43 protein-coding genes (1 of these 43 running past the window's edge) are annotated in these 55,243 nt (G+C 44.5%); 15 read left to right on the top strand and 28 right to left on the bottom strand.

Annotated features, from left to right (window positions below; all coding sequences use genetic code 11):
* Positions 1 to 58: IS3 family transposase (locus ACTXGE_RS10315; RefSeq protein ID WP_443541323.1), on the top strand; the 58-nt coding region annotated here is incomplete at its 5' end.
* 90 nt (positions 59 to 148) lie between these two features.
* Here the strand turns inward: ACTXGE_RS10315 and ACTXGE_RS10310 are convergent.
* Both ACTXGE_RS10310 and ACTXGE_RS10305 read right to left on the bottom strand, forming a co-directional pair.
* Entirely contained in the window at positions 149 to 2,023 is a 1,875-nt protein-coding gene (locus tag ACTXGE_RS10310) for a SurA N-terminal domain-containing protein (RefSeq protein ID WP_443541489.1), read from the bottom strand.
* A gap of 262 nt (positions 2,024 to 2,285) precedes the next feature.
* Complete coding sequence (locus ACTXGE_RS10305; RefSeq protein WP_317199745.1) at positions 2,286 to 2,558, bottom strand: HU family DNA-binding protein; 273 nt, start codon at positions 2,556 to 2,558, stop codon at positions 2,286 to 2,288.
* 681 nt (positions 2,559 to 3,239) lie between these two features.
* Between ACTXGE_RS10305 and ACTXGE_RS10300 the strand changes: the two genes are divergently transcribed.
* From ACTXGE_RS10300 to fdx, 8 genes are all read left to right on the top strand, one after another.
* Entirely contained in the window at positions 3,240 to 3,884 is a 645-nt protein-coding gene (locus ACTXGE_RS10300) for a hypothetical protein (protein WP_443541488.1), read from the top strand.
* Positions 3,885 to 4,360: 476 nt separating this feature from the next.
* Positions 4,361 to 4,870, top strand: a complete 510-nt coding sequence (locus ACTXGE_RS10295; protein WP_317199743.1) for an Rrf2 family transcriptional regulator — start codon at positions 4,361 to 4,363, stop codon at positions 4,868 to 4,870.
* Positions 4,867 to 6,084, top strand: coding sequence for an IscS subfamily cysteine desulfurase (locus ACTXGE_RS10290; RefSeq protein WP_317199742.1), 1,218 nt, complete (start codon positions 4,867 to 4,869; stop codon positions 6,082 to 6,084). The genes ACTXGE_RS10295 and ACTXGE_RS10290 overlap by 4 nt, the downstream gene beginning before the upstream one ends.
* Positions 6,085 to 6,213: 129 nt before the next feature.
* A complete protein-coding gene (gene iscU / locus ACTXGE_RS10285) occupies positions 6,214 to 6,618 on the top strand; it encodes a Fe-S cluster assembly scaffold IscU (RefSeq protein ID WP_317199741.1) in 405 nt (134 codons plus the stop codon).
* Positions 6,619 to 6,791: 173 nt separating this feature from the next.
* On the top strand, positions 6,792 to 7,112 hold the full coding sequence (gene iscA / locus ACTXGE_RS10280) for an iron-sulfur cluster assembly protein IscA (protein ID WP_317199740.1): 321 nt from the start codon (positions 6,792 to 6,794) through the stop codon (positions 7,110 to 7,112).
* Positions 7,113 to 7,236: 124 nt separating this feature from the next.
* Entirely contained in the window at positions 7,237 to 7,836 is a 600-nt protein-coding gene (hscB, locus tag ACTXGE_RS10275) for a Fe-S protein assembly co-chaperone HscB (protein WP_435950723.1), read from the top strand.
* 128 nt (positions 7,837 to 7,964) lie between these two features.
* On the top strand, positions 7,965 to 9,842 hold the full coding sequence (gene hscA, locus ACTXGE_RS10270) for a Fe-S protein assembly chaperone HscA (RefSeq protein ID WP_443541487.1): 1,878 nt from the start codon (positions 7,965 to 7,967) through the stop codon (positions 9,840 to 9,842).
* A gap of 92 nt (positions 9,843 to 9,934) precedes the next feature.
* Positions 9,935 to 10,273 (top strand): ISC system 2Fe-2S type ferredoxin, encoded by a 339-nt coding sequence (fdx, locus tag ACTXGE_RS10265; RefSeq protein ID WP_317199853.1) that lies wholly within the window; start codon positions 9,935 to 9,937, stop codon positions 10,271 to 10,273.
* A 62-nt stretch (positions 10,274 to 10,335) separates the two neighbouring features.
* On the opposite strand, the gene ACTXGE_RS10260 is transcribed toward fdx, so the two are convergent.
* The 5 genes from ACTXGE_RS10260 to ACTXGE_RS10240 form a co-directional block, all read right to left on the bottom strand.
* Complete coding sequence (locus ACTXGE_RS10260) at positions 10,336 to 11,715, bottom strand: adenylate/guanylate cyclase domain-containing protein (protein ID WP_435950720.1); 1,380 nt, start codon at positions 11,713 to 11,715, stop codon at positions 10,336 to 10,338.
* 315 nt (positions 11,716 to 12,030) lie between these two features.
* A complete protein-coding gene (locus ACTXGE_RS10255) occupies positions 12,031 to 12,462 on the bottom strand; it encodes an HIT family protein (protein ID WP_317199736.1) in 432 nt (143 codons plus the stop codon).
* A gap of 116 nt (positions 12,463 to 12,578) precedes the next feature.
* Positions 12,579 to 16,289 carry a transcription-repair coupling factor gene (mfd, locus tag ACTXGE_RS10250; RefSeq protein ID WP_443541486.1) on the bottom strand — a complete coding sequence of 1,237 codons (3,711 nt, stop codon included), beginning with the start codon at positions 16,287 to 16,289 and terminating at the stop codon, positions 12,579 to 12,581.
* Between the two features lie 244 nt (positions 16,290 to 16,533).
* On the bottom strand, positions 16,534 to 17,049 hold the full coding sequence (gene rraA, locus ACTXGE_RS10245; protein ID WP_435951025.1) for a ribonuclease E activity regulator RraA: 516 nt from the start codon (positions 17,047 to 17,049) through the stop codon (positions 16,534 to 16,536).
* A gap of 77 nt (positions 17,050 to 17,126) precedes the next feature.
* A complete protein-coding gene (locus ACTXGE_RS10240) occupies positions 17,127 to 17,834 on the bottom strand; it encodes an NAD-dependent epimerase/dehydratase family protein (protein ID WP_443541485.1) in 708 nt (235 codons plus the stop codon).
* 559 nt (positions 17,835 to 18,393) lie between these two features.
* Here ACTXGE_RS10240 and rpsT point away from each other — a divergent pair.
* Positions 18,394 to 18,660: a 30S ribosomal protein S20 gene (rpsT, locus tag ACTXGE_RS10235; RefSeq protein ID WP_317199734.1), complete on the top strand. Its 267-nt coding sequence runs from the start codon at positions 18,394 to 18,396 to the stop codon at positions 18,658 to 18,660.
* Positions 18,661 to 18,788: 128 nt separating this feature from the next.
* On the opposite strand, the gene ACTXGE_RS10230 is transcribed toward rpsT, so the two are convergent.
* The 19 genes from ACTXGE_RS10230 to ACTXGE_RS10140 all read right to left on the bottom strand — a co-directional run bounded on the left by ACTXGE_RS10230 (position 18,789) and on the right by ACTXGE_RS10140 (position 40,411).
* Positions 18,789 to 19,526: a histidine phosphatase family protein gene (locus tag ACTXGE_RS10230; protein ID WP_435951024.1), complete on the bottom strand. Its 738-nt coding sequence runs from the start codon at positions 19,524 to 19,526 to the stop codon at positions 18,789 to 18,791.
* A gap of 218 nt (positions 19,527 to 19,744) precedes the next feature.
* Positions 19,745 to 20,545 carry a metallophosphoesterase gene (locus ACTXGE_RS10225; protein ID WP_443541484.1) on the bottom strand — a complete coding sequence of 267 codons (801 nt, stop codon included), beginning with the start codon at positions 20,543 to 20,545 and terminating at the stop codon, positions 19,745 to 19,747.
* 205 nt (positions 20,546 to 20,750) lie between these two features.
* Positions 20,751 to 21,452 (bottom strand): orotidine-5'-phosphate decarboxylase, encoded by a 702-nt coding sequence (gene pyrF / locus ACTXGE_RS10220; RefSeq protein WP_435950711.1) that lies wholly within the window; start codon positions 21,450 to 21,452, stop codon positions 20,751 to 20,753.
* A gap of 38 nt (positions 21,453 to 21,490) precedes the next feature.
* Entirely contained in the window at positions 21,491 to 21,892 is a 402-nt protein-coding gene (locus ACTXGE_RS10215) for a LapA family protein (protein WP_435950709.1), read from the bottom strand.
* A 167-nt stretch (positions 21,893 to 22,059) separates the two neighbouring features.
* On the bottom strand, positions 22,060 to 22,362 hold the full coding sequence (locus ACTXGE_RS10210; protein ID WP_317199729.1) for an integration host factor subunit beta: 303 nt from the start codon (positions 22,360 to 22,362) through the stop codon (positions 22,060 to 22,062).
* A gap of 235 nt (positions 22,363 to 22,597) precedes the next feature.
* Positions 22,598 to 24,286: a 30S ribosomal protein S1 gene (gene rpsA, locus ACTXGE_RS10205; RefSeq protein WP_317199728.1), complete on the bottom strand. Its 1,689-nt coding sequence runs from the start codon at positions 24,284 to 24,286 to the stop codon at positions 22,598 to 22,600.
* 277 nt (positions 24,287 to 24,563) lie between these two features.
* The gene (gene cmk, locus ACTXGE_RS10200; protein WP_443541483.1) at positions 24,564 to 25,310 is read right to left on the bottom strand and encodes a (d)CMP kinase; all 747 of its coding nucleotides are present in this window, start codon (positions 25,308 to 25,310) and stop codon (positions 24,564 to 24,566) included.
* 110 nt (positions 25,311 to 25,420) lie between these two features.
* Complete coding sequence (tadA, locus tag ACTXGE_RS10195; RefSeq protein WP_443541482.1) at positions 25,421 to 25,972, bottom strand: tRNA adenosine(34) deaminase TadA; 552 nt, start codon at positions 25,970 to 25,972, stop codon at positions 25,421 to 25,423.
* Complete coding sequence (locus tag ACTXGE_RS10190; protein ID WP_317199725.1) at positions 25,972 to 26,736, bottom strand: uracil-DNA glycosylase; 765 nt, start codon at positions 26,734 to 26,736, stop codon at positions 25,972 to 25,974. The genes tadA and ACTXGE_RS10190 overlap by 1 nt, the downstream gene beginning before the upstream one ends.
* Before the next feature lie 143 nt (positions 26,737 to 26,879).
* Complete coding sequence (gene clpA, locus ACTXGE_RS10185) at positions 26,880 to 29,417, bottom strand: ATP-dependent Clp protease ATP-binding subunit ClpA (RefSeq protein ID WP_317199724.1); 2,538 nt, start codon at positions 29,415 to 29,417, stop codon at positions 26,880 to 26,882.
* A gap of 650 nt (positions 29,418 to 30,067) precedes the next feature.
* Positions 30,068 to 30,475, bottom strand: coding sequence for an ATP-dependent Clp protease adaptor ClpS (locus ACTXGE_RS10180; protein ID WP_317199723.1), 408 nt, complete (start codon positions 30,473 to 30,475; stop codon positions 30,068 to 30,070).
* Between the two features lie 53 nt (positions 30,476 to 30,528).
* The gene (locus ACTXGE_RS10175) at positions 30,529 to 31,284 is read right to left on the bottom strand and encodes a hypothetical protein (RefSeq protein WP_435950699.1); all 756 of its coding nucleotides are present in this window, start codon (positions 31,282 to 31,284) and stop codon (positions 30,529 to 30,531) included.
* Between the two features lie 277 nt (positions 31,285 to 31,561).
* Complete coding sequence (gene argC, locus ACTXGE_RS10170; protein WP_443541481.1) at positions 31,562 to 32,629, bottom strand: N-acetyl-gamma-glutamyl-phosphate reductase; 1,068 nt, start codon at positions 32,627 to 32,629, stop codon at positions 31,562 to 31,564.
* A 94-nt stretch (positions 32,630 to 32,723) separates the two neighbouring features.
* Complete coding sequence (hemE, locus tag ACTXGE_RS10165; RefSeq protein WP_443541480.1) at positions 32,724 to 33,857, bottom strand: uroporphyrinogen decarboxylase; 1,134 nt, start codon at positions 33,855 to 33,857, stop codon at positions 32,724 to 32,726.
* A gap of 86 nt (positions 33,858 to 33,943) precedes the next feature.
* Positions 33,944 to 35,116: a glutamate 5-kinase gene (proB, locus tag ACTXGE_RS10160; RefSeq protein WP_317199719.1), complete on the bottom strand. Its 1,173-nt coding sequence runs from the start codon at positions 35,114 to 35,116 to the stop codon at positions 33,944 to 33,946.
* A gap of 80 nt (positions 35,117 to 35,196) precedes the next feature.
* On the bottom strand, positions 35,197 to 36,408 hold the full coding sequence (gene cgtA / locus ACTXGE_RS10155; protein WP_443541479.1) for an Obg family GTPase CgtA: 1,212 nt from the start codon (positions 36,406 to 36,408) through the stop codon (positions 35,197 to 35,199).
* Between the two features lie 205 nt (positions 36,409 to 36,613).
* Positions 36,614 to 38,059 carry a glyceraldehyde-3-phosphate dehydrogenase gene (locus ACTXGE_RS10150; protein WP_443541478.1) on the bottom strand — a complete coding sequence of 482 codons (1,446 nt, stop codon included), beginning with the start codon at positions 38,057 to 38,059 and terminating at the stop codon, positions 36,614 to 36,616.
* A 273-nt stretch (positions 38,060 to 38,332) separates the two neighbouring features.
* The gene (locus tag ACTXGE_RS10145) at positions 38,333 to 39,454 is read right to left on the bottom strand and encodes a lipocalin family protein (RefSeq protein WP_443541477.1); all 1,122 of its coding nucleotides are present in this window, start codon (positions 39,452 to 39,454) and stop codon (positions 38,333 to 38,335) included.
* 495 nt (positions 39,455 to 39,949) lie between these two features.
* Positions 39,950 to 40,411, bottom strand: a complete 462-nt coding sequence (locus ACTXGE_RS10140; protein ID WP_443541476.1) for a (deoxy)nucleoside triphosphate pyrophosphohydrolase — start codon at positions 40,409 to 40,411, stop codon at positions 39,950 to 39,952.
* Between the two features lie 156 nt (positions 40,412 to 40,567).
* Here ACTXGE_RS10140 and hemP point away from each other — a divergent pair, with 156 nt between their 5' ends.
* On the top strand, positions 40,568 to 40,732 hold the full coding sequence (gene hemP, locus ACTXGE_RS10135) for a hemin uptake protein HemP (protein ID WP_317199714.1): 165 nt from the start codon (positions 40,568 to 40,570) through the stop codon (positions 40,730 to 40,732).
* A gap of 93 nt (positions 40,733 to 40,825) precedes the next feature.
* On the opposite strand, the gene ACTXGE_RS10130 is transcribed toward hemP, so the two are convergent.
* Together ACTXGE_RS10130 and ACTXGE_RS10125 are read right to left on the bottom strand one after the other, a co-directional pair.
* Complete coding sequence (locus tag ACTXGE_RS10130) at positions 40,826 to 45,808, bottom strand: translocation/assembly module TamB domain-containing protein (protein WP_443541475.1); 4,983 nt, start codon at positions 45,806 to 45,808, stop codon at positions 40,826 to 40,828.
* Between the two features lie 66 nt (positions 45,809 to 45,874).
* Positions 45,875 to 49,225 carry an autotransporter assembly complex protein TamA gene (locus tag ACTXGE_RS10125; RefSeq protein ID WP_443541474.1) on the bottom strand — a complete coding sequence of 1,117 codons (3,351 nt, stop codon included), beginning with the start codon at positions 49,223 to 49,225 and terminating at the stop codon, positions 45,875 to 45,877.
* A 328-nt stretch (positions 49,226 to 49,553) separates the two neighbouring features.
* Between ACTXGE_RS10125 and ACTXGE_RS10120 the strand changes: the two genes are divergently transcribed.
* The 4 genes from ACTXGE_RS10120 to ACTXGE_RS10105 all read left to right on the top strand — a co-directional run.
* The gene (locus tag ACTXGE_RS10120) at positions 49,554 to 50,885 is read left to right on the top strand and encodes an MFS transporter (protein WP_443541473.1); all 1,332 of its coding nucleotides are present in this window, start codon (positions 49,554 to 49,556) and stop codon (positions 50,883 to 50,885) included.
* A gap of 219 nt (positions 50,886 to 51,104) precedes the next feature.
* Entirely contained in the window at positions 51,105 to 51,749 is a 645-nt protein-coding gene (coq7, locus tag ACTXGE_RS10115; RefSeq protein ID WP_443541472.1) for a 2-polyprenyl-3-methyl-6-methoxy-1,4-benzoquinone monooxygenase, read from the top strand.
* A 154-nt stretch (positions 51,750 to 51,903) separates the two neighbouring features.
* A complete protein-coding gene (locus ACTXGE_RS10110; RefSeq protein WP_443541471.1) occupies positions 51,904 to 52,944 on the top strand; it encodes a tetratricopeptide repeat protein in 1,041 nt (346 codons plus the stop codon).
* A gap of 191 nt (positions 52,945 to 53,135) precedes the next feature.
* Positions 53,136 to 55,243: the 5' portion of an esterase/lipase family protein gene (locus ACTXGE_RS10105; RefSeq protein ID WP_443541470.1), read on the top strand. The gene runs 382 nt beyond the window's last position; the window shows 2,108 of its 2,490 coding nt (coding positions 1–2,108); the start codon lies at positions 53,136 to 53,138; the stop codon falls past the right edge of the window.

Below are 55,243 nucleotides of genomic sequence, written 5' to 3'. Positions count from 1 at the left end.
TCAGCTAAAACTAAAAGGACTAAGCCCTGTACAGTACAGAACTCAGTCCTTGTTATAAACTTAAACCGTCCAAGTTTAGGGGGTCAGTTCATATAGTGGCTTTTTTTTATCTTATATTTGACACTGTAGTGTCAAACTTGCTTGCTAATTAACGCTCTTGAGCACTTGCCATATTGGACTCATTAATCTCAATGCTATATATCAAACGCAGGTAATCTAAGTAGTCTTGCAACTGATCTTGTCCCAAATTATCACGAATAATCCGTGCCGTTTGCGCCTTCTCGCTCGCAGATAGCTGCGATTGCTGCTCAGTTTTGATACGGTCGCCGGCGATAACACTAGCGCCTATCTCAGTTGCACCCGCTACAGCCACGACGCCATTATCATCCGCTTGCTGACTAAAGGCCATACCGCGCTCTTTTTCAGTTAACTGCGTGGTCTGACGATTGACATCACCTAGTGCTTGAAAACTCACCACTTGGTTATTGATATCTGCTAGCGTCTTAATGTTTGCAGCGACTTGCTTAGCTTGCTTAAGTGCCAGCTCAGTGGCTTTTTCTTGACGCAGTAGTTGGGTGATTTGCGGCGTTGCAGCAGCGAGCGACAAGGTTTTAGTCGGGCGATAATTACTTGGCTGCGCCCATACCGTTCCATTACCAACCTCAATACCTGAGGTCACTGCTTGATCTTGAATAGTAAACTCATCAAAAGCGGCTTTGATGACCGCAGGCTGCGCTAATACTGAAGTATTATTGTCCCTGCGGTAGTCTTTTAAACGTTTTAAGGCGACGTTCTCTTGCTGAGCGATATCTTCGATACTAAAGCCATCAGCTGCCAAATCATTAATGGCAGTGACTTTATCAGCATAGATCTCTTGACGCTTATACTCTCTTGCCTTTGCCGTTAGCTCCTCGCGCATACTCTCAAGCGTAGGCACTTGAGGGCCATTATCTTCGGTTATGGTAAATATCTGATAACCAAAACTGGTTTTGACAGGGGGCGTAGTGTCACCAACGCTCAGACCTTCTAGTGCCTGTTCAACCGCTTGGGCGTCACTACCAAATACAGAAGGATTAAAGCTACCAATAGCGCCGCCTGTGGCTCCCGTTGGGTCATCGGATTCTGTTTGCGCCAGTTTTGCAAAGGCCTCACCATTAGCCAAACGCTTTGCAACCTTGTCAGCGCGCGCCTTAGCATTATCACCGCTTATTAGTATCTGACTGATTTGACGCTCATCAACAACCGCCATTTCTTGCTTGTAGCCTTCATACTGCTGCTGCAACTCTTCATCGGTAATGTCAGTGACGTTAATGGTCTGCGGGCTTAATTGAATATAAGCCAAATCAACCATCGCCACACTTTTTAGCGCCTCTTTATTGGCGTTGTAGTAGCCCTCTATATCGCTTTTGGTAAGCTTGACTTGGTCAGCAAAGTCCTGCCAGTTAAAGCGATGCAACCAGATATTGCGCGACTCCAATTGCAAGTCTATTAATTGATTGACCGCTTTCATAGGATAGATGGCTGTACCAACGATACTCGCATTTAATTGATCAAGGCTTAACTGATTACGAAACTCCGCAAACAGTTGATCTTTGGTCATACCGCGCTGACGCAAAAAGTTTGAAAACTGATCGTTTGAGAAGTTACCCTCAGCATCCAAAAAGACGTCTTCTTGGCGCAGTAAACGATTGATAGTATCATCAGACACCGTCATACCAAGCTTGCCAGCTTGCTGCTCTAAAAGCGTACGGTCAATCAGACCGCGCAGTACTTGCTCATGCAAGACATCTTCGTTAAGTAAGCTTGCATCATCTAGCTGATCTAGTATCTCACTGCGACGATTGTTGACCGCCGTTTGATACTCAGACAAGCCCACACTCGCCTCACCCACTTGAGCGATTTGATTGGGATCAACGGAGCCGCCAAAATAGCTTTCGATACCCAAAAGCGCAAGCGGCGATAAGCACAAAATTAATAAAATGCGACCTGGCCAGGTTTTCAAAAAATCGCGCAACTTATCCATAGTTATCTCTGTGTTATGAATGAAGAACCATTGTGATAGGACAAGGACATACTATAGCGAGCAATGGCAAAATAATAGAGGTTAATATAAAAAGGTAATCAATAACGAGCGAATCTGAGCATCATTGTGCTAGTTGAGACCGCGCGCCCTATAATACGTGATTTTTAAGATAGACTCAAAATATTACGCGCTAAAAGGGTTGACCCACAAAAAAAGCACCTATAAAAGGTGCTTAATTAGAACTATTTTATACGCGTAAATCTTAGTTTAAACGCTCTTTTAAGTTTTTACCTGCTTTAAAGCTTGGTACTTTGCTCGCAGGAATCTGTAGCTCATCGCCAGTCTTTGGGTTACGACCTGTACGTGCTTTGCGATCTTTGACACTAAAGGTACCAAAGCCTACTAGTGAGATACTATCACCAGCTTCTAAAGCGCTACCGATGCTTTCCATAACGGCGTTTAGGGCATCACCAGCTTGAGTTTTATTTAGACCACTTTTTTCGGCGATACTATCAATCAATTCTGACTTATTCATAAAAGTTCCTTCAAGTTTAGGGAGTATAATAAAACGCTAACGTCAGGCATTGTATCGCTCTCACTTCGTTTTAGCAACGAACTCATGCTATTTGAGTAGCAATATTATCTGACTTACGTAATAACAGGTTACGCTTTGCTAGCATCTTTATAGCAAGGGTGTTAAACGAGCGCAAGTCATTTTACATTTTTTTGCGCTCTATACTACGTATTAGCCACTTATCATTACGCAAAACGCCTGTATTTGTTTGTTGGCATACAAAAAGCGGCATTTACTTGTAGTTCTACTCGTAGCCTCTCAAACCTAATTTTTACGATAAATCACATCTTTATACTAAAGACTCCTAGTACAAGTGGGCTAAGTTGTAGAAACTTACGTTACTTTTTAAAATAAAAACGGTACTATAAGCGTTGCACAGCATTCAAGAATTACTGCGCGGTACTTATAAATGTGGTACTTATAAATATAGTCTCAATAGCACAGTGCTTATTAATCTTAGCACTTAAGAAACTTAGTACTTATTAAACTTAGTACTTATTAAACTCAATACTTGATAAGCCTAGTACTAAAAAGGCACTGCACTTAGAAAAAACTGTACTTAAAAACAGCAGTACTCAAGACGCATAGCATTCAAGCTGTATTGACTACCCTTAACTCGTTGCCCCAAACTGGACTACTTACATGAAGCGTTCTACTTTATCTCACTCTTTTCTTAATGTCGTTTTGGTTTTTGTCGAGTCATCCCTGACTTTGCTACTACGTTTAGATCCAGAGCTGCGAAAAGCCGCTTATCCGCTAGCTAAGCAAGAGACTGTCGTTTGCCTGCGCTTGTATCTGCCTCATGTTGAAGTCTACGCCACCTTTAGTAGTAAAGGGGTACTACTCGATGCCAATCTTCCTGTAGGACGTACTGAGCCTGATGTTATCATCAATGCTTATAGCGTGCAGGTTATCAACGCTATCACTACTCATGATAGTGCTACTACCGACAAACTACAGATGCGCGGTGAAGCGGTACAAGTCAAACTGGTCAAACAGTTTATTATGCAACTGGGGCTTGGTAGCTTGATTCAAAGCCTGATCAAGAAATTTAAAGGCGATAAGAGTAAATCGAAGCCAAACGAGACAGAGCTTGATAAAAAAAGAGACGATTACAAGTTACGTATCAAAGAGCAGCAGACGCAAATTAATACTTTAACGATTAAAAATCGTGAGCTTGAAACGACCGCAAAAGAGCTACAGAGTAAGCAAAAGACACTGACGATTGCCACTGTTATTGCTGCTATTATCGCTGTCATCTCGCTTATCGCTTTGTTTATGAGTTAATGTATAAAACTCAGAGCCGATAATGTGTTGCTTGTCATGTCACTGTTTTGATGTCATTGTTTGCAACCTCACTACCCTGTTCTTTATCTTATAGTTATTATTTGCTACAGGCGCCTGCAAGCACATCACATAAAAGGTATCTAATTTTTAGATACCTTTTTTTGCTATAAGGTCTTTAATAGGCATCATTTTTAACACGCGCTATTGGTGCTAGCTTTGCAGATATTTAGACTTAATAGGTATCATTGTTTTTTTAAATAGCAATGATAAATACAATTAACGCATTAACCACATTTCAATCTTGACTAAATTAGTCGGGATTAAGTATAATAGCTTTACCGTCACCAACCTATAGCTTGTTGCTGTGGTTAGATGGCGGCGATATATCTTAGATGATAGCGCTTAGGAGCAAACATGGCGTAATAGGTTTAAGACTATGAATAAATTTTGACAACGACATGGATTGGAGATGACTTATGCGTTTGACTACTCGAGGCAGATACGCGGTAACTGCGCTATTAGATTTGGCATTACAGGCCAGTCAACAGGACAGCGCAGTATCTTTATCAGATATTGCCAAGCGTCAATCTATCTCCATCTCCTACCTTGAGCAGTTGTTCTCCAAACTTCGTAAGCAAGGTCTTGTAACGAGTATACGCGGCGCATCAGGAGGTTATTATCTAGCCAAACCGCTTGATGAGATTGATGTCATGAGCATTATATCAGCAGTCGATGAGTCCGTAAATGCTATGCAATGTGAGGGACGCGGCGACTGCCAAGGCGGTAGCATGTGTCTTACTCATGACCTATGGTGCGCTTTATCTAACCATATTGAGCAGTACTTGAAAAATATAACTTTAGCGCAATTATTAGACATGAAGAACGTAAAATCAGTATCAGAGCGTCAGAACAACGCAAGCAATGACAACATTATACAAGATATCAATACTATTACTTTATCGATTAGCGAGGCCAATCCAGCATGAATCAACTTATCTATTTAGACTACGCTGCTACAACGCCAGTTGCCAGACCTGTGGCCACCAAAATGAGTGAATACCTCACTGTCGACGGTGTCTTTGGTAACCCAGCATCACGCTCGCACGGCTATGGTTGGCAGGCTGAGGAAGCTGTTGAGACTGCTCGTAGCCAAGTTGCTGAAGTCATTAACGCTGATCCGCGTGAGATTGTCTTTACCTCAGGTGCTACAGAATCTGATAACTTAGCCATTAAAGGTGTTGCTCATTTTTATCATTCTCGTGGTAAGCACATTATCACTAGTAAGATTGAGCACAAAGCGGTCCTCGATACTTGCCGTGAGCTTGAGCAAGAAGGCTTTGAGATTACTTATCTTGAGCCGCAAAAAAGCACTGGCCTTATCTTGCCAGAGCAAGTTAAAGAAGCGCTACGTGATGATACTATCTTGGTCTCTTTGATGGTGGTAAACAACGAGCTTGGCACCGTTACTGATATCGACGCTATTGGCGAGATTACACGCGCAGCTGGCGTTATTTTCCATGTCGATGCCGCCCAAGCTATTGGTAAAGTCAAGATTGACGCGCAAGCGACTAAGTTTGACCTTATGAGCTTTTCAGGCCACAAAGCTTATGGCCCCAAAGGTATCGGCGCTTTGTTTGTACGCCGTAAGCCTCGTATTCGTCTAAAAGCAGAACAGCACGGCGGTGGTCATGAGCGCGGTATGCGTTCAGGTACCTTACCGACGCATCAGATCGTAGGTTTAGGTGCAGCCTTTAGCTTAGCTGAAGAAAAACGTGAAGAAGATCGCGCTCATGCCGCCCATCTGCGTCAAAAGCTATGGGATGGCTTGCAAGATATCGAAGAGATTTATCTCAACGGCGACCTAGAGCATAGCGTTCCTAATATTGTCAATATTAGCTTTAACTTTGTTGAAGGCGAGTCGCTTATGATGTCGCTTAAAGACTTAGCCGTCTCATCAGGTTCAGCCTGTACTTCAGCAACCCTTGAGCCTTCATATGTTCTACGCGCTATCGGTCGCCCTGATGAGCTTGCTCACAGCTCAATCCGTTTTAGCTTTGGTCGTTATACCACCGAAGAGGACATCGATAGAGTGATTAAGCAAATGCACGAAGCCGTTGATAAACTACGCGCCCTATCGCCACTTTGGGATATGTATCAAGAAGGCGTTGATTTGGATTCGGTCGAATGGGCTGAGCATTAATCTTAAAAACATTATTAAATTATAAATACACACGTTACGTTTGACCCCAATTATCGATGAGTCAGTTGCTTTTTAGAATTAGCTTGAAGTTAATAAATACTTACTCATCATCTAACCAGGAGAAAACTCATGGCCTATAGCGACCAAGTTATTGATCATTACGAAAACCCACGCAACGTCGGCAATTTAGACAAAGACGCCAAAAATGTTGGTACTGGCATGGTTGGTGCTCCAGCTTGTGGTGATGTTATGCGCTTGCAAATTCAAGTTGATGATAATGGTATCATTGAAGATGCGCGTTTTAAAACTTACGGCTGCGGTTCAGCAATTGCTTCAAGCTCGCTCGTCACCGAGTGGCTCAAGGGCAAAAGCCTTGATCAAGCAGGCGAGATCAAAAACAATGATATCGCACAAGAGCTTGCTCTACCGCCTGTAAAAGTGCATTGCTCAGTACTTGCTGAAGACGCTATCAAAGCGGCAATCAGCGACTATAAAGGTAAGCATGGCGCGGCTACTGAAGAAGTAGCCAGCTAGGTTGTTGATCCTTCATTGTAGACATAATCGTATTTCAGCATTTGAGTAGCCCAGATGCCACTCAAGTTGCAAGTAAAAAAGGTGACAATTACGCTTATGCCATTGTCACCTTTTACTTTATATCAAAAGATAGTTTGTGTACTACCGATTACTAACTGTTAATAGGAGTTGTCATGATAGAGATGACAGAACGCGCTGCCAAACATGTTCGGGATTTTTTGGATAATCGCGGCAAGGGTGAAGGCATTCGAGTCGGTATTCGTACGGCGGGCTGCTCAGGCTTGGCCTATGTTTTGGAATTTGTCGATACTCCAGATGAGAACGACACACGTTATGAAAGCCTTGGCGTGAGTATTTTTATTGATCCAAAAAGTCTCGTTTATTTAGATGGCTTACTTATGGACTACGAAAAAGAAGGCCTAAATGAGGGTTTTAAATTTAGTAATCCCAACCAAAAAGGCGAATGCGGCTGCGGTGAGTCCTTTACGGTTTAAAATGGCTTAATATTAATATAACTGTGACTGCATCTTTTTTGTAGCCGTATACATGTTGGACCTTTATATAATAAAACTTACTATTAAAAAATAGAAATCAAAAACTAGAAATTAGGCATCCTGTATGACAGATAGCACTAAAGAGACCAGTATAAAAATTAGTGAAGAAGTAAGGTTTGATACCTTTTTTGCTTTATTTGAGCAGCCAGTTACCTTTAACATTGCACAAGAGGACTTAGATCAGCGTTTGCGAGTGCTGCAAAAACGTTATCATCCTGACAATGCAGATAAAGATAATGCTAGCGACGCCAAGCGACATTCAGAGCGTACTTCAGCGCTTATCAATCAAGCCTACCAAACTTTGAGTATGGCAGATAGCCGCGCAAGCTACTTACTTGATATACAAGGTCAAGCGATTACCCTTGAGCAATCTATTGCAGATTTGGACTTTTTAGATGATGCTATGGATTTGCGCATTAATCTGGACGACGCTATAGAATCTAATAATCAAGCGGCGTTACAACAGATGCATCCACAAATCACTCAACGCATAGCGGTGCAGTCTGAGAGGTTCAGTGGTGCTTATGAGCAGCAAAACTGGGAACAGGCAATTGATGCCACACAAAAACTTAAGTTTTTGGTGAAACTAGAAGCAGACGTCAAATCTGGCCTGGATGCTGTCGCTAGCAGTGCTCAATCTGACGATGATGATCTATACGTATAGTACGTTTTGGTTTGATATCATTATTTAAATACTATTATTCCTATTAAGTTAGCAGTCATAATCCCGTATAATCTAGCGCACCTATTCGCCTTTCATTTATTCATTTTATATTAGATCTGAGTTGTCCTATGTCTTTAATGCAAATCGCCGAACCCAATCAAAGCGCTCAACCACACCAGCATCGTTTCGGTATTGGTATAGATTTGGGGACGACGCGATCTTTAGTCGCTGTTGTACGCTCAGGTAAGGCGCAAGTATTGGAGGCAAGCGATAGCGTGGATAATTTACTGCCTTCTGTTGTCTATTATCCCGCTGATGGCGCGCCGCAAGTTGGCACGCAAGCACTAGCACATCTAGCAGATGATCCTCAAAATACGATAATCTCCGCCAAACGCTTTATGGGTCGTAGTCAAGCCGACATCAAATTCTCACATCCTTATAAACTAACAGGTCAAGCGGATGCGATGCCAGCTTTTGTTACTGCTCAAGGCGAGGTGTCCCCTGTTGAGGTCTCAGCGCGTATTTTGATGGCGCTTGAGAAGCGTGCTAACAGCGCACTGCCTATCGATAGTATTGAAGGCGCAGTCATCACTGTACCCGCCTACTTTGATGAAGCGCAGCGTCAAGCAACTAAGGATGCTGCGCAGGCTGCTGGTATTAATGTGCTTAGACTACTTAATGAACCAACAGCTGCTGCAGTTGCTTACGGCTTAGATGAGCCCACCCAAGACAATACAGCGCGCTATTATCTTATCTATGATTTAGGCGGCGGCACCTTTGATGTTTCTATCTTAAAGCTCACTGATGGTGTGTTTGAAGTACTGGCGACTGGTGGTAATAGTGCCCTTGGTGGCGACGATATTGATCGTCTATTGACCAATTGGCTTATCAAACAGATGAATATTCTGTCCGCTGATGTTAGCTTGCATGATAAATCTATACTCGCGCAAGAGGCCAAAGCGTACAAACAGCTACTGAGCGCACAAGAGCAAGTTGATATCTCACTTTCTATTAATGGTCAGTCCTTTGATGGCGTATTGACACGCGGCGATCTATTAGCTATCGCTGATCCAGTTAACCGCCGTACGCTCAGCGTTTGCGAGCAGGTATTACGTGATGCCAAATTGACCATTCAAGACCTTGATGAGGTAATATTGGTCGGTGGCTCTACTCGCATGCCAGCGGTACAGCAAGTCGTTGCTAAGTTTTTTGATACAGAGCCTCTATCTAGTCTCAATCCTGATGAGGTCGTCGCGTTGGGCGCGGCGCAAACCGCGCATCAACTGGTCAATGGTAATAGCGATAACAATCTACTATTGCTCGATGTCACGCCGCTCTCATTAGGCCTTGAAACCATGGGCGGCTTGGTTGAAGTATTGATACCACGCAATACCCCTATTCCTGTCAAAAAACGTCAAGTATTTACCACTTATCAAGATGGTCAAAACGGCATGGTGATCCATGTGGTCCAAGGTGAGCGTGAAACGGTTGACAACTGCCGCTCGCTGGGTCGTTTTGAGCTGTATGGTATCCCGCCTATGAAAGCAGGTTTTGCACGTATTGAGGTGACCTTTAGTATCGATGCTAATGGTCAGCTTACGGTAAGTGCACAAGAGACTACGACCAAGACTGAGAGTCAGATTGAGATCAAACCGACTTATGGGCTCTCAGATGAGCAAAAAGAGCAGCTATTGACCGCAGGCTTCAAGCATGCTGAAGAAGACAAACAAGCGCGCTCAATGATAGAGACTAAAGTTGAAGCTGAGCGTGAACTGTTAGCACTGCAATCAGCGCTCAATGAGTTCGCAGCCTTGTTGACAGCTGAGGCCCAAGAGCAACTTGCAACTCATATGCAAGCTTTGCAAACAGCGCTTACGAGCACTGATTTGACAGATATAGAAGCTAAGCAGGCGGCTCTTAAACCGCATAGTGATGCTTTTGCCGCTCTTATCATGAACCAGAGTGTCAAAACCAGTATGGCAGGAACCAGCGCTCAGGACTGGTAATAGCGGTACACGTAAAATTTTTAGTAGTATTAATGCAAATTAATTCTTTGAATACCAATCCTTTGAACACCTTAGTAGCGGATATCCATGTTATGCCAAAAATTACAGTACTTCCCCATTTTGAAACTTGCCCAGAAGGCGCTGAAGTTGAGCTCAAAACTGGCGACAACTTATGTAAAGCGCTTTTAGAAAAAGGCATCAAAATTGAGCATGCTTGCGAGATGTCAAAAGCCTGTACAACCTGTCATGTGGTAGTACGTAAAGGTTTTGATAGTTTGGATGAGATGGATGATATCGAGGCGGACTTATTAGATCGCGCTTGGGGACTTGAGCCTGACTCACGCCTATCTTGTCAGGTAATGCTAGAGGATGAAGATCTAACGATTGAGATTCCCAAATACACGCTCAACCATGCCAAAGAAAATCACTGATGTGTATAAGCATCCTGTCAAACAACAAAGCCAGTTATAACTTCTAACTGGCTTTTTTTGGTTTAAGATTTAGGGTTTTTTTCCTCTTCTTGAATACGCTCAAGCGCTAGTCTTAAACGGCGTCTAATATCCTTGTAATCATCGTCTTTAATATCTTTAAAGTTTAAATGCAGATTAAATCCTGGCAACGTATGATCGACCCATTTGGACAAACGACCATTATTAACATCAGGGTCTAGTACTTGCCATGCACTCACCTTGTCATCAAAACCTTTTAAATCATAGTCACCTGCAAACTGGCACTCATAGTCATGACAGATATAGTCATAAGTGTTTTGACTGATTAAAATCTCGCCTTTATTCGCGCTAAGCTCGAGCCTTGAGGCTAAGTTGGCCTCTTTGCCTATTAAAGTGTAACTCAAGCGGCTACTACTGCCAAAGTTACCCACATGACAGTAGCCTGTTGTGATACCAATACGTATATCAAGGCCATCAAACCCCATCAAGCGCCACCTTTGCCGCAGCGAGCGCATCTCGCGGCGCATATCTACTGCCATCGCTACGCAGTCCAAAGCATCTTGGCGCGTGCCGCGGCTATCAGGCTCACCAAAGAAGCACACCATACCATCGCCGATAAACTTATCAAGTACCGCGCCATGTTTGCTTGCAATGAGCGTCATGCAATGCATATAGGTATTTAAGATATCTGCTAGATTGTCAGCGCTTAGACTGTCTGACAATTCAGTGAATCCTGCAATGTCAGAGAACATGATAGATAGCTTGACGCGCTTGTTTGAAACGCTAACGGGACTATCTGTTTTTACAATAGGTTGCCAGATTTGCGGCGGTACAAAACGGGTGAGTTTATTAATCACTGAGACCATAGTGGTCAGTCGTTTGCTAGACTGATTGACATCGGTTTCAAACTTTACATACTGCTGATAAATGTGTCGAAACTGAAAAAGTATGGTTATGATGCTCACCAATAGTATCACAGGAGGCAACCAGCTTCTGGCACAATCCATACCAGCGCCATTCAATATCACGCTGACATAATAAAAAATGACAATGGTGACAATAGATACCATAGCAAGCTTAAGCTGATTGTCAGCTTGACTCACTATAATACGTGCACCAATGAGTAAGGCTAAACTTAACGAGATGATAGTACAGAGCTGAACAGAACCTATGACCACTGAGAGTAAAATGACCGTAAGATTAGAGGTCCAAAAACTAGTTTGGCGTCGATAGTTATAGATAACAATCAATAAAGTGGGCAGGCTGACCACTACGAGTAATGCCATAGAGGTCGGACTAAATTCAAAGTACAAAGCAATGAGCGCGACACTAAGTAATAGGACAAACAATTCTGGATAATCAAACTGATAGATACCGTCATCTTTTGCTAAAGTTGGCGGTCTTAACACATCCAAGATTGCCATAATCATCGCCTATTTTAAACTCATCAAGAATAGATTCAGCACTTTGCTTAGTTCTTAACAATAATCAGAACGCTTTTTGTAAAAAACTAAGCAAAGCCCTTCATTATAAGAGAATAGTTATGCAAAAGGTATACCATTAATCATCAAAAAACCTCCAATCATTACCTGATACAGAGATTATCTGTATAAATAACAAAAGGAGGCTGCTTAATTCTTTCAAACTATCAAATACTTAATGCTTAATGCTTGGTACTTGGTGTTTGATACTTAATGTTTAGTACTTAGTGTTTAATACTGAGTCGTCAAAGCTAAAATCTACATTTGCCAATCAAAAGGCATCTGATGATGACCACGTAGCGCCATCATCAAAGTCTGCTGCATCTGCGACATAACCTCGTTAGTATAAGGAACCGCAGGTACACCCCACACAGGATTTGGCCACTGCATATCGTTTTGATAGCGCACAATATGATGAAAATGTAGCTGCGGAACTTGATTGCCAAGTGCCGCTACATTCATTTTGTCCGCCTGAAAGGTCTTTGCCAGCTGACTAGATAACCAACTGGACTCACGCAAAAACTGCGCTTGGTCAGCATCAGATAGCTCATACAATTCTTTGATACCCGTCACTCGCGGCACCAAAATGAGCCAAGGAAATTGGCAGTCGTTGATTAGACGGCATGTTGACAATGGAAAATCGCCTACCAAAAAACTATCAGCAGCAAGCTTAGGATGCAGTTGGAACATAAGGACGGTTTCTCTCAATTAAAAAGCAAAATACAATCTAGCTATTTTATCAGGTATCCTGTCGATAAAATAGCCGTACGGGCGAGCAATTTGACTAGGCCTTATTTGCTCAGTCATTATGCAGCGTCAGCGACTAGATGCTCGCTGAAGTACTGAAGCAGCTCTTGTACCGCTGTTACGCGCTGCTGCGGCGTTTCAAGCTTATCGGCATTTTGATAGCGAATGCCAGAGGCACCATTCATACGGTAGTGCTTGTTATTGGACTGGATCAGTTTGATAATCGCCAGCGCATCGACTGGCGTATCTGGCGCAAAATCCAATGTCATACTGCTAGTGCTCGCATCGATTTTATTGATCATCAGCGGCTCAGCTTGTATGCGTAGTCTATGAACCGCAAACAGCTGCTTGGTTTGATCTGGCAAAACACCAAAACGATCTATCATCTCGGTACGGATATCAGTCAAGGCATCCTTGTCATCGGCGTTGCTAATACGCTTATAAAACAACAAGCGCTGATGCACATCATGTAAGTATTCTTCTGGTATCAGCGCTGAGGCGTGCAGATTAATCTCACTGGTCAAGGACAGCGGCGTGCTCAAATCGGGCTCTTTGCCCGCTTTAATGGCTTTGGTCGCGCGCTCTAGCATATCCATGTAGAGGCTAAATCCTATGGCTTGCATATTACCGCTTTGCTGCTTGCCAAGTATCTCGCCTGCTCCTCGAATCTCCAAATCTTCGCTGGCAAGCATAAAGCCTGCCCCCAAAGTATTAGCGCGCTCAATAGCATGTAGGCGGCGTTTAGCATCGCCTTTAAGACCCTTTATAGAAGGGACTAGCAAATAACAGTAAGCTTGATGATGGCTACGACCGACGCGGCCACGCAATTGGTGCAGCTGCGCTAAACCAAACTTATCCGCGCGCTCAATGATAATAGTGTTGGCATTAGGCACATCAATGCCAGTTTCGATAATAGTTGAGCAGATTAATACGTTAAACTTTTTGTGATAAAACTGCTGCATGACCTGCTCAAGTTGACGCTCTTGCATCTGACCATGGGCGACGCCCACGCGTGCCTCTGGCACCAGCTCACGTACGGTCTCAGCCATACGCTCGATACTTGCCACGTCATTATGCAGCAGATATACTTGCCCGCCGCGCAGTAGTTCACGCAAAATGGCCTCTTTCATTAGCGAGTCAGTCTTTTGCATGACAAAGGTTTTAATCGCTAGCCTTCGTGCAGGCGGCGTGGCGATAATTGACATATCGCGCATACCTGAGAGCGCCATATTAAGCGTACGAGGAATAGGCGTGGCGGTCATCGACATACTATCGACATCAGTCTGAATGGCTTTGATACGCTCCTTATGGCGCACGCCAAAGCGGTGCTCTTCATCGACGATCATTAGACCTAAATTTGAGAACTTAACATCAGGTTGCAACAATTTGTGCGTACCGATGACAATATCAACTTTGCCCGCGGCCAGATCAGCGAGTACCGTGTCTTGATGTTTTTTGCCGCCAAAACGTGAGAGCGTCTCTATGCGCACCGGCCAATCAGCGAAGCGATCACGGAAATTATCCTCATGCTGACCTGCCAGCAGTGTCGTTGGTACTAAAACAGCCACCTGATAGCCTGCACTAACCGCAATGAAGGCTGCGCGCATAGCGACTTCAGTCTTACCAAAACCAACGTCGCCGCAGATGAGACGATCCATAGGCTGATTTTGTCTCATATCTTCCATAACGGCGTGAATAGCATTGGCCTGATCAGGCGTCTCCTCAAAAGCGAACTGACTGGCAAACAGCTCATACTGTGAGGGATCTATCTTGAAGTGAATTCCAACTTTGGCCTCGCGGCGAGCTTGCATATTAAGTAGCTCAGCTGCCACGTCATGAATCTGCTCAAGCGCTTTTTGTTTGGCACGATCCCATTTGCCACTGCCGATCTTGTGCAAAGGCGCAAGCGCAGGATCGCCACCACTATAGCGGTTGATCATTTGTAAGTTAGCTACAGGCACATAGATACTGGCATCATCAGCATATTTTAGATGAATAAACTCTTGCTCGCCGTCACCAACGTCCAGTGTAATTAAGCCGTTGTAGCGACCAATACCATGCTCGATATGGACAACCGGACTACCTTCAGTGATTTCAGTGACGCTCTTAACCAAAAACTCTTCTGATACGCCGCTTTGTCTGCGGCGACGAGTTTGTAGCACTTGTCTACCAAACAGTTGCGTCTCACTGATCAGTACCAATCGCTCAGGCACATAAACGCCGCGTTCAATAGGCGCAACCGTCAGCCCAACTTGCGGGCGTACGCCCTTGTTTGAGGTATCGCTTAGCGTATCTGCTGCCAAAAAATCTGCAAAGCTGTCATAGGCTTTGATATCGATCTTGCCTTTGAACAGCTCGATTAAAATTTCACGACGACCTGCGGTCTCAGCGACAATAAGCACTGGCGTATTGGTTTGTATTTGCAAGTCTAAGAACGCTAATAGCTCCGCTAAAGGCTCAGCCTTTTGATGATTGACAGGTAATTGCGGCGGTACTTGGGCGCTCAAGGTAGTAACGCCTTTTTGTTTGGTAGGTAATTGATCTGATCGAGTATCGCTACCATTAGTATTATTTATCGCGCTATTACTCGATGTTGCCAGCTCATCCCGAGCGCTCATAATCACTCTAGGGTAGTGATTGAGATGCTCGTTTAATGCATTAGATAACAAATATAGCAGCTCAGGCGCTACGATTGGCTTGTCGATATCATGACGACGCTCCTCATAACGACGCTGAATCTGTGACCAGTAATCTGCTTGCTTCTCGTTAATGAACTCATCAGTAATAAACAGAGCGTCTTTTGGAAAGTAAGAAAATAAACTACTTTGCTCTTGCCAGTCTTTTATATCAAAAAATAGCGGCTGATAATATTCTAGTCCACTACTAGCAATACCTGCCATTACGTCTTTGTGTAGCTCAAACTTACGGCTGCTAGTGTTTGGGAACATTGCGGCAAAATTAGTACGAAAAGTCTCGCGACCTTCATCGAGCGGAAACTCTTTTGCAGGGAGTATTTGAAACTGGGTAATAGGTTTTGAGATATCTGGCAACTTGTGCAGCAGCGATAACGACTCTTGAGCCATACTAGTATCGTTGCCGCTAATCATAGCTTTGAGATCATCAGGCGTCAGCGTGCGCTGGGTTTGTGGATGGAAAAAGCGAATGGTCTCAATCTCATCATCGAACAGATCAAGGCGTAGTGGGAATGGCTGCCCCATAGCAAAGATATCTATGATGCTGCCGCGTACCGCAAACTCACCTGGCTCAAAGACATTATCGACCGCGCGGTAGCCAGCTTTAGCTAATAGTTCACGCTGAGTGTTGATATCGAACTGATCACCAACGCTAAGATCAAAATGCTGACCGATAAGCCAGCTTGGCGGCGCTACTCGGTGCATCAACGCCTGTACGGATATTAGCAGCACCCCTGATGTCGGCATATCTGTTAATAAATTGATGCGCTCACTGACGATATCTTGATGCGGCGATAGCTCATCATAGGTTAGCGTCTCCCAGTCAGGAAATACGTAAGCATCAACGCCGCAAAATGCCAGCTCAGTTTCTATCTGATTGAGCTGGTTTTGGTCGCGCGTCACCACGACCTTTAATCGATCTGTCAGCTCCCATAGCTCTGATGTTACAAGACTTGCCAGCCACAAGCTACCGACAGCACCATAAGTTGGCGCAAGCCAGCGCTTTTGAGCATTATCGATAGGAAATAGGTGTTGATTAATAGGAGCAAACGCGTCAGTCAAAGCAGTGATAGGCATAGCAGATGAGATCAAGGTTAGGAGTCAGAAGACCATTATACGAATATTTTGCTCATTGACCAAAATGTATGCCGTAACGGTTTGTCACTAAGTTTATCACTCAGACAGTTAGTCAGTGCTCGTTACGCATTAGATCTTATAATACGACTCTAAATGCTGTCTTAGTACAAGCAAAAACCCCAGCGAATAAGCTGGGGCTAAAAACAGAGACTGACAAAATGTAAAAACTAGTATTTTATACGTATCAAATGAGCGGCTTGTCACTAGCGATAATGCCATTGTTGTCAGCGTAGACATACATACCAGAGTTAAGGGTCAAATCACCAAAGCGAATCTCTATATCGGTTTGACCTTCATCACGGCGTGTGGATTTGCGTGGTATGCAGCCGAGCGCCATCACCCCTATCTCCATCTGCGCCATATCATCGACATCACGGACGCAGCCGTAGACCACAACCCCAGCCCAGCCATTATCAATAGCAGATTGTGCAATCATGTCTCCTAGCAGAGCGCAGCGCATAGACCCGCCACCATCAACGACAAGTACTTTACCTTCGCCGTTTTTATCCTTGCCATCACTATTAAGGAGCGCCTTAACGCGGCTATTATCCTCAAAGCACTTAACGGTCACTATTTCACCGCAAAACTTGTCTTTGCCGCCAAAACTATAAAAAGATTTGCCTTCGATATTAGGCAGACAAACTTGCGACTCAGGATTGGCATCTAATAGATCACAGGTGACAAAATCCTCTTTGGTCATAGCTTGAGACTCTGACATGATAAAACTCCTTTTATGTTAATTTAATTATAGTGCTTAGGCTATTTATTGATACTCATTTAAGATTTAACTCGTGTCATTGAGAGCATGGCTTTGTTTTCAATAATCGTCGTCTTAGGAGCGTCTTTAGTATGATAATCTCTAAATTTGCGCCGCTCATATATCTCTTGCGCGCTCATCGTCATCGCGTTGGCCACCCGCTTGGCTGATATAGGATGCAGAGGCAGAGACTCAGATACCAAAGGCGATATCAGACCAAATACTGTTTGGCTAATACTTTCTAAAGGACGACCTTTGTGCTTGCCAAGCAGCAATGAGGGGCGAAAAATAACCAGCTCTGTAAAGCCAAGAGCACTGATGGAATGCTCAGTCTCACCCTTGACTCGATTATATAAAAATCGGCTGTCGACATCAGCATTCATTGATGATAGTAAAAAGAAGTTCTCGACGCCTTTATCCAAGCAAAGCTGCGCAAAACAGACGTTGTAATCATGATCGACCTTATGAAAAGCTTCATCACTGCCCGCCTGTTTTTTGGTAGTGCCAAGGCAGCTAAAAGCATCCGTCGTTTTGTCAACGCCAACACTGGCAAAAACCTCACTTAAATTATCAAAATCATTGACCTGATAAAAATGCATACTGGCATTGATGTAACGCGGCGGACGCCGTGCAATGACGATGAGCTTGTCGTACAACTCACTAAGCTGCTTAACTAGATGCTGTCCAACCAGCCCAGTTGCCCCTATTATAATGGCTTTTCGCTGCATACTTTATCCAACTTTATTGTATTTGTATGATTAAAACTTAATTCTTACTAAAGTAGCCGCTACTACTAAATCGATCTCATATAAAAAACCAAACTTTGTATGTTCTACAAATTAAAACTAGGTTCTTTGACCTGCAGTAAATACAAAATAGCTTCTAATGTAACAATACCTACTAAGGCAATAATACCTAATAAAGTAATAATACCTAAGTTAGCGGATAACTGATGCCGTTATATTCATTATATTGTAAGAGATTTTGTCTATAACGCCCTAATACTTGCTGAATGATTGCTGCAAATGTATGTAAGGTACTACTCGCAAGTCATCTTTACCCAATAGCGTGCAAATATATTGTTCTAAGCGCAATAATTTGTTAAGATAACCGGCTTTACACGTCAAGGCTGTCTAATTATTCCAGATGTCTTTGACGTTTTAGATGACCTATTTATTTGGCATCGACATCATGTTTGATGAGACGGCTGCTCGTCAATGATGACAACCAAATCCATAATCGCAATCGACATTCATTTTTTATCTGTCTTTTACCAAGGAGATACGCGTGGCTAATACTGCACAAGCTCGTAAACGCGCTCGTCAAAACACCAAACGTCGCCAACATTCAGCATCACAGCGCTCAATGGTTCGTACTTATCTAAAACGCATTGATGCTGCTATCGAAGCTAAAGATTATGATGCTGCTACCGAAGCTTACAAGCAAGCGGTACCTGTTCTTGATCGTATGGCTGACAAAGGTATCATTCATAAGAACAAAGCGGCTCGTCGTAAGAGTCGTTTGAACAAGACTATCAAAGGCCTGCAAGCTTAAGAATAGCTCTGTTTAGAGCATTTTATTACGACTCATGTAAAATAAAATGCTCAATAAAAAACCTTGTCTTTGCGACAAGGTTTTTTTGTGGCTCTTAGTTGATCGTTTATGGTCAGTAGCGGCTTTCTTTAGCGCCAGGTGACATCTGGCGGTAGCAGTAGCTTATCTTGAGAGAATCCTGAGGTTGAATAACTCTCCAGTAAACTAATAATAGAGCGACTATAAATCTCCCCGCGCCAAACAAAATGCGCATGAGCCTTGTCAAAGGGCGCATCATCGAACCACAAAAACACCCCTTCCATCATCTTGGGCCAATCATTCCAGTCAATCTCATTCATATCTAGCATGACTGCTAAAAATGCTGATAGTAGTGTGTCATGACTCACAGCCAGCATCAGGTGACCTTCTTTCGGCTGATGCTGATAAAACAGCGACAAGATATCCAGCCCGCCTTGATAAGCGTTTTTGGTGCCTTGTAGACTGCCTTGCAAAAATCGATTGATAAAGTTTAAAACGCCCACTTCTTTGAACACTTTACTTGCGATCTCAGGCTGGGTCACTAGGCTGCCTGGCTCAACGAGCAAGGATTGATGGATAATACTACGCTGCAGCCCTGCACCCTCTTGCATCAGCTGCGCGGTATCAATGCAGCGCCCGATAGGACTTGAGATACTATCAACATCAAGTGAGTACGGGAGATGACTATCAAGCCAGCGACCCCATGACTTTGCAAGCACGCGGCCTTTGGGCGTCAAGGGCAACTGATCACTAGCAAATCCATTGCCATCAGAGCGCGCACGCAGTGAGTGACGAGTAAACAGTATCAAACGCTTATCTTTGGGTAATAGGCTGACCGAGGACATCATACTATCAGGCAGATGTGAAGGCGCAGGCGTGCTTGGCTTATAAACATCCCTATCGGCAGCTGTAAGATCGGACTTAATATTATCGTAACTTTTATTCATGGTTATAAGCCTAGCAAATTTGCGCGCTAATGTGGAAATTTAGATTTTAAGTGAATAAATAAATACTTACCATTAAGCTAACTCACCTATAATCAGCCATTTCAGTTATAGCACCTTTATCAAGAGCCTATGTCGATAACCCTATCCCAAGCAAAAGCTATCGCGGTACTGCTCACCTCATTAGGATAAGCGCGGGGATTGACGATAACTCGAGTATTATTGATACGATAATCAAACGCTTCATGCGTGTGTCCATGTACCCAAAGTACAGGCGCCCATGGCTCATACATCCAAGCCGACAGGTTACTGACAAATGCAGCATTACTCGGCAGGGTTGCATATTTTTCAGACACAGATAAGGGACTAATACTATGATGGCTCATCACTACAGCCTTCTTGCCCAGCTCTTTGGCGTCTATCAACGCCTGACGTAACCATGCGCGATGCTCGCCATGTATCTGCATAGACAGCTCTGGCGAGAACATTTCATTACCTGCATAAATCTGCTTATAGTCACGCATAAAGCGCTTCGCCACTTCCATAGTATCGCCATTGGCTTGATACTGATAGTCAGTCCACAGCGTACAGCCAAGCAAACGCACATCGCCAATATCGATATGTTGACACTGCAAAAAACGCACGCCCTGCTGCGTGTCTACATCGAAGTTGTCCCAAGTGGCAAGCTTATGGTCAAAATGCAATATGTCCTCACCAAAGTACTCATGATTGCCTGCCACTGTGATCACAGGTACGCCTAGGAGGCGAGCTTGTTCTTGTAGCCACGGCATACCGCTATCACTATTGGCAGTATCCCCTGCCACCAATACAATATCAGCATCCGTTTTCGGAATTTGCCCTAATGTGTGCAACTGACGAGCATAGCTGTCTATATGTAAATCACTTACGATTTGTAGTTTCATGGAATTCATCAGTAGTAGAAGGTACGACAAGCGCAGGGCTTGCTGGTTTTGCGTTGGTTTGGCTAGTTTAGCATCGATTGACTCTGCGACAAAAAATAAAAAGACAACTAAAAAGTTGTCTTTTTGTCAGAGTAACATTTTGGTTTTGAAAGTACCGCTTAATTTTAATGGATAGTTAAAGCACAAATAGTTAAAGCATAGATAGTCAAAGCGTTGCTAAAATCTTTTGGAGCTTAGCAGTAGGATTTTGATCTTGGGTGATTGATCTCCCAATCACGAGATAGTCTGATCCATCACTTAACGCTTGATACGGGGTACAAATGCGTTTTTGATCATCCGCATTGTCATCAGCTAAGCGTATACCGGGCGTTATTAGTTTAAAGCTGCTAGCACACTGACCTCTTAGAGCTTTGGCCTCTTTTGCAGAACAGACCACTCCGTCCAAGCCAGCTTGCTCTGTTAAGGCAGCTAAACGATTAACTTGTGCATCCAAGCTATCATTGATACCAATTTGAGTCAGATTGTCTTGGCTCATTGAGGTCAATACCGTCACAGCTATCAGTAGAGTATCAAAACCCCCGTCCAACAAACGCTGTTTGGATAATGACATCGCATCAAAACCTGAACTGGCATGAACGTTCACCATCCAAACGCCAAGCTCGGCAGCAGCTAGTACTGCTTGCGCAGTAGTATTAGGAATATCATGAAACTTCAAATCTAAAAAAACCTCAAATCCGCGCTGATGCAATGCTTGTACAACAGCAGGACCTGAGCGCGTAAACAGCTCTTTGCCTACTTTTAATCGGCATAGACTAGGATCTAGCTGATCAGCTAATGCCAGCGCGGCCTCTAAAGTATTGTTGTCTAGGGCGACGATAATTGGCGAACGAGTTACATCATTAGTCATAATTGGACCATTTGGTTTAATCACTGCTTTGAGTCTATTTAGTCACGTCTTTGCTTACTCAGCTTAGTTGTGTCTTTGACTTGGCTTGTATTAACGCTAGTGTTTGCTGTCGTACCATAAACGGCTTCGTCGATTGTTGGAGCATTTGCCTGACGATCAATCACTACGTTGGCCTGAGTCAGCTGCTCTTGCAGTTTTTTATTCTCTTTTTGCAGACGGGAGATTTCCCATTTGTTCTGAAATACTCTAAATATTAGCAAGGCTAGGAGCAAGCCTATCACCACGCCAAGGGTCAGGCAGATAATCAGTAATAGCCCTAGATTCATTGCAGGTGCTTGCGAGAACAAGAGATTAACTTCGATGTCAGTGTTGTTGACAAGCACTAAGCCCAAGGCATAAGCAAAGCTCAAAAACAAGAGTACAAACAGTATAAAGCGCATCAGATATACCTTAATTTACGAATACAAAATAGTTAGAGGACAGTAAACCATAGACATCAAAAACTTGACGTCAAAAATTTGTAAATGTTATCGAATCTATTTATCAGTCATCGTGTTCATCTGCTATCGTGACAACCAGCTACTAAGATTGAGTAAATAAATACGCTTTAGTTCGCTACGGTATCGTTTACCGCTTCACGTAGCGCCTTACCCGGTTTAAAATGCGGAATGGCTTTTGCCGGTACTGGCACACTCTCTCCAGTCTTAGGATTACGTCCTGTGCGCGCACGGCGATGATGGAGACAAAAGCTGCCAAACCCGCGTACCTCTACTCGCCCATCATTGGCTAGGGTGTCTACCATGAGGTCTAAGATTTCTCTGACTGCTTCGTCAACGACGGTATCATCAATAGTGTCGCAATCCGCGCTTAGATTGCTGATAAATTCGGATTTATTAATTGCTTGTTGCATTATGACGCTTGCCTTATAAATGAATGACAATGGTTATCTTATATACCTATAAAATATCATTGGTAAATCAATCATACTCTGAGCATGATTCTTACTAGTTTACATTTCGTTACCCAATAACTCAGATGATAACGGAAATCGGTGCAAATAGAAATAAGAGTTTGTTTTTAAGCAGAAACTTAATCGCAAAAAAAGCGACCGAAGTCGCTTTTTTTGTTATATAAATTAGTGATATTTACTGCATTTGCTCTTTGATCAAATCACCAATGGTTTTTGGCTGCGCATCAGTTCCTGAAGCTGCTGTGGTACCTGTACTACCAAGATCTTTGATCGCTTGACGCTCTTCAGCTTCATCTTTTGCTTTGATTGACAAGCTGATGTTACGAGTCTTACGATCAACACTGATGATTTTAGCTTCAACATCATCACCAACGCTTAAGTGCTTAGTTGCATCTTCAACGCGGTCACGCTGAATCTCTGAGGCACGTAGGTAAGCTTCCACTTCATCAGCAAGCTCAATCGTTGCGCCTTTAGCATCAACGTCTTTTACTTTACCATTAACGATAGCGCCGCGATCATTGTTGACCAGGTACTCGTTGAATGGATCAGAGCTTAACTGCTTCACGCCAAGGCTAATACGATTGGCTTCTGAATCTACAGACAATACCATCGCTTCCACGGTGTCGCCTTTATTGTAGTTACGGATAGCGTCTTCGCCAGTCTCGTTCCAAGAGATGTCTGATAAGTGAACCAGACCATCGATACCGCCGTCTAGACCGATAAAGATACCAAAGTCAGTGATTGACTTGATCGTACCCGTGATTTTATCACCGCGCTCATGCTTCTTATCGAACTCATCCCATGGATTAGCTAGTGTCTGCTTGATACCTAGGCTAATGCGGCGACGCTCTTCGTCGATATCGAGAATCATGACGTTAACTTCGTCACCCACTTGTACCACTTTTGATGGGTGGATGTTTTTGTTGGTATGATCCATCTCTGATACGTGTACTAGGCCTTCGATGCCCTCAGAGATCTCAGCAAAACAACCGTAATCTGTCAAGTTGGTTACGCGAGCTTTGACTACACTACCCACTGGGTAAGTGCCACCAACGTTATCCCAAGGATCAGTACCTAATTGTTTGAGACCTAGGCTTACGCGATTGCGCTCACGGTCAAACTTCAATACTTTAACCTTTAGGTCTTGACCCACTTCAACGACTTCTGATGGGTGCTTGATACGGCGCCATGCCATGTCAGTGATGTGCAAGAGACCATCAATTCCACCAAGATCAACGAACGCACCGTAATCAGTCAGGTTCTTGACGATACCTTCGATCTCAATACCTTCTTCTAACTTGTTGAGTAGCTCTTCGCGCTCAGCTGAATTTTCAGCTTCCATAACTGCACGGCGGCTAACCACAACGTTGTTACGTTTTTGATCAAGTTTGATAACTTTAAATTCCAGCTCTTTACCTTCAAGATGCGTCGTATCGCGGATAGGACGGACATCTACTAATGAGCCTGGCAAGAACGCGCGTACTGAGCCGATATCTACAGTAAAACCGCCTTTAACTTTGCTTGAGATAATACCTTTTACAATCTCATCATTGTCAGAGATTTTTTCAAGGAAATTCCAAGTTTCAACACGCTTAGCTTTTTCACGTGACAGTAAGGTTTGACCCATACCGTTGTCAACAGCTTCAACCACAACATCAACATTGTCGCCAACTTCAACTTCAAGTTCGCCTTCTTCGCTTAAAAACTCTTCACGAGCGACGATACCCTCAGATTTTAGACCCGTATCAACAGTGATCCAGTCGTTATCGATGGCAACAACAGCACCTGTGATGACCGAGCCACGCTCGATATCCAGACCCGTCTCTTCGATGCTCGCTTCAAATAGTTCAGCAAATGATTCCATTATGTCTACCTTTGTATAGCCGTATCCTGTCCAGCACAGTACGGATCAAATTTATGAATATACAAAACGAGATACTGGTTTTATATCTTGTACACTCATATAAAAAAACAATGATTGCTAATAAGCTTAAATAAAATCACTAGCAATCATTGACTCGTTACTTATGTCTAAATCACTTATGTCTAAAATAGTCAGCTACTCAAAATAATTAGAATCGCTTCCTACAATTTTATACTAAAAGCGCGCAAGTAGATATTTTTTATTATAAACAAATTTATTAAAAACAAATACCTTGCGTCTGACAATGCGCTTTTATTTGCTGATAAACCTCATCAGCATTTAGGTTAGAGCTATCAATATACAATGCATCTGTAGCAGGCTTTGATGGTGATGCCTCACGGTTCTCATCACGCTCATCACGTGCTTTAATCGTTGCTAAAATAGCCTCAAAATCTGCAGGTTGCCCAGAGGCATTCAATTGAGCAACGCGGCGCTTAGCGCGAGATTCAGCACTAGCACTCAAAAATATCTTGGCGTCCGCATTAGGAAATACCACCGTACCCATATCGCGTCCGTCGGCTACTAGTCCTGAGCGCGTTGCCATATCTTGCTGCAATGCTAGTAACGCCTTGCGCACTGAGGGAAATACTGCCACTTGCGAAGCGTAGCCGCCTACCGTTTCATTGCGAACTTTTTGCCCGACTATATTGCCATTAACGACGATATCGATGCAGACAGATTCATGATTAAGCTCAAATGCAATGTGCAAGTTTTGCGTCAATGCTAGTAGCGCCGCCTCATCTATAATTTGGCTGCCATCTGGATGAATCAATCCTGCTTCAAAGGCCTTTAGACCGACAATGCGGTACAAAGCACCAGAGTCTAACAATTGATAGTCTAAGTCCTTTGCTAAACGCCACGCCGCTGTACCCTTACCCGCGCCGCTTGGTCCATCAATACAGATAACAGGATAACGATGCGGTATCTGTATACTGTCATTTGTCACGGACTTAGCGTCAGTCATAGTGCTCACTTAGTAAAGGAACTTTTAGATAAGGGACTTTCAAATAGGGCAATATTATAGCAAAAATCTGTAGCAATCACTAGTACAAGCATTATTATCTTGTTACTCAGTTAACGCCTTTTTAGCTCTTTTGATGCTTGCCTGCGAGCGCGAAAAAAGCGCTTGAGTAACTCGCTACTTTGCGTTTCATGTAAGCCGCTTAACGTTTGAATACGGTGGTTATAAAAAGGCTGCTCAGATAAATTCATTTGACTCCCTACCATGCCAGCACGCGGTTCACTTGCGGCGTAGATGAGTCTATCCACACGCGCGTGAATAAGTGCGCCAATACACATGGTACAAGGCTCAAGAGTGACATAAAGCGTTGTATGAGGTGGCAGGCGATAGTTTTGTAGATGTAAGCAAGCACTCCTCAACGCGACTATCTCAGCGTGAGCAGTGGCATCGCAGCGTCCAATAGGCTCGTTGAACCCTCGTCCGATACTCTGATTATCGCGTACCAGTATTGCCCCTACTGGCACCTCACCTTTACTTGCACCAATCTTGGCCAGCTCAAGCGCCTGTGTCATCCATCTGACATCATTGAGATGCCAAAATTTGTGTTCAGATATATTCTGTACAACTGCTTTCAGTGGTTGCAGACTATAGTTAGTACTGACCATTATTGCGGCAATTGCCAATCAATAGGGGTCTGTCCATGTTGCACTAGATACTCATTGGTTTTAGAAAATGGCTTTGAGCCAAAGAATCCACCACGGTTAGCCGCCAATGGTGAGGGATGCACTGCAGTCAAAATCAGATGCTTGTCTGTATTAATGTACTTACCTTTTTTCTGAGCTTTGCTGCCCCACAGAATAAAAACCGTATGCTCGGTATGCTCGTTGACCGCATCAATCACCGCATCAGTAAATGGCTCCCAACCTTCATTTTGGTGACTATTAGGCTCGCCTTCTCTAACTGTTAATGAGCTATTAAGCAAAAGCACGCCCTGCTGCGCCCAGTAGGTTAGATCGCCATGTTTTGACGGACTCAAACCGATATCATCTGCCATCTCTTTTAGAACATTATTTAGTGAAGGCGGTTTTGGAATCGTTTTGGGTACAGAAAATGATAGCCCCATTGCTTGTCCTGGGCGGTGGTAAGGGTCTTGACCTAAGATTACCACTTTGACTTTGGATAACGGCGTAAGATTAAAAGCGTTGAACATCAAAGGTGCTGGCGGATAAATGCTATCACCCGATTGATAAGCTTGCTTTAAAAACTCCCGAAGCTCATCCATGTTGTCAGAGGTCAGCTCATCCTCTAATGCCACTTTCCAGTCCTCAGGCAGGCGCACCTTATCTAAAATCTCTTTTTTTTCGGCGGCACTTTTACTCGAAAGGCTTTTGCTAGAAGGACTATCTAAAGGCTCATCAAATAAGTTCATTATTATTTATCCTATTATTGTCTAAATTCTGCTCGTTTAAAGAATGATAGCAAAAACATTTAAAGTATTTCGTTATAAAATTTAACCAAAAAAAACGGCTACCCTAGTCTAAGCGGTAGCCGTTTGTCTTAACACCCCATCAATTAGCTGGCTACAGATTCAGAATCTGAGCGCGGCTCATGGGTCTCAACAACCGTTAGTATAATACGACTGTCAGATGAACCTTTATCTGAATGAGTAGCATCCTTGTCAAGCTTGATACTATCATCATCTGTCGAATCGATATCTTCAGGCTCTAAGCTTAATTGAACCACTCCACCGTTGACCAAGTCACCGAACAAAATCATGCTCGCTAGTGGCTTTTTGATCTCATCTTGGATCAAGCGCTGCATAGGACGTGCGCCCATGAGACGATCGTAGCCTTTCTGCGCTAAGTAATCGCGAACCTCGTCATCAATCTCTAAGGTCACTTGCTTGTCATCAAGCTGCGCTTGTAATTCAACCAAGAACTTATCAACGACTGAGACGACGACTGAGGTATCAAGCGCATTGAACTGGATAATAGCGTCCAAACGGTTACGGAACTCTGGCGTAAAGACGCGCTTTAGAGCTTCGTTGTTATCGCGGCTATGATCTTGCTGCGTAAAGCCCATAGACGAGCGACTAATACTATCAGCGCCAACGTTAGTCGTCATAATAACGATAACTTGTTTAAAGATAGCAACGCGGCCATTATTATCCGTCAAGGTACCGTGATCCATGACTTGTAAGAGCAAGTTAAAGACATCAGGATGCGCTTTTTCGATCTCATCAAGCAGTAATACGCAATGCGGATGCTGATTGATCTTTTCAGTGAGCAGGCCACCTTGATCAAATCCGACATACCCTGGAGGCGCACCAATTAAGCGTGAAGCGGTGTGCGCTTCCATATACTCACTCATATCAAAGCGCACCAGCTCAACCCCTAACAAATTAGCAAGCTGGCGTGACACTTCGGTCTTACCGACACCTGTAGGACCTGCAAACATGAACGAACCTATGGGTTTGTCCGGGGCTTTTAGACCTGCACGTGACAGTTTAATTGCATCAGCAAGCGTGGCAATCGCTTCATCTTGACCAAACACAAGACGCTTGAGATCGCGATCTAGATGCTCAAGGATGCTCTTATCATCGCTCGATACAGATTTTGGCGGAATACGGGCAAGCTTAGCTACGATAGCTTCGATATCAGAGACATCGATTTTCATCGGAGGCTTTTTGCTCGTTGCCGACTGCAAATCATCGAGAGTAATGGACTTAGCATCTGCTATTGCCGCATCTGCCTCATCTTTCATCTCATTATCGATATCTAGATCGATCTCGCTAATGGGATCATCAAAATCCTTTTCTAAATCAGCGATAAAGCTCTCTTCAGCTTTGATATCCTCAGCATCAGGGATGACGCCTAAACGTTTATACGCGCCGGCCTCATCGATAACATCAATCGCCTTGTCTGGCAAAAAACGCTCATGTATATGCTTGGAGGATAATTCAACAGCAGTCACTAAAGCCTCATCAGTGTACTCAACATTATGAAACTCTTCATAGCGCGGTTTTAAACCCCGTAGAATATCAATGGTGTCGTTTACGCTTGGCTCTTTGACATCAATTTTTTGAAAACGACGTGACAGCGCATGATCTTTCTCAAATACCTGACGGTATTCAGTAAAGGTCGTAGAACCGATACAGCGCAGCTCACCGTTAGCCAGTGCAGGCTTAATAAGGTTAGACACGTCCATATTGCTACTCATCGACGAACCTGCTCCGATGATCATATGCACCTCATCAATGAACAAGATAGCATTTGGCTTTTTCTTTAGCGCATCAAGAAGTGACTTCATACGTTTTTCAAAATCGCCACGATACTTAGTACCTGCAATCAAAGAGCCAATATCTAAACTATAAATCACGCAGCCATTGAGTGGCTTTGGTGCTTTATCATTGATAATTAACCACGCAAGACCCTCAGCGATAGAGGTTTTACCTACACCTGGCTCACCGACCAATAAAGGGTTGTTTTTGCGGCGGCGACAAAGCACTTGTGCGGCGCGTTCAATCTCTGAGGCGCGGCCGATAAGAGGATCAGTCTTGCCCTCAGCTGCACGCTGGTTGAGATTGGTTGCAAACTCAACTAATGGATCTTTACTAGTCTTTTCAGAGGGGCTACGGCGCTCGCCACTCATAGAGGCACGCGGCTCTGCAGGCTCATCTTTATCCTGACCATGCGATAGATACTGCGTGAGCTCAAGACGGCTGATGCCTTGCTTTTTAAGTAAATAGACGGCGTAAGTATCATGCTCTGAGAACATAGACACTAGTATATCGGAACCTTCAACCAAGCGACCACCGCCGATTGACTGCACATGGAATATCGCGCGCTGCAAAATACGATCAAAGCTTTGCGTCGGTTGCGGCGATTGCTCCATATCCACGTCTACGGTTGGCGTATGCTTATTGATATAGGCTTCAAGCTCACTACGTAGCGTGGTCACGTTGGCATTACAAGCGGTTAGCGTATTAGCAGCATGAGTATTCTCAAGTAGGGCCAATAGCAAATGCTCGACTGTGAGATACTCGTGCGATTTTTGCCGCGCAAGTGTCATTGCCAAACGTAGGGATACTTCTAAATGACGACTTAACATAAGGACTTCCTAAGGTTATACCTATCTTATAATTGATAGCTTAATGAATGACTTAGTTAGTAAATTAGGGCGAGAATGAGATTGTTCAAGAGCATTTACTCTATTAGCTTACTCTATTAATAACCAGTATCGCTTATTACCACTGTGCACTAAGTATCAGTTTTGTGGCTGTTGTTGCAGCGAGGGTTTGTAGACTTATTCATGTCGGCTTATATTCATATCAACATGATAAACACGGATAGTCAATCCACTAATACGTACTAAAATGTATCAGTATCTATAGCAATTATGACAGGACGCCTTCTAAAACGATGACTTCGTTGAGATTTATGATAACAATGCAGGATAAATAGGATAAGAGCGTGCTAGATAACTTCGTTATAGGTAAGTGCTACAACCAGTGGGTAGATGTTTTATATAGGGGTGATCAAAAATTAATCAAGAGGAATAATCCAAGACTCATTGTGAGACAATCATTGCCTAGCATTGCCTAAGATAGTACAGACTAAATTTGTACCGTAAGCTTTAGATGACAAAAACATTATGCTGAGCCTTTTGTTGAACTTCGTTCTCAACTTAAGGTTACTTGAAAAGTTAGGTGAGTTGCTAAGAGCTTATGTTGCTAAGGGCTAATAAAGTAATAAAGCGAGTTACTCTCCTTGATGCGGCTCTATCTGCGTCAATAAAGGATAGCCTTCTCTATGCGCTAAGCTATTGACCTTTTTGGCTTTGGTCTCTGCGATGTCTTTTGGGTAAATACCAGCAATACCTTTGCTAGTATTGTGAATGGACAACATTATCGCAACCGCTGAATCCATACTATGACGAAATTCAGATTGCAGCACATAGACCACAAACTCCATAGGCGTGTAGTTGTCATTATACATGACGACCGCATACATAGGCGGTTTGGCGACCTCTGGCTCAGCGACCAAAACATCCGCTTGCGGCGAGGTCTCATTTTCAAGGTCATCATCTTGAGCGCGGTGAACAGGTGCACTTGGAAAGTGCCAGTCAGCCGCAATAGAATCGGTGTAAGTGTAGGGTTTTTTAATCATAATTAGAATACAAACATAAGGTAAAAAGAAGGAGAGAATAGTATAGTAAACAACTACTCAGATTCAATAGGACTTTCATCAAGCTCCTGTAAGTCCATAAGTGACAGCGGCATATCATCAACCATAGCCCCTAAATCCCAATCATAGAGCTGGACGGCTTCTTGATTGCCCGACTTCAAAGTCAGCTTAGCCTGCAAAGGCTTAAAACGTTCTGGCATCACAAAGCGTCCACGAATACGCTCAATGCCTTTGACACTATAACGCGTAGGCTCTAATGGCACCTCTACAAAATCATCATCATTGAGCAAGGTTAGCGAGACTAAGACAGACTTCGCTGTGCCCTCAGCACTGAGCATCCCGATATCAAAACCATACTCAAAAGCATTCTCTGGTAGCGGTTCTATTTTTGCACCAAGCACTTGCAGTGGCATACCGCCGTTGTCTGCGATGACATCTGAGTACAAATCGTTAAGCTGGGTGACTTGAGCATTTTCAATATTAAGCTCGCGCTGAGTACGGCGCAGCTCATCTAAATTAGCAAGACTGATTTCAAGCTCTTGCTTGGCAGTGGCGACTTGATTAGCTAATACCTTTTGGGTAACGCGCAGATCTTCTAACTCTTGAGAGGTCTGTTTGCCATTGACAGCAGCTTTGTCAGTCTCAGCCTTTATTGAATGGTAGCCGCTTTGATAGCCAAGCTTGTGACCAAATACTGAGCCGACAATAGCTGTAACAAGTATCGCCGCCACAAACAATGCCAGTAACCAAGTTGATGCCCCAGTCTGGCTGACGCTTATACGAGTAAGCATATGACTATTTGTATCAGTCCGATCGCTAATAGCAGCCTGATAAAAAGAGGATAGTTTGAGCATAAAATCGTGTGATAAGGGAGCCTGACATGATGGACATGTGGGCTGTGAGCACAAACGCTTGGCAGTCTTAACACGCATCTATAGGGAATCTCTTATCAGTAGGAGCGATGTATTATAGCGGAATTCATAATCAATACCTAGCACTGTCCATACGAATGACTCATTGGATATACCGAGTCAAATATCCAAATTTGACTCAGTATATAAGTATAAATTAAGGCACGATAGGAGCAAAATTAAGCCCTAATGACTCATCAAGCCCAAACATGACGTTCATGTTTTGTACCGCTTGCCCTGATGCGCCTTTCACTAAATTATCTTGTACCACCAATACTGTCAGATCCCGGCGCTCATTGTCTTGATGAATGGCGATACGCAGGCGATTGCTAGCGCGTACACTACGCGTATCAGGATGCATACCTGTTGGCAATACATCTATAAAGCTCTCTTGAGCATAGCTGGTCTCAAATTGCTCTTGCCAGTCGATACCCTTGCCCGCCTCTGTAAGCTCCATATGAATAGAGCTGAACATACCGCGTATCATCGGTATCAGATGCGGTAAAAAACGAATACGATGCGTAAACTGGCTGTTCAATAATTGGGAAACGCCTTGCTCAATCTCTGGTAAATGCCTGTGACCCTCAACGCTATAGGCTTTAAAATTGTCAGTCGTTTCAGCGTAGTTAAGCGCCAGTTTCGCTTGCCTGCCTGCACCAGAGACGCCAGATTTGGCATCAATAACGATACGCGCATCGATAAGCGGTTGGTTTTGCTTATTTTGCATCTCTATAATAGGCTTTAGACCCAATATTGCTGTTGTCGGATAGCAGCCTGGATTTCCAACGACTAAAGCCTTGGCTAATTTGTCACGGTTAACCTCAGGCAGACCATAAACGGCCGTTTTAAGTAGCTCAGGACAAGCATGGGTTTGCTGGTACCACTGCTCAAAATCAGGTAAAGATTGCAGGCGAAAATCAGCCGCTAAGTCGATGACTTTAACGCCCGCTTGCGTGAGCGCTTCAGCTTGCCTCATAGCTACGCCGTGAGGGGTAGCAAAGAACACCACATCACACTGCTGCAAAGCAGACAGCGTATCATCGCCCAAATCACTAAAGACTAAGTCTGTAATACCGCGCAAGCTAGGAAATACCTCATCAGCGCGCAGGCCTGCTTCGCTGCGTGAAGTCAATAAATCAATAGATACTTTAGGATGAGCGGAGAGCAAGCGAATAAGTTCAATACCCGTATAGCCTGTGCCGCCAACGATAGCTGCTGAGATCATAATGTATCCTTTTGTCCTTTGAACTTATGACTTTAAATATCTACCTAAGTGCTAAAAAAGCGTCAAATCTTACAAGTCTTGAATCTTACAAGTCTTAAATTTTGTAGTCATGTACCGCATCGATAAAGACTTTGGCATGATCAGGGTTGACCCACTGAGTGATACCGTGACCTAAATTTGCAATATAGCCCGTCTTGTTACCACTTGCGTAGGCGCTATCAAGCATAAACTTGACTTCATCACGGATCTTTTGCGGTGAAGCATACAAAGTTGAGGGATCTAAGTTGCCTTGAATGGCCTTGCTACCTTGGATCTTTTTATAGTGCTTGGTCAGTTGGCGCTGGCTCTCTGTAAGCACCTGACGCGCGCGATCTAGTGGCATCGTCCAATCAAGCCCTAAGACGTCTGCCTCACTATCAGCTTGAACATCTAGCCACAGACCGCCGCCTTTGGTAAATAGAACTACCGGAATATCTGGATGACGCAACTTGAGCTCTGAGACAATGCGCTTGTTGTAAAAGTGCGAAAATTCAATAAATTGACGATGACCCAGCGCCCCGCCCCAACTGTCGAATATCTGTACAATCTGCGCGCCTGCAACGATTTGTGCATCTAAATAATCTGTGACCGCAGTGGCGAGTTTGTCTAGTAACGCATGTAGCAGCTCCGGCTGACTATAGAGCATGCCTTTGGTATAGCGGTAGTCTTTTGAGCTGCCACCCTCAATCATATAAGTGGCAAGCGTCCATGGACTACCTGAGAACCCAAACAAAGGGACTTGACCATTTAATGCATGACGAATGCTAGTCACTGCGCGCATGACATAATCGAGCGAGTCATTAACATCGAGTACAGGCAAGTTATCGACATCGGCTTGAGTGCGAACTTGACGCTCAAACTTTGGCCCCTCACCCGTCTCAAAGTACAGGCCAAGCCCCATCGCATCAGGAATGGTCAAGATGTCACTGAACAAAATAGCTGCGTCCAAATCAAAACGGCGCAGCGGCTGCAAAGTGACTTCAGTTGCTCGGTCAGTGTCCTTGCATAGACTCATAAAGTCGCCAGCCTCGGCGCGAGTCGCCTTGTACTCTGGTAGATAGCGTCCTGCTTGACGCATCATCCATACTGGCGTCGTATCTATAGATTCAAAACGCAGCGCCCGTAGCAACCTGTCGTTTTTTAGTGGCGCAAAGTCATGATTAGGTGAAACGTGATCTGAGGCGCTCATGCGCAAATCTCCAAGATGATTTATTGTCATTATAAAATAAAGGATGAGTAAGCAAAGTCATATCAAGTAAAGCTACAGCAAGCAAATCACATGGACAGTGCCAGATTGTCACGATGTACCATAACGACGCGCTCTTCGCTACTACCCAAGATTCTATCGAACTGCTCGGTACGTTCGCGAGCGACGCGCCGCGCCTCATTGGATGAAAAGTTCACTTGTCCAACCGCTATGCGCTCGCCAGTATCTTGATGAATAATCTCGACAACATCGCCTTCATCAAAACCGCCTTGTACCTCTACTACGCCAACAGGCAATAAGCTACGGTTATGTTGCGTTAACGCTTTGGCAGCGCCGTCATCGATAATCAGGCTGCCTGACATACGCAGATGGGCAGCAATCCACTGCTTGCGCGCGATAATTTTATCCGCCTCGTTAGTCGTAAGTAGTGTGCCTATCGCCTCGCCAGATACCACGCGAGTAATGACGTTTTCGATCGCGCCGCTAACGATAACCGTTGGACAACCGCCCATAGCCGCCAAACGACCCGCTCGGATCTTGGTCAACATACCGCCGCGCCCAAGCTTGCCACCATCACCTGCAATATCAAACAAGTAATCTGCCATAGCACGCTCTTGGCGGATCATCTTGGCATTGGGATTATTACGCGGATTGTCCGTAAACACCCCTTCTTGATCAGTCAAAATAATATAAAGATCGGCATTAATCATAGCCGCTGACATAGCACCTAAAGTATCATTATCACCAAATTTGATCTCGTCTACAGTGATAGTATCGTTCTCATTGATAACTGGCAGCACGCGCCACTCAAGCAGCTGCGTCAGCGCTCCTGTCGTATTAAGATAACGGCGACGATTAGAGAGATCATCATGAGTTAATAATAATTGTGAGCTCTGTACGCCGTGTTGAATGAGCGCTGACCACCAAGTTTCGATCAGACCCATTTGACCGATAGAGGCACAAGCTTGCAGAGCGGCTAGCTTCTTTGGACGCTCCTCCAAATTCATCCGTACCACGCCCTCAGCAACCGCGCCTGAGGACACCAGCAGTACTTCGGTGCCTTGATTGTGCAGTTTTGCGATCTGTTTTGCCCACTCATATATAGCAGTTCGATCAAGTCCGCGTCCGTTATTGGTTAATAACGAGGAGCCAATCTTGACAATCACGCGCTTGATATTGAAGTTGCGAGTTTGCTGAATAAATCTTGCTTCCTCAGACGTGTTCTGGTTGTCAACTGCCATAAAAACTCCTATGTATTTATAAGTGAGTATCGGTTTGTTCGTATAATATATCGGTTTATGTGCGTAATAGTGTACTGGTATCAAGGCACGTAAACGACTTCAACATCGTAATCATCGTCATCGTCATTACTATTATCAGCATCTATGCCCTCGCGCTGTGCTTTACGAGCTGCGCGGTAAGCTTCGCGCTGCGCTTCGGTATTGCGGCGTACTTCAGCCTCTAAGCGCTCAAAGCGCTCTTTTTGCGCTTCAGCGAATATCGGATCTTCTAACTCGCGTTCACGTTCACGCTCAATCTCATTCATCAAGTGATATTTGACCGCGTCAACGCCCTCACCTGTCAATGTTGAGGTGCGAAACACAATACCCGTCCAGCCAAGCTCTGCCACGATGTGCGTACATAGCTCATTAAGCTCGCTCTCATCAACCACTTGATCTATCTTGTTTAAAACCAAAATTTGCGGCAAATTAGCCAGCTCTGGCGAGAAGCGCTCAAGCTCAGTGAGAATAACTCTAGCGTTTTGCACCGGATCACTACCATCGATGGGCTTGATATCTACTAAATGCAATAATCGGCGCGTACGTGCAACATGTTTTAAGAAGCGAATGCCAAGGCCTGCGCCCTCTGATGCGCCCTCGATCAATCCTGGAATATCTGCCATCACAAATGAGCGATGACGACCGATATCGACCACTCCCAAATTAGGCACTAACGTGGTAAAGGGATAATCTGCAACCTTTGGCGTGGCCGCTGAGACTTGGCGGATAAAGGTGGACTTGCCTGCGTTTGGCAGTCCTACTAAGCCGACATCAGCGACAACTTTCAGCTCAAACTTTAATACCTTAAGTTCGCCTTCAAACCCTGATGTGGCCTTGCGCGGTGCTTGATTGGTTGAGCTTTTAAAGTGGGTATTACCCAAACCGCCATCACCACCTTTAGCAACTAGTATCTTTTGATCAATCTCAATGAGATCACCGATAACTTCATCGGTTTCGGTATCGATAATAGTGGTACCAATAGGGACAGGCAACAGTACATCATCAGAGCCTTTGCCTGAACAGTTACGGCTATGACCATTCTCGCCGCGCATTGCATCATAACGGCGAGTATAACGATAATCAACTAAGGTATTAGTATTATCAGCGGCGATGACATAAATATCGCCGCCACTGCCGCCATCACCGCCATCAGGACCGCCGCGTGGCACATATTTTTCACGTCGAAAACTGGCGATTCCGTTACCACCGTCACCTGCTTTTACCGTTACGACGGCTTCATCAATAAATCGCATTTTTCAATCCTTATGGTACATATGAGTGGCTAGGCCAAATTACTACTGAGCTTAAGTTGTCATAAAAGCTAAATTGCCACCGCGTGTTTTTATCATGCTATTTATAACATACTCAAGGCTAAAACAAACTCAGCTTTATAACAATAACATCCGATAATCAATCAGACTATCGGATGCTTAAACTTTAACTAACTAGGGGTTTGATTTATGCAGGTATATGATTGTAGCTAATACCTGCCATTTGCGTCGCTAAGCGCAATACTTGCGTGCTATAACCGACTTCATTGTCATACCAGATATAAACGGTAGCATGGTTGTCAGTGACGATAGTCGCTTGCGCATCCAAAATACCAACGTGAGTGGTACCGACGAAGTCTGTTGACACCGCTTCAGTTGAATCAGTATATGCGATTTGCGATTGCCAAGTACTGCTATTGGCCATTTTACGCATGTAGGCGTTGAGCGCGTCAGCGTCTTTTGGTGCCGTTTTAAGATTTAGGTTCAATATCGCAAGGCTTACGTTTGGCGTGGGTACACGAATGGCATTACCTGTAAGCTTACCGCTAAGCTCAGGCAAGGCTTTGCCCACTGCTTTGGCAGCGCCTGTGCTCGTCATAACCATATTAAGTACTGCACTACGACCACGGCGATCAGCTTTGTGATAGTTATCAATCAGGTTTTGGTCATTGGTAAAGGAGTGAATAGTCTCTACGTGACCGTTTTCAATACCGTACTCATCATGCAATACCTTTAAAGACGGTGTAATGGCATTGGTGGTACAGCTTGCAGCACTCACAATGGTGTCATCACCGATAGTATCGTTATTGACGCCGTATACGACATTTTTAATCTCGCCGCCAGCAGGCGCAGTCAGTAGGACTTTTTGTACGCCTTTAGAGGCTAAATGCTTACCCAGGCCCGCCTCATCCTTCCATTTACCTGTATTGTCAATCACGATCGCATTATCGATACCATAAGTGGTGTAATCGATCTCGCTTGGATCATTGGCATAGATGACTTGCACAAAACGGCCATTGATGATGATGCCGTTGTTAGCCTCATCAACACTAATAGCGCCTGAGAATCCGCCGTGAATAGAGTCGCGCTCTAATAGCGAAGCACGCTTGGCTAAATCGCCCGCTGCTGCAGGACGCACTACAATTGCTTTTAGCTGTAGACCCTTGCTACTGGAAGCTTGCGACAATAATAAGCGCGTTAGGATACGACCGATACGACCAAAGCCGTATAAAACGACATCAGTGGCTTCGTTTTTAACGCTTGCAACGGACGTTAGCGATGCTAATGCAGAGGCAGCATCATTGTTGTTGGTAATCAATTGACCGACATCAATGCGTACGGTTTGAACGCTATCGTTTGCGGCAATCTCTTTGACCATTGCCAAAGTATCAGCGATATCGATAGGCTTTGAGTCTGCGCCGCGAGTGCCAGCTTTTTGATGCAAGGCCAATATACTACCAACAGAACCTGCGTCTAAGGTTTCCCCGAACAAAGTGATCTGCACGTCTTGCTCATTATAGAGCTTATTCAATAAGCCCATAAGCTCAATGGCTTGTTGCTCTTGATGGTTGTAATGGTTTAGGCGATCTTGATGTAGTTGGCGTAAGGTATCGGCTTGGCTCACGAGAAACATCCTTATGGTCAGTAAATTGAGAAATAATATTTAAAAGAAGATAAAACAAATGCGGCAACTATGACGACTGCTAATATAGAAATTACGGTTAGGGTCTTTTGAATGAGACGATTTTAGCCTAAAACGCCTTATTTTGCCAGTTATAACCGAACTACTGGGTTTTATACTGCGATATACAAGAGGCAAAGACAGCTACTAAAGTTGCTGTCTTTTTAATGCTAGTTTTAAATAAAGCAAGTGCCTACTTTTATAAACTATCATGGGCACAATAAGTTAAGGGACAAGATTTACCGTTTGATTGCTCTGCGGCGTCAAAGTGAACTCTTTTAAATCATAGCCTTGCTGCTGCGCAATCTGACGATACTTGGAGTATGTTTGCTGTGAGATATTGGGCGTTCGAGCCAATAGCCACAGATTGCTCTTATCAGGGGTACCTACCAAGGCAGTTTGATAGTTGTCATCGCGCGCTAATACCCAATAGTCTCCGCGACCGACAGGCAACCAGCGAATCCATGACGGTAAAAAAGTCACCTTTAATTTACTGCCCGTTTCATCAACTGGCATAGCGAGACCTTCGCTGCTGATAATAGTGCTATTTTCTCCACTACATTCATTGAGCACAGTGATGTCTGAGCTACCAGCCTGATCAGTATAAGTTGCGGTCACATTACCAATGCAGTTACGCTGAAAAAACAGCGGCATCCGTCCTATCTCATACCATTTACCGCTATATTTTTTGAGATCAACCTTATCTACGGTTGTCGGCGTATCTGCTGACTGATAGATGATATCGCTAGGTGTTACGGACAGTACTGGTGACTTTGAGCTTTCATTTGCTGTATTAACAGTTGTCACAGGGGCAGCATAAGCGGAGATCGCAGCTAGCGGAATGATAATCACTAAAGCAATCACCGTATGCTTAATAAGTCCGTTCATAAATATCCTTTCTGATACCTGAGGTATTGGTTTTTGACGATCTGCATTGGTATATGTTTTGTTGTCATAATGACTGTCTTGTTCGTTTTTTACAGCATAGTTATTTATGTGCTTATTTGTCGAATAATCTATCGGTACGTGTTTATTAGGTACATACTTACTATCATTTTGGTATTGCGTACTAGCTATAGAATGATTTTGCGCAAGATAGAGATTTGAACCCATGCGTTCTGATTGTAAGTCATTAGCGGCAAACGAGAGATCTTTAGATTTGTAAATTGAGTTGTCGCTTTTGTAGCTGTCATCTTTATGACTAATGGTTTTGTAATCATCGTCATTACTTGCACCAGAGTACCGACCATCATCGTTTTGATAGTCATACTGATCATCGTTTTGTGACTTGGAACTCGGTGTTTGCAAGTCAGCCCATTTTGACTGGAGTGAGTCGTTAGTTGCCATGAAAATACCTTTATAATGAGTATGTAAACTCATGAATACTTTAAACCTTGATACATCATCTAATTTTTACACTGTTAAAAAAATCGTTTAAGTTAAAGTTCTAGTATCTGTGATTGCTTTAGGTGCCAGTAATAAGACGCATTTATCATACTTTGATACTTACCGTTTATTTAACTTATCGTTTATTTGCCAGTCATTACCTACTAGTTATTCTCTACTAGCTTTTTTAAATTATGACAGTATGATAGGGACATCGGCCTATGAACTGTAGTGCTGCTATGTAGGAAAACGCAACGGTTTGTAAATAATATATTAACGTATAGCGTGTTAGATACGCCGTCTAAACGCTTAAACTACTAGACTTGTAAGCACATCTACTTTTATTTCATTCTTTATTATTAAACAACGCTTTATCGACTTTAAGTAATTGGCATATTACTAATGTGTCTGCGCTTATTCACTTGTAACTTTCTATTGGTTTATGCTTTATATAAATTAAATATTTATACCGCGTAGCCAAGTTAATATTTGTTTATTGGCAGCTGGCAGTGGATAGTCTGTACCTAAGAGCTGATCTTTTGTTACCCAAGATAATAGCTGACCCTCTAAACCTGTTTTTTGATTCTTATGCTGAGCATACTGAGCCGCTGTCAGCGTAATGGTATAAGCATGCAAAATTACCTGCTTATCAGCGTAATCATGAGTAATAAGGCCCATTTTCATCATCGTATTTTGACTGATATCGATACCTACCTCTTCGCCAACTTCTCGCACTAATGCAGCTTTCGCTGTCTCATCTACCTCTATCTTGCCACCGACAAACTCATAAAGATTGCCTTGGTGCTGCTTAGAATGACGATAGCCAAGTAAATACCAGTTTTGATAATAAATGACGGCAATAGCGACATTTATGGAGTTATGAGCAGTGCTCTTAGGCTTAAGCGAGGGTTCAGTCATTTTTTGTCCTTTTAACCGTTAGAGTCTACGACAAGGTGGTAAATAAAATAATAGCCAAAATCAGTACTTGCAATAGCTTAAATTATAAATGATAATCATTATCGTTAGTAAAAAACTTTAGTAATGATTCATAGCGCCATCAATAAGGAAATTGTCATGAATATAAGCTTAACGCGTTATTTTGGAAACCCTGAAAACCGCTTACCCACGTTGCAATCAGAGCATCTTTTTGCTTTAACTAAAGAGGTGCGGATTGAGCATGAGGGTGAAGAGTATCGACTACGCTTGACTCGCAATAACCGTCTGATATTGACGAAATAGCAGTGCTTGCAGTACCTATATCCGTATTTACAACAGTAAAAAACGCCTTATCTAAAGGCGTTTTTTACTGTTGTTACTCTCAACTAGCAACTCTTAAAACTGCCAGCTATACACCACATCTACGGCATTTTCGGCAGCTGAGGTGGCCTCAACATAGATACGGCGCGTCAATTGATAACGTGCTGATAAGCTATTTTGAGCGTTAAAGACGCCAACGCCATAGCGGATGTATAGATCAGGCGTGACGTAACCGGTGACATTGATGTTGGTATCTTCGCTACTACCTGAAGCATCTACTGTTAGGCTCTGAAAACCAAATGCTTGGCCTATCTGATTGGTAAAGTTGCGCGTACCCCCAAGTCCAAAATTAAGGCCAGCTGCCGCCAAGTTGTTGGTCACTTGTGATTTAAAGCCCTGCTCACTGATTTGGGTAGCGCTGCCATTGTTGATACGGCCTGTGACTAGAGCATTCATTGCTTGCTGCTGGGTGAGACCTGCATCATTAAAGACGACGATGTTTGGATTTTCAGTCGTACCCGTCACTCGCACCCCTACCGTACTATCGTCAATGATTTTGACCGCTTCAATGCTTAGGTTTGGCTTCATGACATCACCGTTAAAGCGTACTTGACCGTAGTTAAGCTCCAAGTTTTGTCCAAAAGCATCAATAGCGGTACGACGCGCAACCTGAACCACCCCTTTAGCGCGCATAACACCTGTGCCGTTTTGAGTAATATTCAAGGCCCCTGCAAGCGGAATAACTGCACCAAAGCCGCGGAAATTGATGTCATCGCCCAAATCAATACCGATATCAGCATTGATAGACCATGGCCTAGATATGGCTAGTACTTCATCAATGTTACCGATGAGACGTCTATCGAGTACGACTACATCTTCACTTTGAGTGATAATATCTTCGCTAGCCTCAGGCGGACGAATGGTCGCTGATGGTACACTAATAGCGCCTTGAATATTGACGTAACGATCTTCTGGGCGCACGATGATATCGATATCTGGGTTGATCTCAGCGACCAGTAGCGGCGGCTGGGTTATAACTAAGCGATCGCCGATGATGCTTAGTTTGGCTTGAAGTTTTTGACGCCAATCAATCGTGCCTTTCAGCGTGCCTGTTCCTGTTCCGCTGTTAAACTTGCCATCGAGAGTCGCTTGTGTCCCGCGGATCTTAGCTGAGGCATTTATACTAGATAAATTAACGGGCAGATCAAGCATGGCTACGCGTCCATCGACCAGCTCAACATCACCATAAAATTGCGGTTTACTCAGCGTACCCCCAAGGCCACCTGCCATAGTAATATTGCCCTCGAGTACGCGCATACCTGGGAAGAATGGCTTAAATACCGCTAGATTAAGCTCATTTAATACCAGTGCCCCAGAGATAGGTTTGGGCGCTTTGTAAGGGTCAACGACTACCTCAGCATAACCGCGTGCGCCGCGGCCTGTATTAATATCAGCCCGTAGCTTGATACCTTCAGGTACCGATAAGGCAATCAAAGATACGCGCTCATACGGCAGCGAAACAGGTGGTAACCCATCGTCTTGCAGAAGGCCAATCTTGCCGTTATCTGAGTACAAAGTCGTATTAATCGTTGGTGATTCACCGCGCTGCCAACCAATAACAGCCTTACCGTTAATCTGAGCCTGCCAATCGATATCTTTTGGCAAGAACACTGACAACAAGGACGTATCTAGTTTTTGAAGGGCTAAATTAACCTGACCATTATCAGGTGAGGCAATTAGGTTCTCACGCAGACACAGCTTACCCGTTTGATCCGACGCCTGCCAGCAATGCGCTGCCAGCTGCACCTTTAGGTCGCGACTACTGCCGTTTTGCTCACGCGGCAAATCAACAATCAATTGCGCCGGTTGTAACTGATTGAGCGTGGCGTATTGCGACTTGATTTGCCCTTTGCCAATAGCGCCCGACCATCTGAGCTGATTACGATCAAAACCGCCTTTGACACGTGCTAATATTTGAGCTTGCTCATTGGCAACCTCTAAATTGACGACATGGGCCTGCTCAGTACCGTTAAAGGTTGCATTGACCTGCTTAAAGCTTTGTCCAGCAACGTCTAAGCCTTCAGCACTGATAATAAACTGGCTTGGACTATTGGCAAGGTTGACCAGTTTGCCGCGTATACGGCCCTCACGCAATATAAAACCAGGTAAGGCAATACGCTCACCGACCAGATCGACATAAATAGTAGGTAGCGCCTGTCCTGCTGGTTGCGATAATGTTGCGCCGCCCGCTACTTTACCACTGAGCTGATCTGATAGCTGATCGAGGCTAGTGATATTGATCTTGGCCTGCAGCTGTTTGGCGTTGCCATTGGCGGTGAGATAATTATCACCCCAGCGCAGTACTAAATTATTGGCATTTAAGCTTTCGATAAGCGCGTTTACTTGCTGATATTGCGTCTCGGCGTCTTGCTTTTGCAGGCGCTCAAAGTAGCTGGCGATGTCTTTTGGCAGATTAAGCTTAGCGCTCAAGCTACCTTTGGCACTAAGCGGCTGACCTTTGAGCATACCACTTAGGTCAATCTGATTGATATTGACAATCTGCTCGCTATCGCTCCAGCGCCCATCGGTATTAATGTTTCCTGTGATGACACTTGGTGTATCTTTTAGAAAATATCCTAAATTAAAGCGATTCATGACCGCATTGATATTCCAAGCGATACCTCGGCGCACATCTAAAGTACCGCTTGCGCGAATACTGCCTGCCGCGCCCACATGACTAAAGCGCTTGATAGTAATCACTTGTGAGTCGCCGCTAGCGTCAATCATCAGCTTGCCAGCAGGTAACTGCTCAGCATCGAGCACACCATCAAAATTGATAGCAAAACGTTGCAATTTACCCTCATTGTTTTGATTGGCAGGTTGCCACTGTCCACTAGTACTCAGATCACCTGTCAAAATCGCTGGATTATTAGGCAAAAAATAGCCCAGATCAAAATTATCAAAACGCCCTGTAACATTCCAGCCAATATTATTACGTAGGTCTATCACGCCCTGAGCATTGATTGAACCTGCTTCACCAGCATAGTTAAGCTTGCGGATGTTAATTAGATTTGGCGTCCCTGCGGCGTCTATAGATAAGCGGCCTTTGGGGACATCCTGAGTATCAACCTGTCCATCGAAACGGGCATCAAATACCGACAGCTCGCCTCCGACCAAATCTATACTGGCATCGCCGCTGCCGCTGATACCGATACGGCGATTATCTTGTGAGGCATCAAGGGTAGCTTGCAGATCAGTGTTATCAAAGCTGATGATGTGACGCTGACCTTTGACGCCGTTTTTGGTGATGTTAATCAATCGACCACGAGCGCTCAATTGTCCTACTAGGCGCTCAAGTGGTAGATCGCTTCGATATTGTTTGGGCAGTAGTCCGTTGGTACGCGCATCAATCTGCCACGTCAGTGGACGCTGCGCAGTTGCCAGTAGTATCTGACCATTACCTGATAGGTCGCCGACAATGCCTTTGTAATTAACTCGATTGAGATCAATTGTATTGCCGTTTTTGCGCACACGCACGTCATAGTTGCCTTTTGGTGCCGCGTTGAGCTCATTAATAAAGGCATTGGCGTCAACTGAGAGTGTAGAGCCACGCACAATCACATTGGCGCGTCCATACGGGCTGTCGATATTACCGATATTGGGTACATCGCGGCGCGTCAGATTCTGCCAGCTGGCGTCGATATATAAAGGCGCGGCCTGCGTCGATTTGGGTGATGTCTTGCCGCGAACGATATTGGCATTGACGTGCTCGCCATCGCGCTGACGCAAATCAATATCCACCTCTAGATTATTACTGATGTTGCGCTGCTGAAAATGTAGCGATAATCGACCATCGAGCGTTTGCGGAGCATAAGCCTTATAGTCAGCGTACTGCTCTGGAATGGCTTGGCGAATATCAAAATTGCTGCCTGTCGCGCGTATTTTGGCATCAAAGCTGTCTTTCCAGTCCAAAATGCCTTGTAGCGTTAGACGGCCTGCTGGCACGTCTGCATCTAAGCGATCAATACGCAATTGACTATTGGCAATAATAGCGCTGCCCTTATAACGTCCTGATGGAATGTCTTTTGCGTCAAGCTCAGTATTAATACGCAGACGTATATCAGAGATGACGCCACTAGCGGTAGCGATACCGCTTTTGAGGTGAATGTTTTGCTCCTCAGCGTAAGGCAGCAAGATATCATCCCACTGCAATTTGGCTTGAAATGGCGCGTCTGGGTCTAGCCCCTGCACCACAAAGTTGCCGCTGACATCGCTATCGTTATAACGGCTACGTACGCGGCCTACGGTTCGTTTTAGGCTACCTGTTGCGGTCACATTAAGCGGGTCGATGTAGGCCTTTTCAAGCGCGCTTACCTCGACGATAGCGGACAGATCTAGCGGATAGTCGCCTTGCAGATCAATCTCGCCTTGTAGCGCATTGACTTTGACAATATCAGCATAACGCAGATCACCGCGACCAACGGTTACTAAGGTATCCACCCAAGTCAAATCACGAGCCTTAATGTCATGTAAGGTAACAGGATCTTTGGTGACTTGCTTGTAGATAATGTTTTTGATTTTTGCTTGATCAAAGCGTAGATTGACAGGCAGCTGCAAGGTTTTGTAGTCGAACGGCTCGCCCGTGGGCGGCTTATTATTGATGATCTCTATCGTTTGAATATCCGCGTCGCGTAGATGCACCTCTTTAGCAAATATAGCGCGCCAGCCTATCTTGACATAGGCTTTGTCCACGAGTATCTCAAGGTCTTCATTGGCTTTGATATCAATATCATTGACCCAGATACCATCACGCAAATTGCCACTACCATAAGTCAGCTCAATACCCGTCTCTGCACTGATTTTTTCTAACAAAAACTTGGTGCCTGATTCTGTCCCTGCCATATAAAAGAAAACGGCAAACATAATCACCAGCACAATCAAAATCAGCATCATTAATTTGATTAAAAATGACAAAGGATACCAGCGCTTTACGGCGCGAGCATCTCTTTGAGCAGGATCTTGTGAAGGGTTATTGGGCTGAGAGTTATTGGGCAACATGAAAGTCAACTGCGTTAGATAATGTCATTATTAGCACTGCTAATATACGAGTAATAACGGCTAAAGCTAAAGCGGCGAGCCGATAAAAAAGTGTAGTCTAACTGGAATACTATCCTCTGTCACGCCAGCCGCGACATCAACGCGTACGACGCCAACCGGTGACGCCCAGCGAATACCGACGCCAACGCCAACTTTGGTCTCGGTATCAAAGTTGGTGTCATAAGCATTACCGATATCGGTAAACAATGCCCCGCGAAACCCAGGTCTAAACTCATAGTTATATTCAGCACTACCGACAGCGAGGACTTGTCCGCCTGTCAGGTAGCCGTTTTTGAGAGGTGATAAGCTCTCATAATCATAACCGCGGATACTTTGATCACCGCCTGCAAAAAACCGCAGCTTATAAGGTACGCCCTCAAAATTATCCGCCCAAATATAACCGGTATTAAAGCGACCTAGCAGCTGATGCTTGTCGTCTTCACCAAAGCTATAAAGCCCGCTGACACCAGCTTTGATAATCGCCATATCCGTATCGCTTAGCACGTCCTCAGAGCCCGCTTCGATACTGTAATACTGACGCATACCGCGCGTGGGATTGAGCGCGTTATCAACGTCAGTCTTATTGAGACCATAACCAAACAACAAGGCCTCTTGCGTGGGTTTGGAGGAAATAAAGCGAATAGGCAAATCTTCTAAATCTGCATCGTCAACGCCCGTCTCTAATTCATCCAAGCGGTATTTGACAAAGTAGCTACGATTCCAACCATTCTCGCGGCGAATGTTACGCGCCAAAGCTGCTTTGAGCGTTCTGGTCGATAGATCAAAGTTGCCTTCACCTTGATCAATGACCTCTTCTTCGTAAGTTAAACGTGCATCTAGCTTATCATTGAGCGGATGCTTCCAAGGCCTGCTACCATATATAGTTGCATTTTTGGTGATACGCGAATACTCAACCTCAGCCCCTGCTTGATAGCCTTGACGATTGATCAGGTTGTAATCTATTCTTGCGGTGGCGCGTACGCCTGTATCTGTGCCATAACCAATACCTACCTCAGCATCACGTGGTCTCTCAGATGAGACAAAGACGTATAAAGGCACCTTTTTGGTCTCAAGTACTTGCTCAGGGGTAATGCGACCCGCTAGCGTTGGCGGGACAAAATTCTCATCTTCGAACACGCTTTTGTCATCAGGGAAGATTTTTTCGGCGATATTACTGATTGAGTCGCTAATTTTACCTAAAATGTTCTCCGCCTTTTCTTCTTTTTCATCTAGAACCCGATCGTTAGGCAACTGGGTTAGGCGCTCCGCTTTTTGCTTGATCGCTTGCAGCTTTTCGCTGGTTTGCTCATCTACTTCAAACTCAATAGGCGCAATATCCTCTTCATCGACGGTAGCACCGCTATTAGCATTGATACTCTCAGAGCCCACGCCACTGCTACTGCTACTGCTACTGCCGTCTTTGTTATCAGCTCTTAATAAATTGTCAGCGTTGTTTACAGTATCGTTATTAACAGCATCGCTATCTACATCATCATCTAAGCTATTGTTAGTGGCAGGTGCATTATCAAAGGCTAAAGTGCTATTTTGCGTGCGTTCATCTGGTGGCAAAATGGACTCGACGTTAACGGTATTAAAATAGCGAGTCGCTGATAAATCATTACTAAATTTGGTAATATCAGGGCGATAGAAAGGATCACCTTCCTCAAAATTATAAAGCTTTTTGAGTAAAGACAGCTCGACGGGGAGTTTGTCAGGATCACGAGTCAAGGTGCGAGTCTCTTCATCAAAGGTAAAAAATATCACCTCATCAAACTCATAGCGCGGACCAGTATCATAGACTAGTGAAACATCAGCGCTGTTATCAGGCAAGATAATATCGACAGATTTATTTAGCCAGTATTGATCAAAGTAGCCATAAGTACTACTCAACGCCTCAAGAGCGGCTTTGCTACTTTTATAAACGCGATGATTAAAGATATCACCCTCTTTGGGCGGTAGCTCTGCCTCTAGCGCTTGAAATTCTGGTAGCTGGGTTCCCTCGCCGCGCACCTCAACAATACGGTTATCCACCCGTACCGGCTCGCCTAATTGCTCGATGATGACATCGATACGATCACTACTAGGCTGGCGCAAACGCAGCACCACGTCATAATAGCCCACTGCTTTGGCTGCATCTAAAGCGGTCTGACGCAAACGGGGCAAGGCGGCGGTAAAATCGACAACAGACTGTACGGTCGTATCATCAAGCGCCGCCTTAATATTGTTAATCGGCTGAATATCTTCGTCTGCCTCAATGAGTTTGGGCGCAGCATTACTCGCCTGCAGATCATCACTACCTTGTTGCAAGTAGACTGTGGTTTCAATATGCGGTAAGCCTGAAACGCCGCCATTAAATAGACGATTAAAGGTGCGTTTAAAGAAGTTACCTGAACTGCGCGCTTTGGGTTTTTTGTCCGCTTGGACTAAGCTGTCGGTGACCGCTTGTGTCTCGGTAGCCGCCTGATAGTCTGGCAGATAGTCATCAGGATTAAGATTATTCGTTTGATCATCGATATTATTGGGCAGCTGACCTGCGCTTAGCGAATCTCTTACCTCTGTAACCGTATCATCAGCGCCTGTGACTCTATTACTGTCTTGGTTTGCAAGCGCGCGCTCAGGATTGGCGCGCTCGGTAATATCATCGCTTGCGTTGATGCGCCCGCGACTAGCAGAGTCGCTGACATTGATAGGGCGCGCCAAAATCTCGGCAGTTTTGGCGCGATCAGCGGCGCGCGCGTCTCTTTGCGAAGTATCTGGTTGTAAGGTATCTAGATTGGTCGGTGTAGGCAGGTTTGCTGCATCAAGATCGGTATCAAACCCGACAGGGGCGCGCGTACTGTCTAAAGTGGCGACAGGTGCGTCAAAATCAGCGTCAAGATTGCTGCTGTCAGCATTAGCACCATTCATCATATTTATAGGTGCATCTAGCGCAGCAAGCTCTCTTTCGATCTGCTCAGGCGTCATCATCTGATAACCCTGCTGCTGTACACTGGCCGCCTGCTCTAGTAGCGCATTAGATGTTGAAGTTGCGTCGTCGTTATTGTAGGTATTGTCGTTATTAGCAGTGGACTGATCGGCTGTATTTTGGCGCTGATACTCAGTGAATACCGACTGATCGATATCACCTTGTTCAACCTCTTGTCGCAGTCTTAGCGCCGCAAGCGCTTTATCAAGCTGCGCCTCCTCCATCGTTGCCATAGATGAGTCTGTATTAGGCTCAGTCTCAGCGGCGTACACAGGCGCGATACCAAATCCAACCAAACTGGCTGCCAAGGCACTAAAGAGTGCGGTACGAGTAAATTGGACGCGCGGGATTTTGGCGGCGTCGCTAAGCGTTGCCTTAGAGTGATGAGGCGTTGAGGGCTGATATCTTGACATGCATATTTCCTATCGCCTCACGCGGCGTACTCAATACTAACGATTAAAAAGGGGTGTTAAATTGCCAACCAATCCATTTGAGCTATGATCAAAGGCTTGTGAGTAAAACGGACAAATCATAGCGCAGTTAAATAGGCAATCATAGCATCTAGCACATGTATTTTTGGCAAAGCCTTGCTATTATACGACCTAATATCGATAAATCCTATCTTATAATTCGATAAGTTTCTGATAATATTGATATTTGTATATCGTAGCGTTGCCCAAACTTAGACCTATCAAGATAAAATCTAGCCCACCCATTTGCACAACTTCTGTAGGAACATTCATGGCCAATCAGTTTCAACTCTTCAAGCGTCGCCGCTTTAGCGCTATGTTTTTTACCCAGTTTTTGGGCGCGTTTAATGACAATGTCTTTAAGCAAGCTTTAATTTTGGTGTTGACCTACACCGCTGCTAGTCAAATCGGTGTAGAGGTCAGTATATTGAACAATTTAGCCGCTATGCTATTCATCTTACCCTACTTTTTGTTTTCAGCCTTAGCAGGACAGATCGCTGATAAGTACGAAAAATCTAAGCTGACGCGCTTAACTAAAGTTTTAGAAGTCACTATTATGTCAGTGGCGGCAATTGGCTTTGTGTTTGAGTGGTATACGCTGCTGTTTGTGGCGCTGTTTTTGATGGGGACGCATTCAACGTTTTTTGGTCCGATTAAGTACGCTTATCTGCCGCAGGCCATGCGCGAGGACGAGCTAGTAGGTGCCAATGGTTTGTTTCAGATGGGTACCTCTTTGGCTATTTTGGTCGGTATGATTGTCGCAGGGTTTTTAACGCAGTTGCCGCTATCTTTGTATTGGATTAGCGCCACCGTAGTAGTCGTTGCCGTCTTAGGGTATTTGGCATCACGCTCTATCCCAGAGACGCCTGCGATGCAACCTGATCTTAAGATTAACTGGAATATTTTTACCACCAGTATGGCAACGGTGCGTTATTTATACTCTTTGCCGTTCTTGTTTTTTGTGATTTTGGGTAATAGCTGGTTTTGGTTTTATGGCGCGACGTTTTTGACCCAAACGCCTGAATTTAGCAAAGTCATCTTATTCGGTGATGAGTCGGTGGTTATTTTCTTACTCACGCTGTTTTCTGTTGGTGTCGCTATTGGCTCGCTGTTATGTAAGCGCTTAACCAACAACCAAGTCAGTTTGCGCTTACTACCCTTTGGTATTGCAGGTTTGAGTATTTTTGCCATTGATTTGTACTTTTCGCTTTCAAGCTTAAATATTATCTCTGATGGAACGCGTTTATTCGGTATTAGCGATCTGCTCGGTATCTCTGGTAGCTTACGAGTATTTGCCGATTTGTTTTTCTTAGGTTTTAGTGGCGGCTTATATATTGTGCCGTTGTATGCTTCTATGCAAGCTTACGCGCCAAAGAGTCACCGCGCCCGTATCGTCGGCGCTAACAATATTTTTAACGCCATCTTTATGGTCAGCTCAGCTATTTTTGCGATTGTTATTTTAAATGTGGTCAAGATGTCGCTGCCGCAGCTGTTTTTGGTTACAGGATTACTCAATATTGCTTTTGGGCTCTTCTTATATACTAAGCTTAACAAGCACATCAAGCAGGCGGTGATACAAACGCATGACGAGCCTATGATGTGAGTTTAGATAACGGTGACAACAAACATACCGTACTGATAGAATCTTTTGTGCGGATAAACTTTATTATTTGCTATAGTAGTTTGTGTTTAAATGCAGACCGTATTGAAACTGCAAAAAGCCGTTACGACACTATTTGTTGATTACCCTATTTGTTAATTGAGACTATTTACTCATTAGCTACTGCCCATACCGATTTAATAGATATATCAGGAGTTTGATATGACAGCGCGTCCGTTATCCAAGGTTGATCAGTTGCTGCTTGGCGTCGACAAGGCGCTGCGCGCGATCGTACCACACTCGAATCCAAGCACTCGTCCACTACCGGTGAGCGACGATAGTATTCCTGAGCTGAGCATTACAGAATCGCGTCATGTGGCGGGGCTGATGCGCATCAATCACACCGGCGAGGTCTGCGCTCAAGGTTTATATCATGGACAAGCGTTTGCGGCAAAAGACGATGGTGTCCGGGAAGCGATGCACCAATCCGCTCTTGAAGAGATCGACCATCTGGTCTGGTGCGAGACGCGCTTAGATGAGCTTGGTAGTCATGCCAGTCTGCTGACGCCGCTGTGGTACGGTATGTCGTTTGGTCTTGGGGCGGTAGCAGGCGCGATCTCTAATGAGTTTAGCTTAGGATTCGTTGCTGAGACTGAGGCGCAAGTGAGTGAGCATTTGCAAGAGCACATTGGCAAACTGCCCACGCAAGATGTACGCTCAAGAGAGATTCTAGCGCAAATGGACATCGAAGAGCTGCATCATCGCGAATTGGCACTGCAAAGCGGGGGCGCGGCGCTTTCGCCTCCTGTACGCCTTACAATGCGCTGGCTTGCAAACGGTATGAAAGCGGCGGCCTATCATGTATAACTGTTGCCAATGCGCAACTAAAGCAAGATGAATAGCTTATTAATCATAATTTTAAAGGACTAATCCCTAAAACGGAGCATCGATTTACACTTAGCAATTTTAGCGACTTGCTAGTGATAAGGACAAAAAATAACTTCAACCACACTTAAAGGTAATGACTGATATGAGCCAGCTTACAACGACAACCTACAAAAACAAAATAGCGACTTTGACTGCTATAGCCGCATGCATGATGATGATAGGAGCGCCTGCTAGCGCCGCTGAAAACGATGGCACTAATGCCAGTGCGCCTAGTGCTATTGACTCAAGTAAGCGCGTTATTCGTTTAGCGCAGCCTACGACTGCTAACAACAGCACTAATGCTACTGTCAATGTTAATACCGCGCCGCCAAGTCAGCAAAATAGCATCAACCAATTACCAAGAGCGGCGGCGATACCTGTACCAGCAGAGATTGCTGGAACCACTCGTGTCTTTGAGCGCACGCCTACTAGTGCCACAGGCATTGATCTTCGTAGTGGTCAGCTCTCCAATATCCCAACGCCGCAAGTACAGCTCTCTGATATTAGCTTTGTAAAAACAGTCCTTATCCCGCAGCAAATCTCAGGTATCGATAAGCTGGACGTAAGCTTATTAGATGACTTTATTGAAGATGTCTCCCCTAATGCGCGTCACTATCCGCCAAACTTTCCGAACCGCTCGCAGCGTCACTATACGCGCGAAAAAATCAAAGTATTAGCAGACTGGATTGAGCCTTATGCCAGTAAACCAGATGCCTCTTATGACGTACTTATTCGTGCGGCTAAGTTAAATGGTATGGGTCGTAACTTGGACTTGGGTACAGACTATGCAATACGCGGCGGTCGCTACGTGGATCGCGCAATCAAAGTTAATCCTGAAAGCGGTGAAGCCAACTTCTTGTACGGCATGATGCTCTCAGAGGGCGGCGGCTTTAAAGAGGGTCAAAAGTATCTCGATCGCGCAGTCGCGCTCAACTATACCGAAGCTGAGCAAAGCTTAGCGCAGTCAGATCTGCTTAGCGATCGCCGTAGTCAGGCTTTAGATCGCTTGCGAAGACTTGAGCAAAAGATGCCCAACGACCCTATTATCCCGCAGCAGATCAAGCTCGTTGAAGACGGCAAATTCTACATCTGGGACATCCCTGCCCCTGATATCAACGTAAAACCAGCAAGCTGATGCAATAGCAACAATGTGAGCGCATTTGAGTTGCAACACTAAGCGTATTTGCTCTATATTGATATTTTATCTCTATAGGGCAAATACGCTTTTTTAGTTTTGTCTATATCGGAGTCTTTTTTCTTATATAATGCAAGATGCTTGTCGCGCCCTACTATAAAAATAATCATTATTCGCCATTGAGACGATTTATGTCATTTGCCACCTTTGCTACTGCGCTTACCTCAATAAATAAATCACTGTGGCCTAAATGGTCCTTGGCTCCTTTGATAGTCGCTATGGTGGTGCTCCCCGCCTGTAGTACGGTATCTGTTAATAAACAGGCCTCCTCTAAAACTATCGAGGCGCAGCGCGGCAATATTGTTACTGATAATAAATTAAGCAGCGATACTGCCTCAACTTTGCTGTCAGCAGGGCTCAATGAGCAAGCGTGCTTTCAAAATTTTGAGCTGTGCTTAGCTCAGCTTAACGAGAGTATGCTCAATCAAAACTACCGTCCTGCCTTGGCAATTTATGCCGAATTGCATTATGCCAAAGCGCTCCAGCTTGGTGACTCTCAAGCCTGCCGCGATGCCCTAGCACGCCCGCCAATCGATCCCTATTTTGCCAATGCTCCTGTACCTAAAGAGGAGCTAAAAGCGCAGCAGCAAAATACTGAGCAGTGTTTAACCAACTACCAAAAACGTCTGTTTGATGCGATCAAAACCAGCTATACCTATCTGTTCTTTGACAGCCTAGAGCATGACTTTAGCGATGATAGCGCGGCGGCTAATCGCAATAAAGACACAATGCGCGCGCCAAACCGCATTCCAAATGATACCGATATTCAAACTCAAGACATCTATAACGCGGCCAGCAACGATATTATTACCCAGTTATATAAGTCCTCTGATAACCCTAATAAGATGACTGACGGTACGCGCGTGACTTATCTACCGACCAAAATTACCGATGATGATACCTCAAAACAAGCCGCTATCGCTAACCTTGCACCAATAAAAGGCAAGCTCACTGATCAGATTAAAGTGATGAAAGTAGACGTTGATGATTATCATCTCGATATCTATCTGCCTAATGAGAGCAACTATCTAAAAAATGCCCGCGAGCAGACCTCAGCCTTGGCAGACTTAGTGTCAACTTATGAGATACGCCTGTCCGGTATGAACTCAATCAGTAAGCGCTCAGGCTTGGGTATTAGCCTTGTAGCGTCATTGGATGATCGTTATACCACCACTATTCGTGATTTACTCAAAGCCTCAATATCAGGAAGACTGACCGATGATAGCGCTCAAGCTGATAGCAAGGATAGCCCACCAAGCTCGCGCATTTATCCTACAGGTCATCTGCTCTTAACGGGACTGATTAAGCCTGCTGGCGACAGCGTGCTTGACGCTCTAAGTAGTCGTCAGCTCGATATCCATCTGTACAACCCATATCGCAGCGAGAGCGTCAATATCTTAAATGATGACTATCCTTTGGCGGCGAACTTCTCTGCAGGGTACGGGATGTGGCTTGCTGAAAACCAGCTCGATGGCGTAGGTTATCTCAATCTTATTACGCGCCAGCCAGATGCGCGTTTGCCCAAACTGTTCATGCTTGAGCCTTATGATCCTGATAAGCGCGTGATTATTATGCTCCATGGTCTTGCCTCAAGCCCTGCTACTTGGGTCAATTTAACCAATGATATTTTGAACGATGCTCTGCTGCGTGATAACTACCAAGTTTGGCAGATATTTTATCCAACCAACTTGCCTATTATAGAAAACCGCTACCAAATACAGCGTCTAATCAATAGCACTTATGAGCAAACCGATCCTAAAGGACAAAATCGCGCGAGCAAAAACAGTGTGATTGTCAGTCATAGTATGGGCGCGCTTATCGCTCGCATGATGCTCTCAGACGACAACTTGGTCGATGACTTAGATCGACTCGATGATCAAAACCAGCTCACATTTAGCGAAAAAAATAAAATACGTGAGGCGCTCAAACAGTCCTTTGGTGAAGAGCAGTTAAAAGAGCGCTTTGAGCTGCATGCTTTGCCGCAAGTTGACACTGCCGTATTTTTGTCTGCGCCCTTTCGCGGTACCGACTACGCGGATCGTTGGTTTACTCGCGCGCTACGCCGTATTGTCTATTTGCCCGTCGGACTTATCAAAACGGTCACTGAAAACTTAGCTACGATCGCAACCCAAGGTGATTTGGCACAGAATCCTTTAGGCGCGCTATATTTGCAAAATGGTGCCAGTCAGCTCAGTGACCAATCCTCTTTTATTCAGTTAACCAAAGACATCAAAATCAA

Source organism: Psychrobacter sp. T6-4 (genome assembly GCF_052258425.1).
GTDB lineage: Bacteria > Pseudomonadota > Gammaproteobacteria > Pseudomonadales > Moraxellaceae > Psychrobacter.
The sequence above is the reverse complement of the archived record's forward strand: the minus strand, read 5'-3'. Positions and strand labels throughout refer to the sequence as shown.

Excerpts from the sequence above, each read along its gene's own strand:
- ACTXGE_RS10310 (WP_443541489.1), bottom strand. The coding sequence starts at position 2,023 with ATGGATAAGTTGCGCGATTTTTTGAAAACCTGGCCAGGTCGCATTTTA.
- ACTXGE_RS10305 (WP_317199745.1), bottom strand. The coding sequence starts at position 2,558 with ATGAATAAGTCAGAATTGATTGATAGTATCGCCGAAAAAAGTGGTCTA.
- ACTXGE_RS10300 (WP_443541488.1), top strand. The coding sequence starts at position 3,240 with ATGAAGCGTTCTACTTTATCTCACTCTTTTCTTAATGTCGTTTTGGTT.
- ACTXGE_RS10295 (WP_317199743.1), top strand. The coding sequence starts at position 4,361 with ATGCGTTTGACTACTCGAGGCAGATACGCGGTAACTGCGCTATTAGAT.
- ACTXGE_RS10290 (WP_317199742.1), top strand. The coding sequence starts at position 4,867 with ATGAATCAACTTATCTATTTAGACTACGCTGCTACAACGCCAGTTGCC.
- iscU (WP_317199741.1), top strand. The coding sequence starts at position 6,214 with ATGGCCTATAGCGACCAAGTTATTGATCATTACGAAAACCCACGCAAC.
- iscA (WP_317199740.1), top strand. The coding sequence starts at position 6,792 with ATGATAGAGATGACAGAACGCGCTGCCAAACATGTTCGGGATTTTTTG.
- hscB (WP_435950723.1), top strand. The coding sequence starts at position 7,237 with ATGACAGATAGCACTAAAGAGACCAGTATAAAAATTAGTGAAGAAGTA.
- hscA (WP_443541487.1), top strand. The coding sequence starts at position 7,965 with ATGTCTTTAATGCAAATCGCCGAACCCAATCAAAGCGCTCAACCACAC.
- fdx (WP_317199853.1), top strand. The coding sequence starts at position 9,935 with ATGCCAAAAATTACAGTACTTCCCCATTTTGAAACTTGCCCAGAAGGC.
- ACTXGE_RS10260 (WP_435950720.1), bottom strand. The coding sequence starts at position 11,715 with ATGGCAATCTTGGATGTGTTAAGACCGCCAACTTTAGCAAAAGATGAC.
- ACTXGE_RS10255 (WP_317199736.1), bottom strand. The coding sequence starts at position 12,462 with ATGTTCCAACTGCATCCTAAGCTTGCTGCTGATAGTTTTTTGGTAGGC.
- mfd (WP_443541486.1), bottom strand. The coding sequence starts at position 16,289 with ATGCCTATCACTGCTTTGACTGACGCGTTTGCTCCTATTAATCAACAC.
- rraA (WP_435951025.1), bottom strand. The coding sequence starts at position 17,049 with ATGACCAAAGAGGATTTTGTCACCTGTGATCTATTAGATGCCAATCCT.
- ACTXGE_RS10240 (WP_443541485.1), bottom strand. The coding sequence starts at position 17,834 with ATGCAGCGAAAAGCCATTATAATAGGGGCAACTGGGCTGGTTGGACAG.
- ACTXGE_RS10230 (WP_435951024.1), bottom strand. The coding sequence starts at position 19,526 with ATGATGTCCTCGGTCAGCCTATTACCCAAAGATAAGCGTTTGATACTG.
- ACTXGE_RS10225 (WP_443541484.1), bottom strand. The coding sequence starts at position 20,545 with ATGAAACTACAAATCGTAAGTGATTTACATATAGACAGCTATGCTCGT.
- pyrF (WP_435950711.1), bottom strand. The coding sequence starts at position 21,452 with ATGACTAATGATGTAACTCGTTCGCCAATTATCGTCGCCCTAGACAAC.
- ACTXGE_RS10215 (WP_435950709.1), bottom strand. The coding sequence starts at position 21,892 with ATGCGCTTTATACTGTTTGTACTCTTGTTTTTGAGCTTTGCTTATGCC.
- ACTXGE_RS10210 (WP_317199729.1), bottom strand. The coding sequence starts at position 22,362 with ATGCAACAAGCAATTAATAAATCCGAATTTATCAGCAATCTAAGCGCG.
- rpsA (WP_317199728.1), bottom strand. The coding sequence starts at position 24,286 with ATGGAATCATTTGCTGAACTATTTGAAGCGAGCATCGAAGAGACGGGT.
- cmk (WP_443541483.1), bottom strand. The coding sequence starts at position 25,310 with ATGACTGACGCTAAGTCCGTGACAAATGACAGTATACAGATACCGCAT.
- tadA (WP_443541482.1), bottom strand. The coding sequence starts at position 25,972 with ATGGTCAGTACTAACTATAGTCTGCAACCACTGAAAGCAGTTGTACAG.
- ACTXGE_RS10190 (WP_317199725.1), bottom strand. The coding sequence starts at position 26,736 with ATGAACTTATTTGATGAGCCTTTAGATAGTCCTTCTAGCAAAAGCCTT.
- clpA (WP_317199724.1), bottom strand. The coding sequence starts at position 29,417 with ATGTTAAGTCGTCATTTAGAAGTATCCCTACGTTTGGCAATGACACTT.
- ACTXGE_RS10180 (WP_317199723.1), bottom strand. The coding sequence starts at position 30,475 with ATGATTAAAAAACCCTACACTTACACCGATTCTATTGCGGCTGACTGG.
- ACTXGE_RS10175 (WP_435950699.1), bottom strand. The coding sequence starts at position 31,284 with ATGCTTACTCGTATAAGCGTCAGCCAGACTGGGGCATCAACTTGGTTA.
- argC (WP_443541481.1), bottom strand. The coding sequence starts at position 32,629 with ATGATCTCAGCAGCTATCGTTGGCGGCACAGGCTATACGGGTATTGAA.
- hemE (WP_443541480.1), bottom strand. The coding sequence starts at position 33,857 with ATGAGCGCCTCAGATCACGTTTCACCTAATCATGACTTTGCGCCACTA.
- proB (WP_317199719.1), bottom strand. The coding sequence starts at position 35,116 with ATGGCAGTTGACAACCAGAACACGTCTGAGGAAGCAAGATTTATTCAG.
- cgtA (WP_443541479.1), bottom strand. The coding sequence starts at position 36,408 with ATGCGATTTATTGATGAAGCCGTCGTAACGGTAAAAGCAGGTGACGGT.
- ACTXGE_RS10150 (WP_443541478.1), bottom strand. The coding sequence starts at position 38,059 with ATGTTTCTCGTGAGCCAAGCCGATACCTTACGCCAACTACATCAAGAT.
- ACTXGE_RS10145 (WP_443541477.1), bottom strand. The coding sequence starts at position 39,454 with ATGGCAACTAACGACTCACTCCAGTCAAAATGGGCTGACTTGCAAACA.
- ACTXGE_RS10140 (WP_443541476.1), bottom strand. The coding sequence starts at position 40,411 with ATGACTGAACCCTCGCTTAAGCCTAAGAGCACTGCTCATAACTCCATA.
- hemP (WP_317199714.1), top strand. The coding sequence starts at position 40,568 with ATGAATATAAGCTTAACGCGTTATTTTGGAAACCCTGAAAACCGCTTA.
- ACTXGE_RS10130 (WP_443541475.1), bottom strand. The coding sequence starts at position 45,808 with ATGTTGCCCAATAACTCTCAGCCCAATAACCCTTCACAAGATCCTGCT.
- ACTXGE_RS10125 (WP_443541474.1), bottom strand. The coding sequence starts at position 49,225 with ATGTCAAGATATCAGCCCTCAACGCCTCATCACTCTAAGGCAACGCTT.
- ACTXGE_RS10120 (WP_443541473.1), top strand. The coding sequence starts at position 49,554 with ATGGCCAATCAGTTTCAACTCTTCAAGCGTCGCCGCTTTAGCGCTATG.
- coq7 (WP_443541472.1), top strand. The coding sequence starts at position 51,105 with ATGACAGCGCGTCCGTTATCCAAGGTTGATCAGTTGCTGCTTGGCGTC.
- ACTXGE_RS10110 (WP_443541471.1), top strand. The coding sequence starts at position 51,904 with ATGACTGATATGAGCCAGCTTACAACGACAACCTACAAAAACAAAATA.